The sequence below is a fragment of the Kitasatospora sp. NPDC101108 genome, assembly GCF_055584725.1.
The window spans coordinates 109,007-150,744 of sequence record NZ_JBVJLM010000017.1 but is presented as its reverse complement, the minus strand read 5'-3'; the positions used below and the strand labels follow the sequence as shown (position 1 = coordinate 150,744).

Below are 41,738 nucleotides of genomic sequence, written 5' to 3'. Positions count from 1 at the left end.
CGCTGCGGCCCGAGGCCGGAACGCTCCGCGCCTCGGGCCGCACGGGCTATCCCGGCCCTGAAGGACCGGGCTTGCGCCCGAATCAGGTGGGTCACGCGTCCACAGGGCGTTCACCCGTTGTCCTTGGAGGCGTAGCTCGGCGCCGTCGGAGGCGGTGATCCTCTCAAGGTTCCTGCGCTGGAGGCGGTGGACGTCCGTGCGCATCACCCGCAGGAGGAGTGTGACCGGCAGTGGCAGCCTGGTGGCCAGCTGGTCCGCCTGCCAGGCGAGGACGTCGGCACCGGGGCGTGCGGCGGCGGAGAGCAGGACCGCTCCGGCCACGTGGTCGTCGGCGGCGAGCCGTGCCGCGTACCAGGCGCCCTCGCTGTGTCCGATGACCAGGAGGGGCAGTCCGGCGGCCCGGTCGGCGAGCCAGGCGAGGGCCGCCTGGGCATCGGCGAGCCCGTCGCCCATCCCGCTTCGCAGGAAGTCCCCGCCGCTGCCGCCGACGCCGCGCTTGTCGTAGCGCAGTGTCGACACCCGGGCCTCGGTCAGGGCGTCCGCGACGGCACGGGTGACTCCGGTCCTGAGCATCGGCCCACCGGGCAGCCGTACGTCCGAATCGCGGTTCACCTTGCCGGATCCGGGGATCAACAGCGCGGCGGCGACCGGGTCGGCTGCCTCGGTGAACGTCCCGGCCAGTGAACAGTCGTTGCTGCTGATGCGTACCGCCTCAGCTGTCATGATCCCCTCCGTTGTTTCCTCGTGGTCGCCGATGCCGTCATCGCGGGCAACGGCGTGAAACCGCGCGCGGGGGGAGTCACCTCGACAGGGCGTGCTCGACGAGCGCCACGGTCGCCCGCGGGTCGCTGACCTGGATCACGAGGCGGGCGTACCGCTCGTCGGCCAGTTGGATGACCACGGCCTTCGCCGGGTCGCGGACGTCCCAGAAGATCCGTTCGCCGTCGATGTGGAAGGTGCCGGCGGTCACGACGCCCGGAACGCGGGTGCCGGGCGCCCGGAGCCCCTTGGGCTCCTTGGCGATCCCGGGGTCCTCGGTGGCGCCGCGCACGTGGGCCAGCGGAATGGTCAGGCGGCTCTTGAGCGCCCAGAGTTTGTCCAGTCCCTCGATCTCCACGATCAGGTTGCCGCCGTCGACGCTGACATGTGCCATGGTGTGTCCTTCGCAGTGGGTGGGTGTCTCAGGAGCGGCCGAGGTGCTGCGCGAGAGCGGCGCCGGAGCGGATGTCGTCCCCGTCGGCCGTCCCGGACCTGGACCGGGTGCGCAGCCCGATGAGCAGGGCAGTGGCCGCCAGGGGGAGGCTGGGGGCGTCGTCGTCCCCTCCCCCGGGGGCCGCTGTGGCGACCGCGCGGTCCAGGGCGGTGAACGCCTCGCCGACCAGTCGTGCCACCTCGGCGTCCACGGGTGCCCGTTCGACTGCCGCCAGCAGGAGCATGTCGAGGTCCGTTCCGGTGACCGCGTCAGCGAGGACCTGCTGCGTCCCCTCCGCGCGGCCGCCCGTTTCGGCGATCCGTGCCGCCAGCCCGGCGACTTGATGCTCCACCGTCCACTTCAGGGCGGTGAGGTAGAGCCCGCGTTTGCTCCCGAACGTCTTGTACAGGCTGTTCCGGTGCACACCGAGGTGTGCCACCAGGTCGTCCACTGATGTGCCGTCATAGGTCCGGACGGCGAACAGCTTCGCCGCGGACCGGACCACGTCGGCCTCATCGAATCCTCTCGGTCGTCCCATGGGAGGACCGTATTCAATTGAGGAACAGTTAGTCAAGAACGATCGTTCCTTTTCTGTCCGGGCGTCGCGCCCGGCAGGGAAGAGCAGAAGCGGAGCGTGGCCGGCCCAGATCTGAGTACTCGTGCTCAGGTCCGCAGGACTGCACGCCAGTAGCGTCGTGATCAGGACCGCAAGCAGATCAGCCGACACGGGGGACGACACGAATGCAGACCAGTGACCGCACCACGACCCGCAGGTGGCCGGTCGTCCTCGGCATGGTGCTCCCCCTCCTCCTGATCGGCACGGTCGCGACCGGGGCGTGGGCCTGGGACCACGGTCACGGGCCGATCGCACGGCACGACAAGCCCGGGACGGACGCCAGGAAGGCCCGGGACAGCATCCAGCGAGCCCTCGAAGGCTCCGTCGGCGCCATCACCCCGCAGGTCGCGCACTCCGACGGCTGGTACTGGGTGGTCCGCGACCCGGACCACTGGGACGGCGAGCCGATGCCGACCTCCACCGTCTACCGCATGTGGTCGCTCCAGGCCCGGATCGACCGGTCGAAGTACAAGGCCCTCGCCGACCAGCTCGCCCAGTACTGGACGGCGCACGGCTACACGGTGGGCAAGTTCCAGAACTTCGTCGGCGCCAACACCGACACCTTCCCGACCGACGAGCGCCAGATCTCCGCGACCTCGCCCGACGGCGTTCTCGTCACCCTGGAGATGGACACGCCGGGGGTGAGCCTCCAGGCCTCCATGGACGGAGTCCACTACGCGGGCACCGAGGTGTACGGCAAGAACCCGGCCCGGCCCGGCCAACGGTTGGACGACTACTGGCACCAGCTGACCGTGGTGCCCCCGACCGCCGACGACCCGTACTGGTCACACCGCTGACGACCGGCCCGAGGGACCGCGTGTCGAGCCGCATTCCGGTGCGGTCCCCGGCTGTCTTCCCGCCGATCGAGCCCCGGCACCGGGCCCGCCCCCGAGCCGGGTTGCGCCGGCTTCTCGCCCGGCCTCATCGCAACGTCGGCCCTTGCCGCCCGACGGCGGGGCTGCGCCGGAACACGCCGGGAGGCCCACCGGGGTGCTGCTGCGGCCCGTCCGGGCGGTGCTCGTCCGACGGCAGCAGGCGGACGGCTACGCGGCTCACCTCAGGTCCCTGCGTGCACCACGCGTCGCTACGCTCGGTGGCATGACGGTAGTCATCGCGGGCGGTCACGGCAGGGTCGCCCTGCTCGTCTCCCGCCTGCTGTCCGAACGGGGCCTGAAGGTGCACGGCCTCGTCCGGCGCCCCGAGCACGCCGACGGCGTCCGTGCCGCAGGAGCGCGGCCCATCGTCGCGGACCTCGCGACGGCCGGCCCCGACCGCCTCGCGGCACTGATCGCCGAAGCGGGCGACGTCCGGGCGGTCCTCTACGCCGCAGGAGCAGGACTCGGCAATGCCCCCGGGCAGCCCAACCCGGTCGACCACGACGCGATCATCGCTTTCGCCGACGCGGCCCAGACCGCCGGGGTGCGCCGCTTCGTCATGCTCTCGGCGATGGGGGCGAGTCCGACCAGGTCCTACCCGGCCGACCCGCTCGTGGAGACCTTCCTGCGCGCACGGGGCAGGGCCGACGAGAACCTGCTCGCCCGCGGCGCCCTGAACTGCACGGTGGTACGGCCGGCCTGGTTCCGCGACGGTCCCGGCACCGGCAGGGTGCGCCTCGCCGGCAGCACCGGTCCGGGCGAGATCGACCGGGCCGACGCCGCCGCCGTCCTCACCGCCCTGCTGGCCGTGCCCGCCACCGACCCGCCGCTTCTGGAACTCGTCACCGGTTCCACTCCCGTGGCCGAGGCCGTCGCCCGGCTCACCCCGTCCACTCAGAACCCGGCCTGAGGCGGGCCGCGCCGAGTGCACCTGCGGCTGGGCCCTGGAGATCCGGCTAGCCGCCGGTGCTCGCGCGAGGCCAAACGACGGGATCAGACGGTGAGGACGAGCTTGCCCTGGAGGTGACCGCCATCAAGCATCCGGTGCGCGTCGGCGACGCGCTCGAACGGGAACGTCTCCTGCACATGGACCCGGAGCCTGCCCTGTTCGACGAGTTCGACGAGACCGCGCAGGGCGACCGGATCGGGATCGACCGCGATGCCGCTGAAGCGCATGCCGGCCGCCTCGTACGTGGCGATGAGCTCCGAATCCTCCTCGGCGACCGCCGTCACCAGGTGACCGCCCGGGCGGAGCACTTCGAGCGACCGCTCGACGGTGTCGCCGCCGATCGTGTCGAGCACGACGTCGATGTCGCGGACGGCCTCGGTGAAGTCGACCGCCGTGTAGTCGATCACCTCGTCGGCGCCGAACCCCTCGACGAACTTCCGCTTCCTCCCGCTGGCCGTCGTGATCACGTACGCGCCGAACGCTTTCGCGATCTGAATCGCGACGTGGCCGACCCCACCGCCACCGCCGTGGACCAGGACGCGGTTGCCCTCGGTCACGCCGCCGAGGTCGACGAGGCCCTGCCACGCCGTCAGCCCGACGAGCGGCAGCGCCGCCGCCTCGACGTGCGAGAGCGACGCCGGCTTGCGTACCAGGTGCACCGCCGGCGCCGACACCACCTCGGCGTACCCGCCGGCCGCCCGCGGGAACAGCGGCATCCCGAACACCTCGTCACCAGGCCTCAACCGCCACGTCTGCGGCCCCTCCTCGACCACCCCGCTGATGTCCCAGCCGAGGACGAACGGCGGCGGGCCGATCAGCGGGAACTCGCCGGCGCGCAGACGCGCCTCCAGCGGGTTCAGCCCGATCGCCTTGACGCGGACGAGAACCTCGGTCGGGAGGGGCACGGGCTCGGGCGCATCCACGAGGGTGAGCACCTCGGGACCGCCGAGCGTCTCCTGGGTAATGACTCGCATGACTCTCCTGGCTTCGGTTGAAGGGGATTGGAGGGGAGCAGAGAAGCCAGGCTATGAACTCGACAGGAACCAGCGGGTACCTTAGGCGCCATGAGCGGCTTCGGTCCCGGTGACCCCTTTCTCGCCGACTGTCCGGCGCGTCTGGCGGTCGAGCTCATCGCCGACAAGTGGACGGTGGTCGTGCTCTACGGCCTCAGCAAGGGCCCGGTCCGCCATGGCGAACTGGTCGGGCTGATCGGCGGCATCTCCCGCAAGATGCTCACCCAGACGCTCCGACGGCTCGAAGCGCACGGACTTGTCCGCCGCCACGCCTACGCCGAGGTGCCGCCCCGCGTCGAGTACGAGCTCACCCCGCTCGGGCAGACACTGATCGATCCGATCCACATGCTGACCGAGTGGGCGAGGGCGAACGGCGACGCAGTGCTCGATGCGCTCGACGCCGGTCCCGAGCCGGTCACCCGTAGCGGCTGAGGCGCCCGCCAGGGCACTGAGCATCCCCTCGGCCGCTCCTCGGTATAAGCCCGGCCGCGCCCGTTCCTGACCGCCGCTCGGCTCCTGCCCGGCCGGCTCCCGGGCCGGAAGGCCTGGTCGGCGGGGCCCGCGGCCGCCCGCTCACGCGGCATGACGACGCCCCGTCCGACGCGGGCGGCACCGTCCACGTCGGACCCGAGAACGGCGCGTCCGTACAGATGACGCTCCCGGTCGAGGCCCTGGGCCGAGGCTTCGACGGCTTCGCCGTCCAGCAACGCCTGATGGCGCCGACCGACTCGAACAAAACCGGGCCGACCGCCCGTGTCAGCCGATTGGACCGAGGGGGATGACCTGGTCGGTGACGGGGATCAGGCAGCGTTGCTCACTGCACGCGCCGAAGCCGACCACCGCCTCAGCCGGCCCCCCGTCGGATCGGCGGACCGGGAGAGTGACGGTGACCGCACCGTCGGGGTAGACCGGCAGTTCCACGCCGAGGCCCAAGGGGCTGACCGTACGCAGCGGACGATCGGCCCGGGCGACGCCGTCCGCGGCCAGGCCGCCGCGCACCGTCAGCCGGGTCGGCAGGCCGAGCCCGTCGACCCCGCCGGCCGGCAGGTCAACGCTGTACAGGTGGAACCCGGCCTGCTCGGGGGTGAAGGTGGCGCTGAGCAGTTGCCGGCCGCCCTCCCCGGCCTCAAGCCGCACGGCGACTGTGACCCCACCGCCGCTGTAGCTGGCGGCGGGGGCGGCCGCCGGCGCCGGGTCCGCGGCGCAGCCCGCCGCCCCGAGCAGCAGCAGTGTTGCGACCGCCGCCCCTGCGCGGGGCCGCCCAGCCGGACTCACTTCTGCGACCAGCGCTTGAGGTAGGTGGCGACCGTGTTCGCGGTCATGCTGCGGGCGTTGGAGAACGCGCCGTCGTTGCTCGCGGTGCGCACCGCGCCGTCCGGGGAGAGCACCACCAGCGCGGGAATGCCGCTGAGCTGGAGGTCCACGTACTGGGCCGCCAGGTCGAGGTTGTGGTCGAACCTGCCCACGTCCACGGCCACCACCCGGTAGTCGTCCCGCAGTAGCGGGGCGACCTGCTCTGAGCGGAACAGCTTGTCGAGCACCTTGCAGTCGGGGCACCAGTTGGCCCCGAAGTCGATCAGCACCGGCCGCTGATCGTCGGCCGACAGGGCGAGCGCCGCCTTCAGATCGGCCGCGGCGTCCCGGTTCGGGTCGTACCCGTCCGGCAGCTTCCCGGCCCCGGCGCCGGCACTCGCCGAGCCCGTCGGCGCGGAACTCGCGGGCGCAGCAACTGCGGTGGCCGTCCCGGTCGGCGCAGCAGTAGGGGGCGTCCCGGTTGCGTCAGCGGCCCCGCCCGTGGCGCTGCCGCCCGAGCCGCAGCCCGCGGTGAGTACGGTCGCCAGGACAGCACTGGCAAGCAGAGCGCGGCGCTGCCGCATGAGTTCCCCCCGATGTCGATCACTGACCCAGGGAGGATAGCGGGGCCACAGCCTCCGGCGGTGCCGTCCCCCTGTTCGGCACGCCGCCGCCGTAGCGCCGCCCACCGGGGCGTCGATCCCGCCGCGACGAGGCACTCCGCGGCCGAGGAGGGGCTGGCCGCCGTCCTGGGCGCCGCCCTGGGCGGCGGCGCCGGCGAGGCAGGGCGGGCGCGCGGAGCCCACGCTGCCACCAGAGGGTGGCGGATCCGAAAGCCCGAGAGCGAGGACTCCTACATCGAGCGCCTGGCACCGGCTACGTCACCGGGATCGGGTTCGTCGTGGATGGTCAGTGCTCCGGCGAGGTCGAGGTCGTCGGCGGTGCCGTGTGCCCCGGCCCGGACGAGCAGCACTGCGCCGAGCGCGGTGCTCCAGAACGTCCTGGCTTCCACGTTGAGCGGTCGACGGGTCCTCCAGCCGCGACTGTCGACGAGTTGGCTCACGAAACGCTCGGACTGCCGGAACAGCAACTGGAGGTGCCGGTCGACCACGGAGGCGAGTTCGGGCTTGGAGATCCCGGCGGCGAGCGCTCGCGTGACCGACGGGAGGGAGGGCATGGCCAGTACGGCGCGGGCGATGTTGCGCCGGAACGTCGCCGCATCGGGGGCTTGGCGACCGATGCGTTCGATCCGTCGGGCGTCGTGCAGCAGGCCGAGGAAGGCGGCGTGCACGAGGAGCGAGTCCTTGGAGCCGAAGTGGTAGGTGACCTGATTGGGGAAGACGCCTGCCGCGTTCGCGATCTCCGCGACGCTCACGTCAGCGCCGGGCCGTTCCTTGCAGAGCCGTGCGGTTGCCTCGATCAGCCGACGTCTCGTCGCGCGACCGCGGTCACGCGACCGAGCCGGCGTTGATCGATCCTCGGTTCGCTTCTTCTCCACAACGAAATTGTATGTGATACAACAGGGGCGTTCGTTTGTATCGCATACAAGAAAGGTTGAGGGGCATGCACAGGACTGAAGTCGTCGTGACCGGACTCGGCGCGATCACACCGCTCGGGGCAGACGTGGCGTCCACCTGGGAGGCCCTGCTCGCCGGCGAGTCGGGCATCCGCGGGGGCGTCCTGCGCGGCCACGAGGACGTCCGTCTTCCCGACACCGTCGCGGGGACGATGGTGATCGACCCCGCCGAGTTGCTGCCGCCGGTACAGGCCAGGCGGCTCGACCGCTCGCAGCAGGCGGCCTTCATCGCGGCGGCCGAAGCCTGGGCCGACGCCGGCGCCCCGGAGGTGGACCCGGACCGGCTCGCCTCGGCGATCGGCACGGGCATCGGCGGGATAGGGACGCTGCTGAAGGAGGACGACGTGCTGGAAGCGGCCGGGACCCGGCGCGTCTCGCCGCGCACGGTCCCGATGCTCATGCCCAATGCGGCGGCAGCGCTGATCAGCATCGAATACGGCGCACGGGCCGGCGTCTACACGCCCGTCTCGGCGTGCTCCTCCGGTGCCGAGGCGATCGCTTTGGGAGCCAGGCTCATTCGTGCCGGCGAGGCGGACGTGGTCATCGCGGGCGGGAGCGAGGCCGCGACCACCCCGATCACCGTCGCCAGCTTCGCCCAGGCACAGGCACTGTCGAGGCACACCGCCGAACCCGCCTCGGCGTCACGGCCGTTCGCCGCCGACCGCAGCGGATTCGTCCTCAGCGAAGGCGCCGCTGTCATGGTGCTCGAAAGCGCCGAGCACGCCGGCGCCCGAGGCGCGCGCGTCCACGCGGTGCTCGCGGGCGCCGGCATCGCCGCCGACGCCCACCACATCACGGCGCCCGCCCCCGACGGCGCCGGTCAGATCTCCGCCATGCGCAAGGCCCTCGCGCAAGCCGGTCTGGCTCCCGAGCGGATCAGCCACATCAACGCCCACGCCACCGGAACTCCGGTCGGCGACGTCGCCGAGGCACGCGCGATCAGGGAGGTCTTCGGCCGCGCCACCGTGACGGCGCCCAAGGCCGCGCTCGGTCATCTCTTCGGCGCGGCCGGCGCGATCGAAGCACTCATCGCCGTCCTCAGTGTGGAGCACGGTGTCATCCCACCGACCCGCAACCTCACCGAGGCCGGCGTCGGTCCCGACATCGACCTCGATGTCGTCGCAGAGCGGCGAGACGTCCCCCAGGAGGCCGTGCTCACCAACTCCTTCGGCTTCGGGGGGCAGAACGTGTCGCTCATCGTCACCGGCACGCGGCACCACGCGTCCCGTACGGCCTGACGACACATGACCGACGCGGACGCACCGTAGAACCGGCGACACGGCGACACGGCGACACGGTGACACGGCGAAATGGCGAAAGGGCTCCGGGAGAACAGAGCCGAGAAGCCTGCCGCCGACCGGATTTCGTTGCCCGGTCCGGCCGGCGGATCACCAAGCGCTGACCGGGGTCGACCGGCCCCTCCCCCGAGCGGGCCGGTCGACCCCGGTGGTCCGGGTGCCGGACGGATCAGATGGCGGGCGGCGGCAGGTGGCGCAGCCGGCTGACGGGGGAGACGGCCAGCGGGACGAGCATCAGGGCCGAGCCGACGGCGATCGCGGCGAGGCCCTCGCGCAGTCCCAGCGCTCCGCCGATGACGCCGCCGAGCAGGCCACCCAGCGAGCCGCCGCCGAACAGCAGGGTCCGGAAGGCCGCGTTCATCCGGCCCATCAGCGGCTTGGGCGTCAGCGTCTGGCGCAGGCTGACCATCACCACGCCGGCCACGCCGAGGCCCAGGTAGCTGATGAAGAACGAGCCGACAAACAGGGCCGTCATCACCGGCTTGGAGGCGTCCGCGAACGGGAGCAGAAGGGGGCTGGTGAAGATCGCCGTCATCGACACCGCGTAGACCGTGCCCAGGCGGAACCGCTTGACGATCCGTCCGGACAGGGCCGCGCCGACCAGGCCGCCGACCGAGGACGCGGAGAAGACGACGCCGATCGCGGTGGGTGTCAGCCCCTGGTCGCGCACCGCGTAGAGCACGAACACCGTCCACACCGAGACCATCGAGAAGTTGCAGAACGGCGCCAGCAGGGCGAGCGGGCGCAGGACGCGGTCGCCGAAGACCCAGCGCAGCCCCTCGGCCAGTTCCCGCCCGAGGTTGCGTCCCTGCGCGGGCACCTCGGGGTGCGGCTCGGGCGTGCGGATCAGCAGCAGTGTCACGAGTGAGACCAGGTAGGAGAAGGCGTCCACCAGCAGCGCGACCGGCGCGCTCAGGGCGCCGACCAGTACGCCCGCCAGGCCCGGTCCGGCGACGTCGGCGGTGGAGGAGGTGACGCCGAGCTTCTGGTTGGCCTCGACGTAGCGCTGCGGATCCTTCACCAGGGTCGGGACGAAGGACATCCAGCTGACGTCGAACAGGACGGAGAAGACGCCGATCGCACAGGCGAGCGTGAGCAGCACCGGCAGATCGAGGTGGTGGGTGACGGCCAGCAGCGGGATCAGGCCGATGAGCACCATCCTGGCGCCGTTGGCCAGCAGCATGACGCGCCGGCGCCGCATCCGGTCGACCAGGACGCCGAACACCAGGGCCAGGGCGAGGTACGGGACGAGCTGGAGGAAGCGCAGCAGTCCGACCTGCTCCGGGGTGGCGCCGAAGGAGATCACGGCGGTGAGCGGAAGGGCGAGGGTGGTGACCTGGGTGCCGAGCAGGGAGAGCGACTCGCCGGACCAGAACTTGAGGAAGTCCCGGTTCCGCCACAGCGAGGCCTCAGCCGGAGCCGGCGGCTGCTCGTCCGCCGCACGGCTCTGCGTCTGCGGGCCGGGCTCGGTCACTGTCGCGGTCATGCGTGGTCCCCCCAAGTCGTTTCTGACGGTTGCTGCGTCGGCAACCGTTAGAATCATGGCAGCAGGACCTAATGGTTGCAAGTGGTAGCTATCATTAGGTCATGGTTTCCTCCACCGCTTCGAAGGCCCCGGCCGGGTCCGCCCCGCCGCTCGCCGTCAGGTTCGCGAACACGCTGGTCGCCACCCGCGGCAAGGTCCGCGACACCCTCAACGCCCCGGACGATCTCACCGCCTGGCTCGCCGTCAACGCCGATGCGGCCGGCGCGGGCGCCCCCGGGGCGGCGGTAGGCGAGGCCGACCTGGCGCAGTTCCGGGCGCTGCGCGATGCGATCCGCGCCGTCCTGCACGCCTTCGTCGACGGCGAGCCGGCGCCCGCCGCCGACGTCGAACGGATCAACGAGGCGTCGGCCGCGGCCCCGCACTGGCCGGTCCTCGCCGCCGACGCCACGGGGTACGCCGTCAGCCGGCGCACCGACCGCGCCCCCGTCCCGGCCGCGCTCGGCGCCCTGGCCCACGACACCGCCGCCCTGCTCACCGGCCCGCTCGCCGCCGACCTGCGGGCTTGTCACGGCCCGGGCTGCGTCCAGTTCTTCGTCAAGGACCACCCGCGCCGCCAGTGGTGCGGCTCGGGCTGCGGCAACCGCGCCCGCGCCGCCCGCCACTACCACCGCCAGCGCGGCCACTCGGCGTAGCGCACGCGAACGGCCCGTTGCGCGGGCCAGGTAGGCCTCCGGGTCGTGCAGGGCCCTCCCGGAACACGGCTACGGCCCTCCCGGGCGTCCGGGAGGGCCTCAGGGCGGCCTGCGCCACCCGCCACGAGGACGGAGGTCAGGCGGCGGCGGTGGGAAGTCCGGCCTCGACCCAGTCCTGGATGCCCTCCCGGTACTTGCGCACGTTGGTGTAGCCGAGGGCGATGAGCCGGTCGGCGACCTGTCCGCTGTTGGGGCACGCAGGGTTGGAGCAGTAGGTGACGATCGCGGCGTCGCGATCGGGGAGCACGGTGGCCGCCTGGGCGTCGACGTCGGCCAGGACCAGCGCCACAGCGCCGGGCAGGTGCTGTTGGGCGTAGTACTCGCCGCCGAGGGCATCCACGACGGTCACGGTGCCGCCTTCTATCGCCGCCGCCAGCTCGTCGCGGGTGATGAGGGGGGTCATGCCACTACCTCCAAGGGAATCGGACTACAGTCCACTTATGACTCACGACGATAACGGACTGCGGTCCGGTTCTGCAATGCCGATTCCGCTGGAACTGCTGCGGACGACGCCGCCCAAGGAGCGGGCGGACGCGGCCCGGAACCGGGCCGCGGTGCTGGAGGCGGCCGCCAGGCTGTTCGCCCAGCACGGCGTCGAGGCGGTGTCCATGGATCAGGTCGCCGCAGCCGCCGGCGTCGGCAAGGGGACCCTCTTCCGCCGGTTCGGAGACAAGTCCGGGCTGGCCACCGCGCTCCTGGACGCCCGCGAGCGCGTGCTGCAGGAAGCGGTCCTGCACGGCCCTCCCCCGCTCGGCCCCGGGGCTCCGGCCGACGAACGCCTCACCGCGTTCGTCAACGCCTACTTCGACTACCTGCTGGAACACCTGGCGCTGGTCCGGATGTCCGAGACCTCCAGCCCCGGAGCCCGGTACAGGATCGGGGCCTACCGGTTCTGGCACCGACACGTGGCGATCCTGCTCGCCGGCACACCCGACCCCGACGACACCGCCCACGCCCTGCTCGCCGCCCTGGGAGCCGAGCACGTCGCCGCCCTCCTGCCGGAACTCGGCGAACAGCGGATGCGCGCCGGCCTGCTCCGCCTCGTCCGGGCCGTGACGTAACAACCACCCCGCCGGCCGGGGACCTCGACCGACTCCTCGACGGCGCAGTTCATCGCACCCGACCGGTACCCGCGATCAGCGCACTGGCAGGGCGCGGCGGGGTAGCGGGGTTCCGCTTCCGCCGTTCGGCCACCGCTCCCTGGCCTATCCTGTGTCCGTGAGAGAGGCGCACACCCCGCCCGTGGCGGCGGGGACTCCCCGGCGGGTCATGCCGGGCCGGAAGGGCAACGCCCTGCACCGAGCCATCAGAATCGTTCTGGTGGGCGCGGTGGTGGTTGTCGCGGCGGCGCCTCTCGTCATGCTCGCGTTGTCCCGACTGCCTGCGGAACGCGCCTTCCAGGAGTGCGCGGAGCAGCCGGACGTGTCCCAGTGCCATGACCCGCTCACCTCCTGGCTCCCGTAGCAGTGCTGCTGGTAGGGGTGCGTGGACGGGTCAGGCCGGCCGGGTGTCGAGGCGGAGGCCGAATGCCAGGCGTCCCCATGGTTGCCGCCGGGTGGCCTGCGTCGGCCCCGGCGGCCCCGGCGGCCCCGGCGGCCCGCCAACGATGAGGTGTCAGGAGCCTGCGTTGCTGGTGTGGTTCAGGTCCGCACGGGACTGGAGGAACTTGAGGTACTTGGGGTCGTCCTCTTCGAAGATTTCGGATCCGCCACCCATGTAGGCCCTGATCAGCTCATCCGCAGCTCGGTCGTGGTCGCCCAGCTCGAAGGTGGTCTGGCCCAACCGAAGGTGGATGTACGGATTGCCGAGTCCGTCAGGGCACTGAACGGCGTTGTGGAAGCACTTGTAGGCCTTGTCGTGAACACCGCATCGGAAGTGCACGTCTCCGATCGCGACGTATATCCAGGTCGAGGCCGCCCAGTCACGGGGATCGCCCGGCAGCAGCTGGAGGGCTTCGATGTAGCGGAGCTTGGCCTCGTCGAACTCTCCCATTCCGGTCAGGGCGTCACCCTCCTGACACAGTTCGGTGATCTCGGCGTGGACCTCGTCGGGCAGTTGCACGGCCGTCCCTTTCATGGCTCGGAGCTGCGCGTCATCGGGCTCCTGCGAAGCCTAGTGCCGCATCAGGCAGGGTTTGTCCGGTCGTGACGTATCGCCCGGTTGCCATGCCGGCGGTATCGGGCCGTCAGAATGATCGGCGGGAAAACATGCCCGGTGCACAGGCCGCCGCCGGCGGGGCGGTCGCACGGCCGTATATCGCTGGCGCGGGGCGGCACGCGCGACTAGGGTGCGGCGCGCGGAAGCGACGAGGTGACGGGGGTTCGAGCATTTTGGCAGGGCATGTGCGGCCGGCTGTGCCGGCAGACGTGGCGGGTCTCGCGGTGGTCGAGACCACCTCCTGGCGGGCGGCCTTCGCCGGGTTGCTGCCCGCGGAGTACCTGGCCGGGCTGGACGTCGATCGGATCAGCAACTCCTGGAAGGAGAAGCTGGCCGGCGCGAACTGGCCTTCCTCCGGAACGCTGGTGGCCGAGGCGGCAGTCGACGGTGAGGTCCGGCCGGTCGGATACTCGCGGTTCTATCCGACCGAGGACCTGGACGACGACCCTGCGACCGTGTCGATGATCGGCGCCCTCTACACGCTGCCCGAGGTGTGGGGTACCGGGATCGGCAAGACCTTGATGGCGCGGACACTGACGACCATGGCCGAGGCGGGGTTCAGGTCGGCGTCGCTGTGGGTCCTTGAGGACAACCTGCGTGCCCGGTCCTTCTACCAGGGCCAGGGCTGGACGCACGACGGCACCGTGCTGCGCGAATCCGGCGACGGGGTGCCGATCACCAAATTCCGCTACCGCCGTGACCTGCCGGTCGGCTGAAGCAGCGGCGCGCGCCTTCCGGGCTCCCTTGCGGGACCCACGGTGGTCACCAGGAGAAAGCCACCGGGTGACGGTCTCACGGCTGTCCGGCGGTTCTGCTCAGCGGGTACGGCTGCCAGTCGTCGCGGCTGACGGTGGCGTTCCCCGCGAGGCGCCAGGAGCGGGTGTGGCGCGCCGTCCGCCAGGTCGCCGACGAGTGCCGGGCGTTCTCGATCCATCCGGCGAGTTCGGGAAGGGCATACCGCCACAGGGCACTGCGGGCGGCTTCACCGTCGGCGGCCGGGAGCGGGAAGACGCTGATCCGCACGCTGGACCGCGGGACCAGGTAGGCACCGCCGCTCTCGTGGACGGAACGGGCCGGTATCCACTCGACCTGCAGCAGCGTCCGGTCGGCCCTCGGGCGGTCGCTGAAGCACAGGTTGTCGGCATCGGGCGTCAGCGGTCCGAGGGCTCTGCAGATGTCTGCCGGGGCGAGCGGCCATGACGATGGGCGCGGCGGGCGGGAATGATCGGCTGGCACGCGCCCGAGGATGACAGACGCCCTGGTCGCGGCGCACCTGCCTTTCCATCGGATTTCATCGGATTCCGTCGGATTCCGTCGGATTCCGTCGGACGTCGGCACCGGAACGGACAGTGCCGCGTGGCAGGGTCAGCACTGCCCCGGTGGACTGTACGGCAGAGCGGTGACGAACCCGCAGCGCAGGTGACCCCTCACGCCGTCGGCGCGCAGCATCAGGTGGCCAGGCCTCACCGTCGCTGGGAAGGCCTTCGGGCTGCCCCGGCCGGGGCGGCGGTGAGCAGCCCGGCGACGGCCATGGTCACGATACGAATAACCCCCTGCCCACCGGGGCCCCGGCCCGCCATCATGATCAACCGTGTCCACCTCCACCGAGCCGCCCGCCGCGGCCTCCGCCGACAGGCCCGTCCACGGTTCGCCGTGCCCGCGCTGCGCCGCCCCCCTGACCGACGACCCGCGTTTCCCCGTCTGGTGCCCGGCCTGCGACTGGAACCTCGTGCCTGGCGAGGACGCCGCCGCCGGGCTCACCCGGCGCGAGCGGGCCGCGGCCGCCCGCACCGACCGGCTCTTCGAGGAGCAGGCCGCCGGGGGCGGCTCCCCCACCGCTCGCCGGGACTGGCTGCTGGCCTCCACCGCGGCCGGGATGATCCACCTCGTCACCGTCGGCACCTTCGCCCTGGCGCTCTGGCTGCTGATCACCGGGACCGTCGTGCAGCGCTGCGTCGGCGCGGTGGTGCTGGTGATCGCGGTGACCCTGCGGCCCCGGCTCGGCCGCCTGCCGAAGGACGCGGGCGTGCTCGACCGTACCGGGGCACCGGCCCTGTACGGCCTGGCCGACCGGGTGGCCGCCGAGGTCGGCGCCCGTCCGGTGGACGTCATCCAGGTCACCGGCGAGTTCAACGCCTCGTACGGGCTGGTCGGGCTGCGCCGCCGGTCGGTGCTGCGGATCGGCCTGCCGCTGTGGGAGGTACTGGACGACCGGGAGCGGACAGCCCTGCTCGGCCACGAGTTCGGCCACCGGGTCAACGGCGACCGCCGGCGCTCGTTCTGGCTGTACAGCGCCGTCTCGGCGCTCTGGTCCTGGTACGACATGGCCCGCCCGGGCCAGGACGGGCCGGTCGTGGGCCGGAACGAGGTCTCGATGCTGGTGCGGCTCGGCGCGGTGTTCGGCCGGCTGGTACTGCGGGGCGTCGCCTGGGTGCTGTACCGGGGGCTGGTGCTGTTCGACCGGCTCACGTCCCGGGCCGGCCAGCAGGCCGAGTACCACTCGGACGTGCTCGCCGCCCGGGTGGCGGGCGGCGAGGCGGCGCGGGGCATGCTCGCGGCGCTGCTGCTGTCCGGCTCGGTGGACACCTCGATCCACCAGATCCGGGCCGAGGAGCGCGGACGGCCCCGGATCGGCCGCGCCCGGAGCCGCCGGGCCGAGGACGCGCCCGCGCCGCCCGCGCCGGACCTGCTCTGGGAGCGGGTGCGCGAGCATCTCGCCACCGTCCCCGCCGTCGAGCGGGAGCGCCTGCTGCGGCTCAGTGCCCGTGACCGGTCCGCCGTGGACGGCTCCCACCCGCCGACCCACCTGCGGATCGCCCTGGCCGCCCGCGCCGGGGACGGGGACGCCGCCGTCACCGTCACCGCCGCCGAGGGCGCCTCGATCGCCGCCGAGCTGGCGCCGCACCGCGCCCGGATCGCCGCCGAGCTGCTGGCCGGCTGACGAGGCGGGGGCGGCCCGTCCCTGCACGCCGCTTGCGGACCGACTCCACTCCGTACTGCGGGGGTTGGAGGCCGTTCACCTATGTACCGCGGGAGTTGGACGGTTGCGTTCAAGCCGTGGGTTGACGCCAACCCGGCCGCCCGCGGGAGATCCTCGGTGAGCACACGGCGGCGCGGGAGCGCACGGGGATCGTGGCACCGGGGCGTTCGAACTCCTCACCCGGACGGGGAGCGGATCCGGAACGAGTGCCCGGCCCACTCGTCCGCCCTTCTGGCACCCGCCCGAGAGCGGGCGCCCTTTCGACCTGCCACTCGTCCCACCCGAGGAGGAACCGATGCGCAGGAAGCTCGAAGCAGCCGCCGTAGCCGTGGCCGCCACCGCTGCCCTCACCTTCGCGACCCCGGTCGCCGGCGCCACCACCGCAACCCCCGACGAGGCCGTCACGGAGGCCGCCGCCGGAGCCGTCACAGCCTGCACCGATCTGTACACCGACGGGTACTGGGAAGCCCACGTCTGCAAGTCGTGGTGGCGGGTCCGCCCCGGCATCTACAACGGCAAGTGGTGGACCCACGGAGACCACCGCAACACCACCAAGTTCTTCGTCAACCTCGACGGTCGCGAGCGCCGCGTCTACCGCGACTGGGGCACGTTCACGGGAGCGCGATATCTGCTGCTGCAGGTCTGCTCCGGCGACGACTCCGCCCCCGGGTGCTCCGGCTGGTGGTAGATCATCAGGCCCAGCACGCACCGGAGTTCGGCGACAAGTCAGTGGGCCCCGCCGACCGGCGGTCGGCGGGGCCCACTGGCGCACTTCCCGATTCCCACCGTCCCCGATCAGGAGCCGTCCCAGGATGCTCCGACGGTCCTGCGAGATGGTCCTAGAATCCGGCGGAAGATGCTTCGCTAACGTAGTTCGTTGTATGCGTCGACAAGCTCTTCCCCTTTCTTGCAATCGGCGGTCGATGTTCCCCCGATCGTCGGCACCCATTCTCCCCATACGCGGTACCGGATACCCGAGGGGTGCTTGCAGAGGGCGACGACCCGAATATATTCGCCCTTTTCTCCGGTGGTGCATTTTGCGAAGGCGTACGGCGGGTCCTGATTTTTCACAAGATAGGGCCCGCACTGGTAAGCCGCCGCCGCGCCAGGAGCGACAGCGATCATCGCGGCCGACCCGACGGCAAGTACGGCGGCGCAGGATGCCGCACGTTTCCAGAAGTTCATTCTCATCCTCCAGCGGAACGCCTGGATCGACTGACGTCGACAGGTGAAAGGGATACAGAAATGACTTCCGCAGGGGACTTCGGCTGAATCGCTGCGTTCAGGTGAACACCCGGAGGCATGAACCGGAAAGCCGCCCGGCAGGCGGCTGTCACCGGTGAACTACCGGGCGGGGCACGGTGGCGCGCCATTCAGGTGGCTACGATCGCGTCCATGACCCTCTACGCTCCGACCGAGCCGTACGACTCCGGGTTACTCGACACCGGTGACGGCAACCAGATCTACTACGCGCAACTCGGCAGCCACCAGGGCAAACCCGCCGTGTACGTCCACGGCGGCCCGGGGGCGGGCACGGTACGGCGGCCCCTCAGGGCCTGGGACCCGCAGCGTTACCGGGTCGTCCTCTTCAACCAGCGCAACTGCGGCCGCAGCACCCCGCACGCCAGTGACCCGGCGGCGGACATGGGCCTGAACACCACGCAGCACCTGATCGACGACATGGAGCGGCTGCGCGAGCACCTCGGCATCGAGAGGTGGCTGGTCAACGGCGCCTCCTGGGGGGTGACCCTGGCACTGGCCTATGCGCAGCAACACCCCGAGCGGGTCAGCGAGATGATCCTCCAGGCCGTGATGACGACCAGCCGCACCGAACTCGACTGGCTCTACCGGGGGGCGGGGCGCTTCCGCCCCGAGGCCTGGGACCGGTTCCGCGACGGCGTCCCCGAGGGCGAGCGGGACGGCGACCTGCTCGCCGCGTACGCACGGCTGATGGAACACCCGGACCGCGCCGTGCGGGCGAAGGCCGCAGCCGACTGGCTGGCCTGGGAGGACGCGGTGATCACCGGCGAGCCGAACAACTCGCCCGGCATGTACAGCAATCGGGAGGTCGACGAGCAGATCGCGTTCGTCCGGATCTGCTCCCACATCTTCAGCCACGGGGCCTGGCTGACCGAGGACCAGCTCATACGCGACGCCGGCAAGCTGGCCGGCATCCCGGGCGTCATCGTGACCGGTCGCCACGACATGGGCTGCCCGCCGCAGACGGCCTGGGAGCTGGCGAAGAACTGGCCGGGCGCCAGGCTGCACATCTCGGACGACTCCGGCCACATCGGCAGCCCGAGCATGGTCCAGGTCGTCCACGACGCCATCGAGGAGTTCAAGACCCGCTGACCGCCGGCCCGCGGGACGTTGTCCCGCGGGCCGGCGTTCGCCGTTGCGTCCTGGACCACGCGTTCCCGACCGCCCGTTCTCCGGGCGGCGTTTCTCGGAACCCGGCCCTGGCGGGCGCGAACTACTGCGGGGTCACGTAGGCGCCGGAGATGCCACCGTCGACGAGGAAGGTGTTGGCGGTCATGAAGGAGGAGTCGTCGGAGGCGAGGAAGGCCACCGCGGCGGCGATCTCCTCGGGCTCGGCGAAGCGGCCCAGCGGGATGTGGACCAGGCGGCGGGCGGCGCGCTCCGGGTCCTTGGCGAAGAGCTCCTGGAGCAGCGGGGTGTTCACCGGGCCGGGGCACAGGGCGTTGACGCGGATGCCCTCGCGGGCGAACTGCACGCCCAGTTCGCGGGACATGGCCAGCACGCCGCCCTTGGAGGCGCTGTAGGAGATCTGGGAGGTGGCCGCGCCCATCACGGCGACGAAGGAGGCGGTGTTGATGATCGAACCCTTGCCCTGGCGCTGCATGTGCGGGATCGCGTACTTGCAGCACAGGTAGACGCTGGTGAGGTTGACCTCCTGGACGCGCTTCCAGGCCTCCAGGCCGGTGGTGAGGATGGAGTCGTCGTCCGGCGGGGAGATGCCCGCGTTGTTGAAGGCGATGTCGAGGCGGCCGTACTCGTCGACGGCCCGCTGGAAGAGGTCGCGCACCGCGGCCTCGTCGGTGACGTCGGCCTGGACGAACAGGCCGCCGACCTCGTTCGCGGCCTTGGCGCCGGTCTCGGGGTCGAGGTCGACGCAGACCACCTTCGCGCCCTCGGCGGCGAAGCGGCGGGCGGTCGCCAGGCCGATGCCGCTGCCGGCTCCGGTGATGACGGCCACGCGGCCGTCGAGTCGCTGGGTCATGCTGATCATTCCTCCGTGGAGATGAAGACGTTCTTGGTCTGGGTGAAGGCGTCGAGGGCGTCCGGGCCGAGCTCGCGGCCGAGTCCGGACTGCTTGAAGCCGCCGAACGGCGTGGTGTAGCGCACCGAGGAGTGCGAGTTGACGGACAGGTTGCCGGCCTCGACGCCGCGCGAGACCCGCAGCGCGCGGCCGAGGTCCCTGGTCCAGACGGAGCCCGACAGGCCGTACTCGGTGGCGTTGGCGATGCGCACGGCGTCCTGTTCGTCACGGAACGGGACGACGGTGACGACCGGTCCGAAGATCTCCTCGGTGAAGGCGCGGTCCTCGTGCCGCACGGGCGCGAGGACGGTCGGCGGGTACCAGAAGCCCGGCCCGTCGGGGGCGCTGCCGCGGAAGGCGACGGCCGAGGCGTCCGGGACGTACGAGGAGACCCGCTCGCGGTGGGCGGCCGAGATCAGCGGGCCCATCTCGGTCTTCTCGTCGGCCGGATCGCCCACCCGCACGCCGCGCACGGCCGGCTCCAGGAGGGCCATGAAGTCGTCGAACACGTCCGCCTCGACGAGGATCCGGGAGCGGGCGCAGCAGTCCTGGCCGGCGTTGTCGAAGACGGCGTAGGGGGCGGTCGCGGCGGCCTTGGCGAGGTCGGCGTCGGCGAAGACGATGTTGGCGCTCTTGCCGCCGAGTTCGAGGGTGACCGGCTTCACCTGGGCGGCGCAGCCCGCCATGATCTCCTTGCCGACCCGGGTCGAGCCGGTGAAGACGACCTTGCGCACGTCGGGGTGGGTGACGAAGCGCTGTCCGACGACCGGGCCGCGGCCGGGCAGGACCTGGAGCACGCCCTCGGGGATCCCGGCCTGGAGGGCGAGTTCGGCGAGGCGCAGCGCGGTGAGCGGGGTGAGTTCGGCCGGTTTGACGATGACGGTGTTGCCGGCGGCGAGCGCCGGGGCGAGGGCCCAGGCGGCGATCGGCAGGGGGAAGTTCCAGGGCACGATGACCCCGACGACGCCGATCGGTTCCTGGAAGGTGACGTCGATGCCGCCGGCGACGGGGATCTGCCGGCCGAACAGCCGCTCGGGGGCGGCGGCGTAGTACTCGATGACGTCCCGGGCGTTGCCCGCCTCCCAGCGGGCGTTGCCGATGGTGTGACCGGCGTTGGCGACCTCCAGGGCGGCGAGGTGCTCGCGGTCGGCGTCGACGGCGGCGGCGAAGGCGCGCAGCAGTCGGGCGCGGTCGGCGGGGGCCACCCGGCGCCAGGTGTCGAAGGCGGCGCGGGCGCGGGCGACGGCGGCGTCGGTCTCGGCGGGGCCGGCCAGTTCGACGGTGGTGATCACCTCCTCGGTGGCGGGGTTGACGACCTCGTAGAGGTCCGGTTCGGTCATCGGGCGGTCTCCCTCTGGCTGGCGGTGATGAACGCGTGGAACAGGCGCGGGTCGTCGGGGTTGCTCTCCGGGTGCCACTGGACGCCCAGGGCGAAGCGGTGGCCGGTCAGTTCGAGCGCCTCGACCGTGCCGTCGGCGCTGTGCGCGGTGGCCGTGAGGCCGGTGCCGATCCGGTCGACGGCCTGGTGGTGGTAGCAGGAGACCTCGGCGGCGGGCCCCAGGACGGCGGCGATCCGGCTGCCGGGCCGCGGGGTGACCCGGTGGCGGACGAAGCGGGCGGGGACGATCTGGTGGCTGTCGTCGGGCAGGTGCTGGACGAGGGTGCCGCCGAGTTCGACGTTGAGCAGCTGCATGCCGCGGCAGACGCCGAGCACCGGGAGGTCCCGGGCGAGGGCGGTGTGCAGCAGTCGGCTCTCCCAGTCGTCGCGGGCGTGGTGGGGCGGGCCGGTGCGCGGGTGGGGGGCCGCCGCGTAGCGGGCCGGGTCGACGTCGGGTCCGCCGGCGAGGAGGAGTCCGTCGAGGGCGTCGAGCAGGTGGCCGGTCCCGCCGGGCTGGGGCGGCAGCAGGACCGGGGTGCCGCCGGCGCGGACGACGGCGTCGACGTAGGTCTGGGGCACGAGGGAGGCGCGCTGGTTCCAGACGGACCAGGCGGCGTCGTCCTGGTAGCTGCTGATGCCGATGAGTGGTCGTCGGTGGTCGCGGGAGGGTGTCGTGTCGGTGGCGGTCGCACCGGTGCCGGTCGCGTCGGTGCGTGGCTGGGCGGTGCCGGTCACAGCCGCTCGAATCCGCGGCGCCGCTCCCAGTCGGTCACCGCCCGTTCGTAGGAGGCGAGTTCGGTGCGTCCGGCGTGTGTGTAGTGCCGGACGACGTCCTTGCCGAAGGCTTCGGTGGCGACGGCGCTGCGTTCGAAGGCGTCGACCGCGTCGCGCAGGGTGGTGGGCACCCGGGGCGCGTCGGAGGCGTAGGCGTTGCCGGTGAACTCCGGCTGGAGTTCGAGCTGTTGCTCGACGCCGTGCAGTCCGGCGGCGATCAGGGCGGCGACCGCGAGGTAGGGGTTGACGTCGCCGCCGGGGACGCGGTTCTCGAAGCGCAGCGACGGGCCGTGGCCGACGACGCGCAGGGCGCAGGTGCGGTTGTCGCGGCCCCAGGCGATGGCGGTGGGCGCGAAGCTGCCGGGGACGTAGCGCTTGTAGGAGTTGACGGTGGGGGCGAACAGCAGGGCGAAGTCGGCGAGGCAGGCGAGCTGGCCGGCGAGGAAGTGCTCCATGGTGCGGGAGAAGCCGTACGGGCGGTCCCCGGCGAACACCGGGGCGCCCCGCTCGTCGCGCAGGCTCAGGTGGATGTGGCAGGAGTTGCCCTCGCGTTCGTCGTACTTCGCCATGAAGGTGAGGCTGCAGCCCTCCTGGGCGGCGATCTCCTTGGCGCCGGTCTTGTAGACGGCGTGGTTGTCGCAGGTGGTGAGGGCGTCGGCGTACTTGAAGGCGATCTCGTGCTGGCCGAGGTTGCACTCGCCCTTGGCGGACTCGACGGTCAGGCCGGCGCCGGCCATGCCGTTGCGCAGGCGGCGCAGCAGCGGTTCGATGCGGCCGGTGCCGAGGATGGAGTAGTCGACGTTGTACTGGTTGGCCGGGGTGAGGCGGGTGTAGTCCTTGTCCCAGGCCTGTTCGTAGCTGTCCCGGAAGACGATGAACTCCAGCTCGGTGGCGGCCTGGGCCTGCCAGCCGTAGCCGGCCAGGCGGTCGAGCTGGCGCCGGAGGACCTGGCGCGGGGAGACGGCGACGGGGGTGCCGTCGTGGTGGACGACGTCGCACTGGACCATGGCGGTGGCGGGGTGCCAGGGGACGGCCCGCAGGGTGGTGAGGTCGGGGCGCAGTGTCAGGTCGCCGTAGCCGTTCTCCCAGGAGGAGACCTCGTAGCCGTCGACGGTGTTCATGTCGACGTCGACGGCCAGCAGGTAGCCGCAGCCCTCGGCGGCGCCGGTGACGACGTCGTCCAGGAAGTAGTCGGCGGCGACGCGTTTGCCCTGGAGGCGCCCCTGCATGTCGGTCATGGCGAGCACGACGGTGTCGACGGACCCGTCGGCGACGCGGGTGCGCAGCTCGTCGAGGGTGAGCCGGGGGGTGGTCATCGGGTCTCCGGTTCGGTGTCGGGGGTGGGCTGCGGGCCGGTCATCGGATCCCTCGGTCGGGGGGCCGGGGCGTCGGGCGCGGACGGGGTGGCGCTGATGTGCGGCCCGGTGAACCAGTGCCGGGCGGAGGCCAGCCACCAGAGGCCGGCGAAGCCGCCGACGACGGCCACGGCGAGCGGGGTGTAGTTGAAGCTCTCGGCGGTGATCGGGCTGGCGGTGGGCAGCATGAACAGGACGCTGATCACCGCCGTCCAGGCGACGGCGACGACGCCGATCGGCTTGCTCCAGCGGCCCAGGTGCCAGGGGCCGCGCGGGAAGTCCTCGCCCTGGCGCAGCCGCAGGTACACCGGGATGACGTAGGAGATGTAGAGGCCGATGACGGAGATCGAGGTCACGGCCGTGTAGGCGGTGTTGTTCCAGAGCGCGGGCAGTCCGAGCAGCAGGGCTCCGCCGGTGGCCAGCCAGACCGCGTTGGTGGGGGTCTGGGTGCGCGGGGAGATGCGGTGCCAGAGGCGGGAGCCGGGCAGCGCGCCGTCGCGGGAGAAGGCGTAGATCATGCGGGAGTTGGCGGTGACGGAGGCCATGCCGCAGAAGAACTGGGCGCCGATGACGATGAGCAGCAGGAACTGGGCGCCGCCGGAGCCGATCGCGTCGATGAAGATCTGCGCGGGCGGGACCTGGGTGGCGCTGTCGAGCGCGCCGTCGTAGTCGCGGATCGCGAAGGTGATGCCGAGCAGCAGGATCCAGCCCGCCACCAGCGAGACGGTGATGGCGTTGACGATGCCGCGCGGGCCGGAGCGGGCGGCGTCCTGGGTCTCCTCGGTCATGTGCGCGGAGGCGTCGTAGCCGGTGAGGGTGTACTGGGCCATCAGCAGGCCGAGCATGGCGACGTAGAACTGGCTGTGGAAGCCGGTGCGGTTGACGAAGTCCGTGAAGACGGAGGAGGCGGAGGCGTGCCGTTCGGGGAGCAGCGCGAGGGCGCCGACGATGATGGCGACGCCCGCCAGGTGCCACCACACGGAGACGCTGTTGAGGACGGCGACCAGGCGCACCCCGAAGGTGTTGAGCAGGCCGTGCGCCAGCAGGATGACCGCGAAGATCTCCATGGTGTGCTCGGGGGTGGCCGCCAGGCCGTAGCGCAGTTCGAGGAACGCGTTGGCGAAGAAGGCGGCGCCGTAGTCGACGCTGGCGGTCACCGCGACCTGGCCGAGGAAGTTGAACCAGCCGGTGAACCAGCTCCAGGCCGGGCCGCGGCTGCGGGTCAGCTTGGCGGACCAGTAGTAGAGTCCGCCGGCCGTCGGGTAGCTGGAGCAGATCTCGGCCATCGCGAGGCCGACGCAGAGCGTCAGCAGGCCGACCACCGGCCAGCCCCAGATGATCAGGGCCGGGCCGCCGGTCTTCATCCCCGTCCCGTAGAGAGTCAGGCAGCCGGACAGGATCGAGACGATGGAGAAGGAGACGGCGAAGTTGGAGAAGCCCGACATCGAGCGGGCCAGCTCCTGGGTGTAGCCCAGCTCGCGGAGGCGTTGTTCGTCGGCGGAAACGGGGGATGACTCCACCGGAAACACGGCGGGGCCAGGGTGGTCGGGTGAGCGTGCGTCGGTCATGGGCACCCCTGGGGGTTGAGGGTGTGCCGGGTGCTCGCGGCCACGACGGCGTGGCGCACCCGCCCCGGCGGGTCGACGGTCTGACGGCTCTTCAATGGTCTGAAGTCAGACCATTGGGTGGGTGAGCAGCATCGTTCCGGCTGGACGGCGGCCACGTCAAGGGTGGGACGGGAACGAGTGCGGGAGATCCGTTCGCAGGTACGATTCCGGCGTGGACGTGGACGTGACGCGTGAGCAGGCACGCCTCGACTGGGAGGCCGGGGCGATCTTCCGCCCGATCCGGACCGGCAACGCCTTCGAGGAGACCGTCGAGCGGCTGCTCCAGGCGATCAAGCTCGGCGTCTTCGGCCCCGGCGACCGGCTGCCCGCCGAACGCGACCTCGCCGCCCGGCTCGGTGTCAGCCGCGAGACCCTGCGCGAGGCGCTGCGCACGCTCCAGCAGGCCGACTGCGTCGAGTCCCGCCGCGGCCGCTACGGCGGCACCTTCGTCACCTACCGGATGCCCGAACCGGACGTCGCCGACCTGCGCCGCGCCGCCCGCGACCTCGGCGGCGCGCTGGAGGACGCGCTGACCTACCGGCAGGTCCTGGAGGTCGGGGCCGCCGAGGCCGCCGCCCGGCGCCCCCTCTCCCCCGAGCAGCGCGCTCATCTGGAGGGCCGGCTGACCGAACTGGACGCGGCCCCGGCCGGGCAGTACCGCCAGCTCGACTCACGCTTCCACCTCGCCATCGGCGAGCTCACCGGCTCCCCCGCCCTCGCCGCGGCCATCGCCGAGGCCAGGATGCGCCTCAACGACCTGCTCAACGCGATCCCCATGCTGGACCGCAACATCGAGCACGCCGCCGAGCAGCACCGGGCGATGGTCCGGGCGATCCTCGACGGCGACGGCGACGCCGCCCGGCGCGCCACCGAGGAACACCTCGCCGCGACGGCCTCGCTGCTGCGGGGGTTCCTGGCCTGACGGCCACCGGGGCGCCGCCGGCCCTGCTCAGCGGCGCCCGCCGGGGCCGGCGGCGAACACCTCGGCGTCTCGGCGGGACGGACGCCGGCGGTCACCCCGGGCGGAGAGCGTGCCGCCTCGGACGGTCCCCGTCGTGCGGACGATGCGCAGCTCGATCCGGAGCGTCGCCCGTCACCGCAGTTGGTCGAAGGCCTGGTCGGCGTCGGCCACGGCCTCGGGGTGGACGTCGCGGGCGGTTCGGCCGTCGGCGATCTTCTGCCAGTTCGCCCGGGCGAGCACCCGTTGGACGGCGAGCACCTGGGCGGCTCGCAGGCGGGCCCGGATGCCTTCGCCGAGGGCGTCCGCCAGGGCCTCCTCGTCGTCGAGCTGGTAGCGGGTGAGCCGTCCCGCCAGGCTCGGTGTGGTGAACACCAGCCGGTGGAACGCCACCACCTGCGGATGGTCGTTGAGGCCGGTGACGGGGTCGTACCGGTCGAGGCCGGCCCGGAAGTGCCGGTGGAGCGCCGTCACGGGATCGGTGCCGGAACCGCGGTCGCGTACGACGCGTGCCGCCTCGCCCTGGTGGTCCGCGAACCGGTGCAGCACCAGGTCTTCCTTGGTGGGGAAGTACCGGAAGAGGGTCGGCTTGGAGATCTCGGCCGCCGCGGCGACGTCGTTGACCGAGACGCGGTCGAAGCCGTGCTCCAGGAAGAGCGAGACAGCCGCGTCGGCGATGGCGTCGCGCGTCCGCTCCTTCTTGCGGGCCCTCAGTCCCGTCGGCTCGTTCACATGACCACCGTAACATTCGTGACCGAGTTGCTTTTTTAACCGAGTAACGTTTCTATGGGCGGCATGAACCAGCCACCCATACCTCCCGTGCTCGTCACCGGGGCGACGGGCCGGATCGGCCGCGTCGTCATCGACCAGCTCCTCGACGCGGGCGTGCCGGTCCGCGCCCTGACCCGTCGTTCCGCGGCGGCGGCGCTGCCGGCGGAGGTCGAGGTCTTCACCGGCGACCTCACCGTGCCCGAGTCGCTCGACCCGGCGCTGAAGGGCGCCGGTGCGGTCTTCCTCGTCTGGACCGCACCGCCCCGGACCGCCGAAGCGGTCGTCGAGCGACTGGCATCCCACGTGCAGCGGGTCGTCTTCCTCTCCTCCCCGCACCGGACGCCACACCCCTTCTTCCAGCAGCCCAACCCCGTGGCGGCGCTGCACGCCGACATCGAGCGGCTCATCGCCGCCACCCGACTCAGGTCGACGATCATCCGGCCGGGGATGCTCGCGTCCAACTCGCTGGCCTGGTGGGCGTCCGCGATCCGGGCCGGCGAGGTCGTCCGGTGGCCCCACGGCGCCGCCGAGACGGCACCGGTCGACGACCGCGACGTCGCAGCCGTCGCGGCGCGGATGCTCCGTCAGGACGAACACGCCCGAGGCGACTACGTCCTGACGGGCCCCGAATCGCTGACCCAGGCCGCGCAGGTGGGCGTCATCGGCGACGCCCTGGGGCGACGGATCGCATTCGAGGAGATGACGCCGGAGGAGTTCCGGAGCCTGTCGGCGGGCACGGCGCCCAGCTCGGTCGTCGACATGCTGCTCGCCGCGTGGAGCGCGGCGGTCGGCCGGCCCGCGTACGTCACCACCGCGGTGGCCGACCTCCTCGGGAGGGCGCCGCGAACGTTTCACCAGTGGGCCGCCGACCACGCCACCGCGTTCACGGCGGGGCCGGAGGATTCGTGACGACCCGGCCTGTCAGGTTCCGGACAGCGCACGACCTGTCCGGAAGGTGATCCTCAGTCCGACGGACGAGCCCGTGACCTGCACCGTCACAGAAGCACCCCACTGCTTCCGGTCGGAATTGGTCTCGACCATTGTCCCGACTTCACATTCGGAGGATGCTCCTCGACGAAGCGCAGGGGGCAGCCCCCGGCGCTCACCGTCGAGAGGAAGACTCATGTCGCTTCGCAAGGCGTTCTCCGCCGTTGCCGTGGCCGGCCTCGTGGCCGGCGGCGCCCTGATCGCCGCTCCGGGCGCCCAGGCGTCCACCTACACCTACGTCGGCATCTATCCGACGGCCGCCGCCTGCCACGCGGCCGGCCAGGCGTACGTGAACAGCGGGCAGGCCATCGTCTACTTCTGTGACACCACCACCGAGACCGGCCCGGCGCGGCTCTCCGTGGTCCTCCGCTGAACCACCGGAACGCACTGATGGTGGGCCGCACGGCCGGCGGCCCACCATCGAGCGAAGGGGTCCGAATCCCCCGACGTAGGGCCGTGAACGCGTCCGGCCCGGTCACCCCCTTACGGGGCGAAGGTCAGCTGCGGCCGGGGCTTGAGGCTCGTCAGGCACAGCAGGTACTTGTCGCTCCCCCGCTTGTAACGGTCGGGGCGGCCTACCGGAAGCGGCTCGTCAGCCGTGGGGCGGGTGGGACCGGCGCGGGGATTCGGTCCAGGTGGCGCTGCCGTCGGTGAACTCGTAGCGCAGGAGGGGGAGGGCGCGGTCGAGCAGGTCGACCATGGCCCGGTGGTCGGGCGCGTCGCCGGTGAGGAGGTCCAGGAAGACGCTGCCCACGCCGCCGGGGAGCCGGTCGCCGGGGCGGACGTAGGGCCGGTGGCCGGTGATGCCGTCCAGGCTCCGGACCTCGTCGCCGCCGGTCAGGGCGCACAGTCGCCCGGGGCGGACCGGGGCCAGGCCGTTGAACTGGAAGTACACCCGGTCGGGTGGGGCCGGGGCGGGCGGCGGGAGGGCGCCGAGGGCCAGCAGGGCGGCCGTGCGGACGAGGTCCGTTCCGCAGGCGCGGCGCGCGAGTTCGTTGAGGTGGCCGCCCAGCCGGCCGTTGACCTCGATGATCCGGGGGCCGTCGGGGGTGAGCTTGATCTCCGTGTGGCACAGGCCCGTGGTCACGCCGAGGGCGCCGACCGCGCGAACCGCCAGCCGGGAGACCGCCGTGCGGTCCCGGTCGGACAGCGCGGCGGGCCAGAACTGTCCGCTCTCCCGGAACGGTGGGGTCAGCGGGTGCTTGCCGGTCACCGCGAGCACCGTGGTCCCGTCCGGGCCGGTCGCGGTCTCGACGGACACGTAGTCGCCCAGCGGCCCGCTCGGCCGGCCCGGCAGGAGTTCCTCGACCACCCAGGTCTCCCCCGGGCCGGCGAACAGCCGTGCGCGCGTCCGCTCCGCCTCCGCCCCGTCGCGGACGGCGTAGGTGCCCCGGCTGCCCTGGCCGTGGACGGGTTTCACGACCGCCGGCAGGCCGACGGCCGCCAGGGCCGGCTCCCATGCGGCGGCGTCCGGGACGGTCCGGCACCGCACCGCGTCGACTCCGGCGGTGCGCAGCCGTTCGCGCTGCCGGTACTTGTCGGTGAGCAGCTCGGCCACCTCGGGCGGGTGGCCGGGCAGGCCCAGGGCGTGGGTGAGGGCCGAGGTGAGGCGCACCAGGTTCTCGGAGAAGGTCAGCACTCCGGCCGGGGCGAGCCGCCGGACCAGGACGGTGTCCCGCCGCCGGTCCCCGGTCAGCTGGACGACCCGGCCCAGCCTGGACAGGACCGGTCGCAGGGTGCGCACGTGCGGCGAGTGGGGCAGCAGGAAGGCCAGCGGGGCCAGGTCCGCCGCCCCGACCGCGATCTCGGCCGGGGAGACCGAGCCGACGTCGTACGCCACCGCGAGCGGTGCCGGTTCAGCCATCGAGGGACTCCGTCCCGGTGGTGTGCGCGTTGCGGGCCGCGGCGCGCAAACCGGCGGCGACCAGGGTGAGGTAGGCGTCGACCCGGTCCTCGCTCAGCCGGTGCGGGTCGAAGGAGAGGAGCAGTCCGCTGCCGAAGCCGGGGTAGTCCAGGGTGAAGTCGCAGGAGAGCGGGTGGCTGGCCTTGTCGCGGTCCCACCAGCCGTCGGCGGACAGCGCGCGGAGCGCGGAGAGCCGGCGGTAGACGTGGAAGTCGGTGAAGTTGAAGGTCACGTCGAAGGAGCGGCGCCCGAGGTCCTCCTCGATCAGGGCGAGCGGGTGGCGCCGGTGGGGTGCGGCGGCGACCTCGGTGTCCCGCAGGGTCCGGGCGAGGTCGGCCCAGGTGCCGCTGGTGGAGGGCAGGCGCAGGGGAACGGTGTTGAGGAAGAGTCCGACGACGCGGTCCGCGTCCGGCAGCTCGGGCCGTCCGTTGACCACGACGCCGGTGACCACGTCGGTGGTGCGGTCCGCGATCCGGCCGAGGGCCCAGCAGTGCACCGCGAGCAGCAGGCTCTTCAGCGGCACGCGCGCTTCGGCGGCCTGGCGGCGCAGCTGGACGAACAGTTCGGGGGGCAGCGGGGCGGCGCGGCGGGCGGTGGCGTCGGCCGGGCGGCCGTAGCGCTCCCGGTCCGGCAGCAGGGGCGGCACGTCGCACTGGGCGCGCCAGAACGCGGTGGACTCGTGGTGGACGGCGGCCCGTTCGAGCCGGATGAACTCGGCGGCCGCGGCCGGGGGCGGTTCGGGCAGTCCGTGGCCGGTGTCCGTCAGCCGGGCGTCGTACAGGGTGAGCAGGTCGACCAGGACGGTGGCGAAGCTCCAGCCGTCCATGATCGCGTGGTGGATCGCGACCGTCAGCCGGAAGGTGTCACCCGGTCCCGCGACCACGTGGCAGCGGAACAGCGGGGCGTGCTCCCAGTCCAGGGCGGTGGAGAGCTGCGCGTCCCGCCAGGCGGCCACGGCGGCGTCGGCGTCCGCGGCCGTGGTGGCGCGCCCGGTCTCCAGGGGTTCGGCGACGTCGTCCCAGAACAGCTGCATCGACTCCGAGTAGCCGCCGAGGTCGAAGGAGCTGCGCAGCGCGGGGTGGCGCCGCATCAGTTCGCGCAGCGCCGCCCGGAAGTGGTCCTCGTGGTAGGGCGCCGTGACCCGCAGCCCGATCAGGTCGTGGTAGAGGCTCGGGTCCTCGGCCATCTCGCATTGGAAGATGAGTCCGGTCTGGAGCGCCGAGGCGGGCAGCGCGTCCCGTACTCCGGGGGGCAGGGCGGCGCGGTCCTCCGGGTCCACCAGTGGGTCGCCGGGGGCCGCCGGGGAGTCGTCGGGGTGCGTGGAGGGGCCCGCGGTATCCGGCCCGGTCGCGTCGCCGGTGGCCGTGGCGCGGACGTGGTCGGCGAGTTCGTGGACGGTCGGGTTCATCAGCAGGTCGATCAGGCGCAGGGGGATGCCCTGGGCCGTGGCGCGGGTGATGACCCGCACGGCGGTGAGGGAGTCCCCGCCGACCGCGTAGAAGTCGTCCTCCGGGCCGATCTCGTCGGAGCCGATCTCCTCGCGGAAGAGCGTGAGGAGGGTGCGGGTCGTGGGCTCAGGCTCCATGGGCCGTGCTCCTTCCTTGGGCGGTCGGGCTGCCGGCGCTGACCTCGGCGAGGGCCTCCTCGACGGCCGCGAGGACGGCGTCGCGGTGCTGCCGCAGGTAGAAGTGGCCGCCGGGGAACATGCGGACGCGGATCGGCGCGGTGAAGTGGTCCTGCCAGGCGGCCAGCCGGGACTCGGTGACGTCGTCCTCGGTGCCGCCGAGGGCGAGCAGCGGCACCGGCAGGCGGCCGAACGCCGGCTCGTAGTCCCGCAGCAGCCGCAGGTCGCTGCGGATCGTCCCGAGGAGGATCTCCCGCAGTTCGGGGTCCTCCAGCAGTTCGGCGGGGGTGCCGCCGGCGCTCAGGACGCGCTCCACGAGCCAGTCGTCCTCGGGTGTGCCGGGGTCGGGTCGGACGTGGTTCACCGGTGGCCGCGCCGAGACGACGATCAGGGCGGGCAGCGGGTGGCCGGCCCGTCGGAGCCAGGCGGCCACCTCGGCCGCGATCGCGCCGCCCATGCTGTGCCCGAAGAGCACGAAGGGCCGCGGAGCCAGATCGGTGATCAACGAGCCGATCAGGGAGGCGAGTTCGGGCATCCGCTCGATCCCGGGCGAGCCGATCAGCTGCTCGCGGCCGGGCAGTTGGACGGGCTGGACGTCCAGGGTCGCGCGGGCCCGGACCCACGTGCGGTAGGCGGAGGCGCCGCCGCCCACGTGCGGGAGGCAGAAGACGGTGGCCCGGGCGCCGGGCGGCCGGTCGTCCCAGAAGGGCAGCAGGGCGCGGGCCGGGTCGAGCGCCCGGGCGGGGTCCTCGGACCGGTGGGGGTGGGGGACGTGCACGGGAGTCCTTCCGCTCGGGTCGGTGGGGACGTCACCCGGTGCCGACGCTCCAGTCGTCCAGCAGGGTGGACCGTTGGCGCGCGGAGAAGATCGGCACGCGCGACAGCCGCAGCCCCGGGTCGGCGGCGACCGCCGCCAGGAAGTTCGTGTAGTGCTCGCAGAACGCCTCCGCCGTCGCCGCCTCGAAGAGGTCGGTGGCGTACAGCAGGCGTCCGGTGACCGTTCCGTCGGCCCGCTCGCCGAGGTGCAGTTCGGCGTCGAAGCGGGTCCGCAGCCGTCCTTCGGTGAAGTAGCCGGTGCACACCCCCGGCAGGTCGAGGAGGTCCGCGGCGGTGCCGGTGCCGCCCGCGTCGAGGTCGAACCAGACCTGGACGAGCGGGTTGCGGCTGAGGTCGCGCTGCGGCGACAGCTCCCGCACGATCCGGTCGAACGGCACGTGCTGGTGCGCGTGCGCGGACAGCAGGGCCTCCCGCGCCCGGTCCACCATGACGGTGAACGCCGGGTCGTCCCCGAGCCGGGCGGTGATCGGCAGGGAGTTGGCGAAGAACCCGACGAGTTCCTCGTACGCCACCTTCATCCGGCCGTTGACCGGGCAGCCGACCGCCAGGTCGCTCGCCCCGGTGTAGCGCGAAAGGAGGCCCTGGAAGGCGGCCAGGCAGGTCATGAAGAGGGAGGCGCCGCGGTCGGCGGACAGCTCGCGCAGCCGGTCCGCGGTCCGCGCGTCGACCTGGACCGCGGCCTCGCCCGCCCGGTACGTCGGCTCCTTCGGCCGCTCGTGGTCGGCGGGCAGCTCCAGCACGGGCGGCACGCCGTCCAGGGTCTCCCGCCAGTGGCCGAGGGCCCGTTCGTACGCGGGGGTGCCGGCCAGTCCGCTCTGCCAGACGGCGAAGTCCGCGTACTGGGCGCGGAGCGGGGGCAGGCCGGGCGCCGCGGTGCCGGTGCCGGCCGGGTCGGGGGTGCCGGTGCCGGCCGGGTCGGGGGTGCCGGTGCCGGCCGGGTCGGGGGTGCCGGTGCCGGTCTCGGCCCGGTAGGCCGCGGACAGCTCGCCGGTCAGGATCGTCAGGGACTCCCGGTCGAACGCGATGTGGTGGACCACGACGCCCAGGACGTGGTCGTCCGGCCCCAGCCGGGCCAGCCACACCCGGAGCGGGCCCTGCGTGTCGAGCCGGAAGCGGTGGTCGGCCTCCTGGCCGGCGAGCCGCAGGGCCGCCTGCGCCGGGTCGGGCGCCGAGCCGAGGTCGTACCGGGTGACCGGTGTCCTCCCCGGCGCGTCCGGCCCCGCATCCGTCCCCGCATCCGTCCCCGCATCCGTCCTCGCGTCCGGCCCCGGCGCCGTCCCCGCGTCCAGCACCCGCTGGAAGGGCTCGCCGGCCCCGTCGGCCGGGTAGCAGGTGCGCAGCACCTCGTGCCGTCGCACCACGTGGTGGACCGCGCGTTCCAGCGCGTCGGCGTCCAGTGGGCCGAGCAGCCGGTACGCGGTGGACACGTTGTAGGCGGGGCCGCCCCGGGTGAGCTGGTGGAGGAACCAGAGCCGGCGCTGGGCCGGGGCGAGCGGTGGACGGTCGGGGCGTGGGGCCGGTGTCTCCGGCGGGGGTGCCGCCAGCCCGGCCAGCCGTCGTTCCATGAGCACACGGGCGGCTTCGGAAAGATTGCCCGTCACATTCCGCTCCCTTTTCGGTCGGCACTTCCGCAAGCTGGACGATACGCTTCCCCGACACCTGGCACAAGGGATTCCGAGGCCCTCGACAATTCCCGTTCCGGATGCCTACACTCCATCGCCGGTGAGTTCTCTCCGCCACGTGTCCGGGAGGTTTCGAATGGCCGACGACCGCACCTACCAGGTTGTTGTGAACCACGAGGAGCAGTACTCGATCTGGGACTCCGAGATGGATGTTCCCGCAGGCTGGAGCCTGGTCGGAGTATCCGGAAGCAAGGCGGAGTGCCTCGCCCACATCGAGCGGACCTGGACCGACATCACTCCGCTGAGCGTACGGAACAAGTATTCCGGGGCCACTTCCTGAGGACATTCCCAGGCATCACGGATACCGCCGCGACATTGCGTCGCGGCGGTACCGCCGTGTTTCCTCCCTAGGGATTCAGCGCCGCATCTATTTCACTCTCGGTCATCCCTGAAATCGATTCGAGGACGAGTTCCTCGATCGCGGCGCACTGCTCGGCGACGGTACGGAAGTCGAATACGGAACGCACCGGGAAGTCGATTCCGAAGACCTCCCGGACGCGTACCGCCAGCCGGGCCGCGGACAGCGAGGTGCCGCCCGAGGCGAAGAAGTCGTCCTCGACCCCCGGTACGGGCCCGGGCAGCACCTCCGACCAGAGCCCGTGCACCGCCGACTCGGCCGGGGTGCGGGGCGCCACCGCCGGGCCGGCCCCGGCCGCCGACGGCGGGGGCAGCGCCCCGCGGTCGATCTTGCCGGTGGCGGTCAGCGGCAGGCTCTCCAGGCGGACGAAGACGGCGGGCACCAGGTGCGAGGGCACCTCCCGGCGCAGCCGGGCGCGCAGTTCCGGGTCGCCCGGAGCGCTCGGGTCGCACACCAGGTGGGCGGCGAGCATCCGCGCTCCCTCGGGGCCGGCCGCGGTGACCACCGCCTGCCGCACTCCCGGGCAGCGCAGCAGCACGGCCTCCACCTCGGCGGGCTCCACCCGGTGTCCGCTGACCTTCAGCTGGCCGTCGGCCCGGCCCCGGAAGCGCAGGGTGCCGTCGGCCGACCAGTGCGCCAGGTCCCCGGTGCGGTACATCCGCGCTCCCGGTTCCGGGGCGAACGGGTCCGGCCGGAACCGTTCGGCGGTCAGCCCGGGCCGGGCCGGGTAGCCGCGGGAGACGAGGGCGCCGCCGAGCCACAGTTCGCCGCGGACCCCGCGGGGCACCAGGTTCAGCCGGTCGTCGAGGAGGTAGGCCCGCACCCCGGCGATCGGCCGGCCGATGGAGCGCTCCGGCCAGGGTGGTGCGAGGGCGTCCGTCGCGGTCGCGACCACGGTGTTCTCGGTGGGGCCGTAGTGGTTGAACACCGGGACACCCGGGGCGTCCTCGGCGCGCGGCCGGAACAGGTCGCCGCCGGTCAGCAGCCGCCGCAGTGGGGTCCGCCGGCCGAGCGGCTCGCGGATCAGCAGTTCCGCGGACGGGGTGGGGACGAAGACGGAGCCGGTGCCCGAGGCGGCCAGCCGCTCCAGCAGGCGCGACGGCGTGCGCACCTCCTCCGCCGAGCACACCTCCAGCCGCGCGCCGCCCGCCAGTGCCGCCCAGATCTCCCAGGCGGCGGCGTCGAAGGAGGATCCGGCGGTCTGGGCCACGGCCGTCCCCTCGCCCACCGGGTACCGGTCCAGGTGCCAGTCGAGGAGCCGGGTGAAGGTGCGGTGGGTGACGCCGACGCCCTTCGGCAGGCCGGTGGAGCCGGAGGTGTAGACCACGTAGAGGAGCCGGTCCGGGTCGGGTTCCGTGACCGGGCCGGGCACGGACGGCCCGGCGAGCGGCTCGGCGGAGGGCCCGGCGGGCGGATCGGCGGGCGGCTCGGCGGAAGGCCCAGCGGACGGGCCGGGCGCCTCCGCCGGATCGTCGACGCGGACCAGGCGCACCCCGGTCCCGGCGGTCAGCCGCTCGGCCCGGGCGTCCCCGAGCACCGCGACGGCGCCGGAGTCGCGCAGCAGGTACGCGATCCGCTCGGCCGGGAGCTCCGGGTCGACCGGCAGGTAGGCCGCGCCCGAGCGGACGACGCCCAGCAGGGCGCAGACCAGTTCGGGCCCGCGCGGCAGGCAGACCGCGACCACCCGTTCGGGCCCGGCTCCCAGCTCCCGGACCGTCCGGGCGATCCGCCGGGAGCGTTCGTCGAGCCGGCGGTAGGTGAGCCGGTGCTCTCCGGCGCCGACGGCGACCGCGTCCGGGACCCGGGCCACCGCCCGGTCCACGTGCGCGTCCACCGTCGCCGGACCGCGGGGTGCGGCGGGCCCGGTGCCCAGTTCCAGCAGCCGGGCGCGTTCGGCTCCGGCCGTGGTGAGCGGGATCGAGTCCAGCGGCCGGCCCGGTTCGGCGACCGCCGCGGCGAGCAGCGCGGCGTAGTGCCCGGCCAGCCGCTCGGCGCTCTCCCGGTCGAACAGGTCCGCCGCGTACAGCAGTCGACCGGCCAGGGCGGCCCCGCGGGGGCGCAGGTGCAGTTCGGTGTCGAAGCGGGTGGTGGTCTCCGGGGCGGGGACCGGCCGGACCCGGATGCCGGGCAGGATCAGCGCCGGGCGGTCCAGCTCCGGGTCCGCGAGGTCGAACCAGTGCTGGAAGAGCGGGTTGCGGTGGGCCTCGCGGGTCACGCCGAGCCCGGCGACGAGCTGGTCCAGCGGCAGGTCCTGGTGGTCCAGGGCCTGCAGCAGCCGGTCCCTGGTCCGCCGCGTCAGGTCGTCGAGCGACGGGGACCCGCCGAGGTCCCCGCGCAGCGGTACGGAGTGGGTGAAGAACCCGATGGCGTGCTCGACCGCCGGGTCCTCGCGGCCGGCGAACGGCACTCCCACCAGGACGTCCCGGACGTCGGCGTAGCGGCCCAGGAGGTGCTGGTGGACGGCGAGGGTCACACAGAACAGCGTGGTCCGGTGCGCCGCCGCGACGCGGTGCAGGGCGGCGGTGACCTCCTCGGGGACGTGGAGGTCCACCTGCCCGGCGCGGATGCCGGGCTCGGCCGGGCGCGGGCGGTCGGACGGCAGCTCCAGCACGTGCGGCGCCCCGTCGAGTGCGGCGCGCCAGTGGGCCAGCAGCCGGTCCCGTTCGGCCGGGGTGAGCGCGGCGCGCTGGCGGGCCGCGTGGGCGGTGCGGTCCGGGCCGGGCGTGGCCGTCGGTGCCGGCCGGCCGCCCGTCAACTGCCGGTACTGCGCGGACAGTTCCCGTTCGAGGATGCCCCGGGACACTCCGTCGAAGGCGATGTGGTGCACCTGGAGGTGGAGGAGGAAACGCTGTTCGGCCAGCCGGAACAGCACGGCCCGCAGCCAGGGCGCCGCGGTGAGGTCCATGGGGGTGTCCAGCAGGGTCCGTACGGCCTCGTCGGCGGCCCGGTCCGGGTCCGGGGCGTCGCGCAGGTCGGTCCGTTCCAGGCGCACGGTCGTGGCGGCCTCGGCGACGGGGACGGGCCGTCCGGCGGTGGTGTCGATCCGGGACCGCAGCACCGGGTGGCGTTCGGCCACCGCCCGCAGTGCGCGCTCCAGCAGGTCGGCGTCCACCGGGCCGTCCAGCAGGCGACTGAACGGTGTCAGGTAGCCGGTGCTGCCGGGAGAGAGCTGGTCGAGGAACCAGAGGCGCTCCTGGGCGAAGGACAGCACGGGCCGGGCGTCCGGCTCGTCGGCCGTCGGCCGCGCCGTCGGCCGCGCCGTCGGTCGCGCCGTCCGCCGCGCCGTCATCCGAGCTCCCCGCGCAGCCGGCGCGCCTCCTGCGCCAGCCCGGCGGCGGTCGGCCGCTCGAAGACCGCCCGCAGGGGTAACTGGACGCCGAGTTCGGCGCGCAGCCGGTGCACCACCTGGGTCACCAGCAGGGAGTGTCCGCCGAGCCGGAAGAAGTCGTCGGTGACGCCGATCCGGTCCCGGCCGAGGGCCTGGGCCAGGATCCGCGCCGCCGTCCGTTCGGTCTCGTCGCGCGGCGCGACCCAGGGCCGGTCGCCGCCGTCCGGGAGCGGCAGGGCTCTGCGGTCCACCTTGCCGGTGCCGGTCATCGGGAACTCCGGGAGGACGACGTAGCGGCTCGGCACCATCGGTGCGGGCAGCCGGACCGCGAGGTACTCCCGGAGGGCGTCCGGGGCGGGTGGTTCGCCGTCGGCGGTCAGGTAGGCCGCCAGGTAGGCGTCCCGGCCCTCGCCGATCCGGACCACGACGGCGCGTTCCACGTCGGTCCGCTCGCGCAGCAGGGCCTCGATCTCGCCGGGTTCGACGCGGTAGCCGTGCAGTTTGATCTGGAAGTCGGCCCGGCCCAGGTACTCCAGCACCCCGCCGGGCCGCCAGCGTCCGAGGTCGCCGGTGCGGTACATCCGGGCCCCGGGCGTCTTCGCGTACGGGTCGGGCAGGAAGGCGGCGGCGGTCAGGTCCGGGCGGCCGGCGTAGCCGCGGGCGAGCGGGCCGCCGCCGACGTAGATCTCCCCCTGCACGTTCGGCGGTACGGGTGAGAGGTGGTCGTCGAGGACGTAGATCCGCGCGCCGGACATCGGTCGTCCGGTCAGCGGGTGGTCGGGCCATTCGGCGGCCGGGGCGGTCAGCCGGGGTGCGGTGACCACGTTCACCTCGGTCGAGCCGTAGTGGTTGTCGAGGAACGTCCCGGGGTGGCGGTCGCACAGTTCGCGGACGGCCGGGGTGATCACCTGCCGGTCGCCGGTGGTGATCAGTTCCCGGAGGGTGGCCAGCCGGCCGGGCTCGGTCCTGCCGTGGCGGGCCAGTGCGTCCAGGACGACGACCGGCAGCAGGGCCTTGGTGATGCCGTGGCGTTCGGTCAGCGCGGCCAGTGCCGGGACGTCGTAGCGCTCCGGCTCGGTGGCGATCACCGCGCAGCCGCCCAGCCACCAGGTGGACATCAGTTCCAGGAAGGCGACGTCGGCCGTGACGGGGTAGTACTGCAGGGCGACCGGGCGCTCGGCGTAGTGCTCGCGGCACCAGTCGAGCAGGGTGATCTGCGGCCCGCACTGCATGGCGATGCCCTTGGGCCGCCCGGTGGACCCCGAGGTGTAGATGACGTACAGCAGTTGGTCGGCCTCGCCCGCCGGTGCGGCCTCGGGTCCGCGGGCCGGGCCGGCGGCTGCTGGCGGCGGGTGTTCGCCGTCCAGCTCGTGGGCCGGGACCGGGCCCCAGCCTTCGGCGTCCAGGCCGGCCGACACCGACCGGTCGGTCACCACCAGCCGTGCGCCCGCGTCGGCGAGCACCGCACGGGACCGCTCCGCCGGGTGCGCGGGGTCCAGCGGCAGGTACGCCGCGCCGGCCTTGACCACGCCCAGCACCGCGACGGCCAGGCCGGTCCCGCGTTCGACGCAGAGTCCGACCACGGTCTCGGGCCCGGCGCCGAGCGTGCGCAGGTCAGCGGCCAGCGATTCGGCCGCCTCGTCCAGTTCGCGGTAGCTGAGCGTGCTGCCGCCGGAGGTGACGGCGGGTTCGTCGGGGGCCTTGGCGACCCATGCGTCGAAGCCCTCCAGGACCGTCCGGGCCGGGGCGGCCCGATGTTCTGTCATGGCGCACTCCAGTTCAGATCGTCGTCTCGTGGTTGCCCGGGGCTCGGGAGGGCGCGGGGGCCGGCAGCCGGACCGGCAGCGTCCGCGGTCCGCGGAGCATGGGCCCGTACGTCCACACCACCTCGTCGAAGGGCACGGCCAGCTCGATCCCGGGGAGCCGCCGGAAGAGGACGTCGAGGGCGACCTCGCCCTCCAGCCGGGCCAGGTGGGCGCCCAGGCACCGGTGGGCGCCGTGACCGAAGGCCAGGTGGCCCGGGCCCCCGCGGTCCGCGCGGAAGACGTCCGGGTCGGGGAACCGGGCCGGGTCGCGGTTGGCGGCGCCCAGGGAGATCAGCAGCGCGTCGCCCTTGCCGATCCGCACGCCGCCCAGCTCGATCGGCTCGGTGGCGAAGCGGTACGCCGTGGACTGGATCGGGGCGTCGTAGCGCATCAGCTCGTTCACGGCGGACTTCCAGGGGATCCGCCCCGCCCGGATCGCCGCCAGCTGGTCCGGGTGCTGGAGCAGCCGGTACACCGCCGTGCCGAGGAACTGGACGGTGGTCACGTGCCCGGCGCCGATCACCGAGAGGATCATCGCCGCCAGCTCGTTCTCGTCGCGCAGCTGTCCCGACTCCAGCCCGCGGACCAGGTGGGTGCCGACGTCGGGCCCCGGGTGGGTCCGCTTGTACGCGGCCAGGCGGGCCGTGTACTCCAGCAGCCGGGCCAGCCGGTCCACGTCCGGCGGGTCGGTCAGGCCGGTGTGGTAGAAGAGGTCCAGGCAGCGCGCCGGGGGCTCGCGCAGCTCCGGCGGGATCCCCAGGACCTCGTGGATGACGGCCACCGGCACCGGCAGCGAGAAGTGCTCGACGAGGTCGCAGCCGTCGGGGCCGGTCATGGTGTCGACGGCCCGGTGGGCGGTGCGGGCGATCGTCCCCCGCATCCGCGCGACCGCCGCCTCGCCGAACGCGCCCGCCACCAGCCGCCGCAGCCGGGTGTGTTCGGGCCGGTCGAGGTCGAGCAGTCCTCGCGCCGGGTCCCACTCGCCGGTGCCGAAGGCGGCCTGGGCGCCCGCCGAGTTGCGGTCGTCGTTGCTGAGCCGGGGGTCCAGCAGGCAGGCGCGGGCCAGGTCGTAGGTGGTGACGAGCCAGGTGGTGCCCGCCCGGTGCGGGGTGTGGACCTCGCTGACCGGGGCGTGTTCGCGCAGCCAGGCGTAGTTCGGGTAGGGGTCGGGGTCGCCGTTCTCCTTGATGGAGCCGGACACGTAGGCGTCGGAGGCCACGTCGATCTCCTCTCGGTGGTCAGCGGGACGCGGCCGCGGCGACCGCGCCGGCCATGCCGTCGGCGAGTTCGTCGACCAGGGGGCCGGGGGCGCGCAGGAACGCGTGGTGGTCGCCCGGCAGGACCGTGCGCTCGCACTGCCCCGGCGGGCAGCAGGCCGCCCAGCCGGTCATCAGCCCGGGTGCGACCTCCTGGTCGTCGCTCCAGCCGAGCAGCCGGATCCGGGTGGGCAGGACGACCGGTCCCGCGGTCCGGTAGGCGCGGTTGGCCGCGAGGTCCGCCGTCATCACGCGCAGCCCCAGCTCGATCAGGTCCGGTACCGGCTCCGAGCCCATGATCCGGGTGAGGCGCTCCAGTTCGGTCCTCAGCTGCGGCTCGTCCATCGTGAGGTAGCGGCCGTACGGGCCCTCGTGCGGTGCCACCTGGGAGGAGACGAAGAGCACGTCGGGGACGGGGAGGCCGAGTCGGGCCAGCCGGTGGGCGGTCGCGAAGGCCGCGAGCGCGCCCCCGCAGTGGCCGAAGAAGCCGAACGGCCGGTCGAGGTGGGGGAGCAGGGCCGGGGCGAGTTCGTCGGCGAGTTCCTCGTAGGTGGCGAAGTTCGCCTCGCGCACCCGGTTCTCGCGGCCCGGCAGCTGGATCCGGCACACCTCGGCCGGCCCCGTCCGGGCGGGCCACCTGCTGTACATCGACGCGCCGACCCCGGAGTACGGGAAGCAGAACAGCCGGGCCGGGGCGTCCGCGTCCGGGGTGCGCAGCAGCCATCTCTTCTTGCCCGGCACCCGGCGCGGGGTCGGGTCCGCTTCCTGCGGGGTCATGCGAGCACCTCCGGTCGGGGCAGCGGTCCGTGGGCGGCCAGGGAGTCGCGCATGCCGTCGCGCAGGACGGCGGTCACGGGCAGGGAGCTGATCCCCGCGACGAAGTTGGACCCGAGGTGGCGGACGGGACCGGCGGGCCGGAACTCGGCCACGTGCCGGACGATCTCCTCCAGCATGATGCCGAGGGCGATCCGGGCCAGGGGCGCGCCGACGCAGTAGTGCGGGCCGAAGCCGAAGGCGACGTGCCGGTTGGGGGTGCGGTCGACGGCGAAGCGGTACGGGTCGGGGAAGACCGAGGCGTCCCGGTTCGCCGAGCCCAGCCAGGCGACGACGGCGTCGCCGCGCGGGATCCGCACGCCGTGCTGCTCGGTGTCCCGGACGGTGTGCCGCAGGAAGTGGTTGGCGGGTGAGGACCAGCGCAGGCCCTCCTCGACCGCGCTGGGCACCAGCTCCGGTTCGGCCAGCAGCCGGCGGTACTGGTCGGGGTTCTCCATCAGGGCCAGTACGGTTCCCGCGAGGGCGTGCGGGGTGGTGACGTTCGCTCCCAGCAGCAGGCTGTAGCAGTTGTAGACCAGCTCGTCCTGGCGCAGCGGGCGGCCGTTCGCCGTCATCCGGACCAGGAAGCCGGTGAGGTCGTCGCCGGGGTCGGCGGAGACCTCGCGCACCCGCTGCGCGAAGTACCGGAACAGCTCGTGGTGGGCGGAGAGCAGGGTGGTGTGTCCCCCGCCCTCCTGGAACGCCGGGTCCTGGGGGGCGACCGCCATCGTGGTCAGCCGGGCGAGCCGGGCCCAGTCCGCCTCGGGCAGTCCCATCAGCGCTCCGGTGAACGCCATGGGGAAGGACGCCGCGGCCTCGGCCAGGTCCAGCGGGC

The 41,738-nt window shown here is 73.0% G+C and carries 41 protein-coding genes (1 of these 41 cut by a window edge); 14 read left to right on the top strand and 27 right to left on the bottom strand.

The genetic code is table 11. The features are described from left to right. The 3 genes from ACZ6Z8_RS29720 to ACZ6Z8_RS29710 all read right to left on the bottom strand — a co-directional run. Positions 1–723, bottom strand: a 723-nt coding sequence (locus tag ACZ6Z8_RS29720; protein WP_465613110.1) for a serine aminopeptidase domain-containing protein, incomplete at its 3' end; no start/stop codon positions are given. A 76-nt stretch (positions 724–799) separates the two neighbouring features. Beyond that, positions 800–1,153 carry a hypothetical protein gene (locus ACZ6Z8_RS29715; protein WP_465613109.1) on the bottom strand — a complete coding sequence of 118 codons (354 nt, stop codon included), beginning with the start codon at positions 1,151–1,153 and terminating at the stop codon, positions 800–802. A gap of 28 nt (positions 1,154–1,181) precedes the next feature. Further along, on the bottom strand, positions 1,182–1,730 hold the full coding sequence (locus tag ACZ6Z8_RS29710) for a TetR/AcrR family transcriptional regulator (protein WP_465613108.1): 549 nt from the start codon (positions 1,728–1,730) through the stop codon (positions 1,182–1,184). A 203-nt stretch (positions 1,731–1,933) separates the two neighbouring features. Between ACZ6Z8_RS29710 and ACZ6Z8_RS29705 the strand changes: the two genes are divergently transcribed. Beyond that, on the top strand, positions 1,934–2,605 hold the full coding sequence (locus ACZ6Z8_RS29705; protein WP_465613107.1) for a hypothetical protein: 672 nt from the start codon (positions 1,934–1,936) through the stop codon (positions 2,603–2,605). A 301-nt stretch (positions 2,606–2,906) separates the two neighbouring features. Continuing rightward, on the top strand, positions 2,907–3,593 hold the full coding sequence (locus tag ACZ6Z8_RS29700; RefSeq protein ID WP_465613106.1) for an NAD(P)H-binding protein: 687 nt from the start codon (positions 2,907–2,909) through the stop codon (positions 3,591–3,593). Between the two features lie 83 nt (positions 3,594–3,676). Here the strand turns inward: ACZ6Z8_RS29700 and ACZ6Z8_RS29695 are convergent, their stop codons facing one another. Continuing rightward, entirely contained in the window at positions 3,677–4,606 is a 930-nt protein-coding gene (locus ACZ6Z8_RS29695; protein WP_465613105.1) for an NADP-dependent oxidoreductase, read from the bottom strand. 90 nt (positions 4,607–4,696) lie between these two features. Here ACZ6Z8_RS29695 and ACZ6Z8_RS29690 point away from each other — a divergent pair, with 90 nt between their 5' ends. Then, a complete protein-coding gene (locus ACZ6Z8_RS29690; protein ID WP_465613104.1) occupies positions 4,697–5,077 on the top strand; it encodes a winged helix-turn-helix transcriptional regulator in 381 nt (126 codons plus the stop codon). Between the two features lie 324 nt (positions 5,078–5,401). Here ACZ6Z8_RS29690 and ACZ6Z8_RS29685 read toward each other — a convergent pair whose 3' ends face one another. From ACZ6Z8_RS29685 to ACZ6Z8_RS29675, 3 genes are all read right to left on the bottom strand, one after another. Further along, positions 5,402–5,920, bottom strand: coding sequence for a hypothetical protein (locus ACZ6Z8_RS29685; protein ID WP_465613103.1), 519 nt, complete (start codon positions 5,918–5,920; stop codon positions 5,402–5,404). Further along, positions 5,917–6,522 (bottom strand): thioredoxin family protein, encoded by a 606-nt coding sequence (locus ACZ6Z8_RS29680; protein ID WP_465613102.1) that lies wholly within the window; start codon positions 6,520–6,522, stop codon positions 5,917–5,919. Before ACZ6Z8_RS29680 ends, ACZ6Z8_RS29685 begins: the two co-directional genes overlap by 4 nt. A gap of 269 nt (positions 6,523–6,791) precedes the next feature. Continuing rightward, positions 6,792–7,436: a TetR/AcrR family transcriptional regulator gene (locus ACZ6Z8_RS29675; protein WP_465613101.1), complete on the bottom strand. Its 645-nt coding sequence runs from the start codon at positions 7,434–7,436 to the stop codon at positions 6,792–6,794. Positions 7,437–7,501: 65 nt separating this feature from the next. Here ACZ6Z8_RS29675 and ACZ6Z8_RS29670 point away from each other — a divergent pair, with 65 nt between their 5' ends. Next, entirely contained in the window at positions 7,502–8,752 is a 1,251-nt protein-coding gene (locus ACZ6Z8_RS29670) for a beta-ketoacyl-[acyl-carrier-protein] synthase family protein (protein WP_465613099.1), read from the top strand. 229 nt (positions 8,753–8,981) lie between these two features. On the opposite strand, the gene ACZ6Z8_RS29665 is transcribed toward ACZ6Z8_RS29670, so the two are convergent. Beyond that, entirely contained in the window at positions 8,982–10,298 is a 1,317-nt protein-coding gene (locus ACZ6Z8_RS29665; protein WP_465613098.1) for an MFS transporter, read from the bottom strand. A gap of 101 nt (positions 10,299–10,399) precedes the next feature. Here ACZ6Z8_RS29665 and ACZ6Z8_RS29660 point away from each other — a divergent pair, with 101 nt between their 5' ends. Continuing rightward, positions 10,400–10,990, top strand: coding sequence for a CGNR zinc finger domain-containing protein (locus ACZ6Z8_RS29660; protein ID WP_465613097.1), 591 nt, complete (start codon positions 10,400–10,402; stop codon positions 10,988–10,990). Between the two features lie 136 nt (positions 10,991–11,126). Here ACZ6Z8_RS29660 and ACZ6Z8_RS29655 read toward each other — a convergent pair whose 3' ends face one another. Next, positions 11,127–11,453: a rhodanese-like domain-containing protein gene (locus tag ACZ6Z8_RS29655; RefSeq protein ID WP_465613096.1), complete on the bottom strand. Its 327-nt coding sequence runs from the start codon at positions 11,451–11,453 to the stop codon at positions 11,127–11,129. 76 nt (positions 11,454–11,529) lie between these two features. On the opposite strand from ACZ6Z8_RS29655, the gene ACZ6Z8_RS29650 reads away from it, so the two are divergent. Beyond that, a complete protein-coding gene (locus tag ACZ6Z8_RS29650) occupies positions 11,530–12,111 on the top strand; it encodes a TetR/AcrR family transcriptional regulator (protein ID WP_465613095.1) in 582 nt (193 codons plus the stop codon). 553 nt (positions 12,112–12,664) lie between these two features. Here the strand turns inward: ACZ6Z8_RS29650 and ACZ6Z8_RS29645 are convergent. Further along, entirely contained in the window at positions 12,665–13,111 is a 447-nt protein-coding gene (locus tag ACZ6Z8_RS29645) for a tetratricopeptide repeat protein (protein ID WP_465613094.1), read from the bottom strand. 293 nt (positions 13,112–13,404) lie between these two features. Here ACZ6Z8_RS29645 and ACZ6Z8_RS29640 point away from each other — a divergent pair, with 293 nt between their 5' ends. Then, positions 13,405–13,923: a GNAT family N-acetyltransferase gene (locus ACZ6Z8_RS29640; RefSeq protein ID WP_465613093.1), complete on the top strand. Its 519-nt coding sequence runs from the start codon at positions 13,405–13,407 to the stop codon at positions 13,921–13,923. 76 nt (positions 13,924–13,999) lie between these two features. On the opposite strand, the gene ACZ6Z8_RS29635 is transcribed toward ACZ6Z8_RS29640, so the two are convergent. Continuing rightward, complete coding sequence (locus ACZ6Z8_RS29635; RefSeq protein ID WP_465613092.1) at positions 14,000–14,443, bottom strand: hypothetical protein; 444 nt, start codon at positions 14,441–14,443, stop codon at positions 14,000–14,002. 355 nt (positions 14,444–14,798) lie between these two features. Between ACZ6Z8_RS29635 and ACZ6Z8_RS29630 the strand changes: the two genes are divergently transcribed. Both ACZ6Z8_RS29630 and ACZ6Z8_RS29625 read left to right on the top strand, forming a co-directional pair. Further along, positions 14,799–16,148, top strand: coding sequence for a M48 family metalloprotease (locus ACZ6Z8_RS29630; RefSeq protein WP_465613091.1), 1,350 nt, complete (start codon positions 14,799–14,801; stop codon positions 16,146–16,148). A gap of 334 nt (positions 16,149–16,482) precedes the next feature. After that, on the top strand, positions 16,483–16,875 hold the full coding sequence (locus tag ACZ6Z8_RS29625; protein WP_465613090.1) for a hypothetical protein: 393 nt from the start codon (positions 16,483–16,485) through the stop codon (positions 16,873–16,875). A 176-nt stretch (positions 16,876–17,051) separates the two neighbouring features. Here ACZ6Z8_RS29625 and ACZ6Z8_RS29620 read toward each other — a convergent pair whose 3' ends face one another. Then, positions 17,052–17,372, bottom strand: coding sequence for a hypothetical protein (locus ACZ6Z8_RS29620; RefSeq protein ID WP_465613089.1), 321 nt, complete (start codon positions 17,370–17,372; stop codon positions 17,052–17,054). Positions 17,373–17,582: 210 nt separating this feature from the next. Here ACZ6Z8_RS29620 and pip point away from each other — a divergent pair, with 210 nt between their 5' ends. Further along, positions 17,583–18,539 (top strand): prolyl aminopeptidase, encoded by a 957-nt coding sequence (gene pip / locus ACZ6Z8_RS29615; RefSeq protein ID WP_465613088.1) that lies wholly within the window; start codon positions 17,583–17,585, stop codon positions 18,537–18,539. A 121-nt stretch (positions 18,540–18,660) separates the two neighbouring features. Here the strand turns inward: pip and ACZ6Z8_RS29610 are convergent, their stop codons facing one another. Genes ACZ6Z8_RS29610 through ACZ6Z8_RS29590 form a run of 5 tightly spaced genes read right to left on the bottom strand, consistent with a single transcriptional unit; the run spans position 18,661 to position 24,419 of the window. Then, a complete protein-coding gene (locus ACZ6Z8_RS29610) occupies positions 18,661–19,437 on the bottom strand; it encodes a 3-oxoacyl-ACP reductase (RefSeq protein ID WP_465613087.1) in 777 nt (258 codons plus the stop codon). Further along, positions 19,434–20,807 carry an aldehyde dehydrogenase family protein gene (locus ACZ6Z8_RS29605; RefSeq protein WP_465613086.1) on the bottom strand — a complete coding sequence of 458 codons (1,374 nt, stop codon included), beginning with the start codon at positions 20,805–20,807 and terminating at the stop codon, positions 19,434–19,436. The genes ACZ6Z8_RS29610 and ACZ6Z8_RS29605 overlap by 4 nt, the downstream gene beginning before the upstream one ends. Beyond that, positions 20,804–21,580, bottom strand: a complete 777-nt coding sequence (locus ACZ6Z8_RS29600) for a gamma-glutamyl-gamma-aminobutyrate hydrolase family protein (protein ID WP_465613085.1) — start codon at positions 21,578–21,580, stop codon at positions 20,804–20,806. The genes ACZ6Z8_RS29605 and ACZ6Z8_RS29600 overlap by 4 nt, the downstream gene beginning before the upstream one ends. Next, the gene (locus ACZ6Z8_RS29595; RefSeq protein WP_465613084.1) at positions 21,577–22,935 is read right to left on the bottom strand and encodes a glutamine synthetase family protein; all 1,359 of its coding nucleotides are present in this window, start codon (positions 22,933–22,935) and stop codon (positions 21,577–21,579) included. Before ACZ6Z8_RS29595 ends, ACZ6Z8_RS29600 begins: the two co-directional genes overlap by 4 nt. Beyond that, positions 22,932–24,419, bottom strand: a complete 1,488-nt coding sequence (locus ACZ6Z8_RS29590) for an amino acid permease (protein WP_465613114.1) — start codon at positions 24,417–24,419, stop codon at positions 22,932–22,934. Before ACZ6Z8_RS29590 ends, ACZ6Z8_RS29595 begins: the two co-directional genes overlap by 4 nt. Before the next feature lie 340 nt (positions 24,420–24,759). Between ACZ6Z8_RS29590 and ACZ6Z8_RS29585 the strand changes: the two genes are divergently transcribed. Then, entirely contained in the window at positions 24,760–25,503 is a 744-nt protein-coding gene (locus ACZ6Z8_RS29585; protein WP_465613113.1) for a FadR/GntR family transcriptional regulator, read from the top strand. 171 nt (positions 25,504–25,674) lie between these two features. Here the strand turns inward: ACZ6Z8_RS29585 and ACZ6Z8_RS29580 are convergent, their stop codons facing one another. Continuing rightward, entirely contained in the window at positions 25,675–26,271 is a 597-nt protein-coding gene (locus ACZ6Z8_RS29580) for a TetR/AcrR family transcriptional regulator (protein ID WP_465613083.1), read from the bottom strand. A 63-nt stretch (positions 26,272–26,334) separates the two neighbouring features. Between ACZ6Z8_RS29580 and ACZ6Z8_RS29575 the strand changes: the two genes are divergently transcribed. Both ACZ6Z8_RS29575 and ACZ6Z8_RS29570 read left to right on the top strand, forming a co-directional pair. After that, positions 26,335–27,219, top strand: coding sequence for an NAD(P)H-binding protein (locus ACZ6Z8_RS29575; RefSeq protein WP_465613082.1), 885 nt, complete (start codon positions 26,335–26,337; stop codon positions 27,217–27,219). A 214-nt stretch (positions 27,220–27,433) separates the two neighbouring features. Next, entirely contained in the window at positions 27,434–27,670 is a 237-nt protein-coding gene (locus tag ACZ6Z8_RS29570) for a hypothetical protein (protein WP_465613081.1), read from the top strand. A 219-nt stretch (positions 27,671–27,889) separates the two neighbouring features. Here ACZ6Z8_RS29570 and ACZ6Z8_RS29565 read toward each other — a convergent pair whose 3' ends face one another. From ACZ6Z8_RS29565 to ACZ6Z8_RS29550, 4 genes are read right to left on the bottom strand one after another with little or no spacing between them, the layout of a single operon-like run. Next, entirely contained in the window at positions 27,890–29,161 is a 1,272-nt protein-coding gene (locus tag ACZ6Z8_RS29565) for an ATP-grasp domain-containing protein (RefSeq protein WP_465613080.1), read from the bottom strand. Then, positions 29,154–30,785 (bottom strand): condensation domain-containing protein, encoded by a 1,632-nt coding sequence (locus ACZ6Z8_RS29560; RefSeq protein ID WP_465613079.1) that lies wholly within the window; start codon positions 30,783–30,785, stop codon positions 29,154–29,156. Before ACZ6Z8_RS29560 ends, ACZ6Z8_RS29565 begins: the two co-directional genes overlap by 8 nt. Beyond that, entirely contained in the window at positions 30,775–31,602 is an 828-nt protein-coding gene (locus tag ACZ6Z8_RS29555; RefSeq protein ID WP_465613078.1) for a thioesterase II family protein, read from the bottom strand. The genes ACZ6Z8_RS29560 and ACZ6Z8_RS29555 overlap by 11 nt, the downstream gene beginning before the upstream one ends. A gap of 31 nt (positions 31,603–31,633) precedes the next feature. After that, positions 31,634–33,262 carry a condensation domain-containing protein gene (locus ACZ6Z8_RS29550; protein WP_465613077.1) on the bottom strand — a complete coding sequence of 543 codons (1,629 nt, stop codon included), beginning with the start codon at positions 33,260–33,262 and terminating at the stop codon, positions 31,634–31,636. A gap of 157 nt (positions 33,263–33,419) precedes the next feature. On the opposite strand from ACZ6Z8_RS29550, the gene ACZ6Z8_RS29545 reads away from it, so the two are divergent. Beyond that, positions 33,420–33,623, top strand: a complete 204-nt coding sequence (locus ACZ6Z8_RS29545; protein WP_465613076.1) for an MbtH family protein — start codon at positions 33,420–33,422, stop codon at positions 33,621–33,623. Between the two features lie 67 nt (positions 33,624–33,690). Here the strand turns inward: ACZ6Z8_RS29545 and ACZ6Z8_RS29540 are convergent, their stop codons facing one another. The 5 genes in view from ACZ6Z8_RS29540 to ACZ6Z8_RS29520 are tightly spaced (at most 19 nt apart) and all read right to left on the bottom strand, a layout consistent with a single transcriptional unit that may run on beyond the window. Continuing rightward, a complete protein-coding gene (locus ACZ6Z8_RS29540; protein WP_465613075.1) occupies positions 33,691–36,990 on the bottom strand; it encodes a non-ribosomal peptide synthetase in 3,300 nt (1,099 codons plus the stop codon). Beyond that, complete coding sequence (locus ACZ6Z8_RS29535) at positions 36,987–38,795, bottom strand: non-ribosomal peptide synthetase (protein ID WP_465613074.1); 1,809 nt, start codon at positions 38,793–38,795, stop codon at positions 36,987–36,989. Before ACZ6Z8_RS29535 ends, ACZ6Z8_RS29540 begins: the two co-directional genes overlap by 4 nt. Before the next feature lie 13 nt (positions 38,796–38,808). Further along, positions 38,809–40,053, bottom strand: a complete 1,245-nt coding sequence (locus tag ACZ6Z8_RS29530) for a cytochrome P450 family protein (RefSeq protein WP_465613073.1) — start codon at positions 40,051–40,053, stop codon at positions 38,809–38,811. A 19-nt stretch (positions 40,054–40,072) separates the two neighbouring features. Further along, on the bottom strand, positions 40,073–40,867 hold the full coding sequence (locus tag ACZ6Z8_RS29525) for a thioesterase II family protein (RefSeq protein ID WP_465613072.1): 795 nt from the start codon (positions 40,865–40,867) through the stop codon (positions 40,073–40,075). After that, positions 40,864–41,738, bottom strand: partial view of a cytochrome P450 gene (locus ACZ6Z8_RS29520; protein ID WP_465613071.1) — the 3' portion only. Its footprint extends 418 nt past the window's final position; the window shows 875 of its 1,293 coding nt (coding positions 419–1,293); its start codon lies beyond the right edge, outside the window — the gene reads right to left on this strand; it ends in the stop codon at positions 40,864–40,866. Before ACZ6Z8_RS29520 ends, ACZ6Z8_RS29525 begins: the two co-directional genes overlap by 4 nt.

Coding starts and splice junctions, on each gene's coding strand:
- ACZ6Z8_RS29715 (WP_465613109.1), bottom strand. CDS start 1,153: ATGGCACATGTCAGCGTCGACGGCGGCAACCTGATCGTGGAGATCGAG.
- ACZ6Z8_RS29710 (WP_465613108.1), bottom strand. CDS start 1,730: ATGGGACGACCGAGAGGATTCGATGAGGCCGACGTGGTCCGGTCCGCG.
- ACZ6Z8_RS29705 (WP_465613107.1), top strand. CDS start 1,934: ATGCAGACCAGTGACCGCACCACGACCCGCAGGTGGCCGGTCGTCCTC.
- ACZ6Z8_RS29700 (WP_465613106.1), top strand. CDS start 2,907: ATGACGGTAGTCATCGCGGGCGGTCACGGCAGGGTCGCCCTGCTCGTC.
- ACZ6Z8_RS29695 (WP_465613105.1), bottom strand. CDS start 4,606: ATGCGAGTCATTACCCAGGAGACGCTCGGCGGTCCCGAGGTGCTCACC.
- ACZ6Z8_RS29690 (WP_465613104.1), top strand. CDS start 4,697: ATGAGCGGCTTCGGTCCCGGTGACCCCTTTCTCGCCGACTGTCCGGCG.
- ACZ6Z8_RS29680 (WP_465613102.1), bottom strand. CDS start 6,522: ATGCGGCAGCGCCGCGCTCTGCTTGCCAGTGCTGTCCTGGCGACCGTA.
- ACZ6Z8_RS29670 (WP_465613099.1), top strand. CDS start 7,502: ATGCACAGGACTGAAGTCGTCGTGACCGGACTCGGCGCGATCACACCG.
- ACZ6Z8_RS29665 (WP_465613098.1), bottom strand. CDS start 10,298: ATGACCGCGACAGTGACCGAGCCCGGCCCGCAGACGCAGAGCCGTGCG.
- ACZ6Z8_RS29660 (WP_465613097.1), top strand. CDS start 10,400: ATGGTTTCCTCCACCGCTTCGAAGGCCCCGGCCGGGTCCGCCCCGCCG.
- ACZ6Z8_RS29655 (WP_465613096.1), bottom strand. CDS start 11,453: ATGACCCCCCTCATCACCCGCGACGAGCTGGCGGCGGCGATAGAAGGC.
- ACZ6Z8_RS29650 (WP_465613095.1), top strand. CDS start 11,530: ATGCCGATTCCGCTGGAACTGCTGCGGACGACGCCGCCCAAGGAGCGG.
- ACZ6Z8_RS29625 (WP_465613090.1), top strand. CDS start 16,483: ATGCGCAGGAAGCTCGAAGCAGCCGCCGTAGCCGTGGCCGCCACCGCT.
- ACZ6Z8_RS29620 (WP_465613089.1), bottom strand. CDS start 17,372: ATGAACTTCTGGAAACGTGCGGCATCCTGCGCCGCCGTACTTGCCGTC.
- pip (WP_465613088.1), top strand. CDS start 17,583: ATGACCCTCTACGCTCCGACCGAGCCGTACGACTCCGGGTTACTCGAC.
- ACZ6Z8_RS29610 (WP_465613087.1), bottom strand. CDS start 19,437: ATGATCAGCATGACCCAGCGACTCGACGGCCGCGTGGCCGTCATCACC.
- ACZ6Z8_RS29605 (WP_465613086.1), bottom strand. CDS start 20,807: ATGACCGAACCGGACCTCTACGAGGTCGTCAACCCCGCCACCGAGGAG.
- ACZ6Z8_RS29595 (WP_465613084.1), bottom strand. CDS start 22,935: ATGACCACCCCCCGGCTCACCCTCGACGAGCTGCGCACCCGCGTCGCC.
- ACZ6Z8_RS29590 (WP_465613114.1), bottom strand. CDS start 24,419: ATGTCGGGCTTCTCCAACTTCGCCGTCTCCTTCTCCATCGTCTCGATC.
- ACZ6Z8_RS29575 (WP_465613082.1), top strand. CDS start 26,335: ATGAACCAGCCACCCATACCTCCCGTGCTCGTCACCGGGGCGACGGGC.
- ACZ6Z8_RS29570 (WP_465613081.1), top strand. CDS start 27,434: ATGTCGCTTCGCAAGGCGTTCTCCGCCGTTGCCGTGGCCGGCCTCGTG.
- ACZ6Z8_RS29565 (WP_465613080.1), bottom strand. CDS start 29,161: ATGGCTGAACCGGCACCGCTCGCGGTGGCGTACGACGTCGGCTCGGTC.
- ACZ6Z8_RS29560 (WP_465613079.1), bottom strand. CDS start 30,785: ATGGAGCCTGAGCCCACGACCCGCACCCTCCTCACGCTCTTCCGCGAG.
- ACZ6Z8_RS29545 (WP_465613076.1), top strand. CDS start 33,420: ATGGCCGACGACCGCACCTACCAGGTTGTTGTGAACCACGAGGAGCAG.
- ACZ6Z8_RS29540 (WP_465613075.1), bottom strand. CDS start 36,990: ATGACGGCGCGGCGGACGGCGCGACCGACGGCGCGGCCGACGGCGCGG.
- ACZ6Z8_RS29535 (WP_465613074.1), bottom strand. CDS start 38,795: ATGACAGAACATCGGGCCGCCCCGGCCCGGACGGTCCTGGAGGGCTTC.
- ACZ6Z8_RS29525 (WP_465613072.1), bottom strand. CDS start 40,867: ATGACCCCGCAGGAAGCGGACCCGACCCCGCGCCGGGTGCCGGGCAAG.